General features: G+C 40.5%; 45 protein-coding genes (1 of these 45 running past the window's edge). 19 read left to right on the plus strand and 26 right to left on the minus strand.

Features of this window, described 5'->3' with window-relative positions; translation table 11 throughout:
* The first annotated feature begins 406 nt into the window (after positions 1-406).
* Both NWP25_RS02775 and NWP25_RS02780 read left to right on the plus strand, forming a co-directional pair.
* Positions 407-730 (plus strand): WD40 repeat domain-containing protein, encoded by a 324-nt coding sequence (locus NWP25_RS02775; RefSeq protein ID WP_280650162.1) that lies wholly within the window; start codon positions 407-409, stop codon positions 728-730.
* A gap of 15 nt (positions 731-745) precedes the next feature.
* Entirely contained in the window at positions 746-1420 is a 675-nt protein-coding gene (locus NWP25_RS02780) for a WD40 repeat domain-containing protein (protein WP_280650161.1), read from the plus strand.
* Positions 1421-1634: 214 nt separating this feature from the next.
* Here the strand turns inward: NWP25_RS02780 and NWP25_RS02785 are convergent, their stop codons facing one another.
* The 3 genes from NWP25_RS02785 to NWP25_RS02795 all read right to left on the minus strand — a co-directional run bounded on the left by NWP25_RS02785 (position 1635) and on the right by NWP25_RS02795 (position 3981).
* Positions 1635-2570 (minus strand): alpha/beta fold hydrolase, encoded by a 936-nt coding sequence (locus NWP25_RS02785; RefSeq protein WP_280650160.1) that lies wholly within the window; start codon positions 2568-2570, stop codon positions 1635-1637.
* A 134-nt stretch (positions 2571-2704) separates the two neighbouring features.
* Positions 2705-3097, minus strand: a complete 393-nt coding sequence (locus NWP25_RS02790; RefSeq protein ID WP_280650159.1) for a DUF4112 domain-containing protein — start codon at positions 3095-3097, stop codon at positions 2705-2707.
* Positions 3098-3132: 35 nt separating this feature from the next.
* On the minus strand, positions 3133-3981 hold the full coding sequence (locus tag NWP25_RS02795; RefSeq protein WP_280698848.1) for a hypothetical protein: 849 nt from the start codon (positions 3979-3981) through the stop codon (positions 3133-3135).
* A gap of 231 nt (positions 3982-4212) precedes the next feature.
* Here NWP25_RS02795 and NWP25_RS02800 point away from each other — a divergent pair, with 231 nt between their 5' ends.
* Complete coding sequence (locus tag NWP25_RS02800) at positions 4213-5136, plus strand: metallophosphoesterase (RefSeq protein WP_280650157.1); 924 nt, start codon at positions 4213-4215, stop codon at positions 5134-5136.
* 96 nt (positions 5137-5232) lie between these two features.
* On the opposite strand, the gene pcrA is transcribed toward NWP25_RS02800, so the two are convergent.
* From pcrA to NWP25_RS02820, 4 genes are all read right to left on the minus strand, one after another.
* Entirely contained in the window at positions 5233-7557 is a 2325-nt protein-coding gene (pcrA, locus tag NWP25_RS02805; protein WP_280650156.1) for a DNA helicase PcrA, read from the minus strand.
* 184 nt (positions 7558-7741) lie between these two features.
* Positions 7742-9469 carry a sensor histidine kinase gene (locus tag NWP25_RS02810; RefSeq protein WP_280650155.1) on the minus strand — a complete coding sequence of 576 codons (1728 nt, stop codon included), beginning with the start codon at positions 9467-9469 and terminating at the stop codon, positions 7742-7744.
* A gap of 443 nt (positions 9470-9912) precedes the next feature.
* Positions 9913-11175, minus strand: a complete 1263-nt coding sequence (gene metK / locus NWP25_RS02815; protein WP_280650154.1) for a methionine adenosyltransferase — start codon at positions 11173-11175, stop codon at positions 9913-9915.
* A 356-nt stretch (positions 11176-11531) separates the two neighbouring features.
* A complete protein-coding gene (locus NWP25_RS02820) occupies positions 11532-12536 on the minus strand; it encodes a phosphoribulokinase (protein WP_280650153.1) in 1005 nt (334 codons plus the stop codon).
* Positions 12537-13792: 1256 nt separating this feature from the next.
* On the opposite strand from NWP25_RS02820, the gene petH reads away from it, so the two are divergent.
* Both petH and NWP25_RS02830 read left to right on the plus strand, forming a co-directional pair.
* Positions 13793-15136 carry a ferredoxin--NADP reductase gene (gene petH, locus NWP25_RS02825; protein ID WP_280650164.1) on the plus strand — a complete coding sequence of 448 codons (1344 nt, stop codon included), beginning with the start codon at positions 13793-13795 and terminating at the stop codon, positions 15134-15136.
* A 442-nt stretch (positions 15137-15578) separates the two neighbouring features.
* The gene (locus tag NWP25_RS02830; RefSeq protein WP_280650152.1) at positions 15579-16865 is read left to right on the plus strand and encodes a homoserine dehydrogenase; all 1287 of its coding nucleotides are present in this window, start codon (positions 15579-15581) and stop codon (positions 16863-16865) included.
* Positions 16866-17026: 161 nt separating this feature from the next.
* Here NWP25_RS02830 and NWP25_RS02835 read toward each other — a convergent pair whose 3' ends face one another.
* The 3 genes from NWP25_RS02835 to NWP25_RS02845 all read right to left on the minus strand — a co-directional run bounded on the left by NWP25_RS02835 (position 17027) and on the right by NWP25_RS02845 (position 19807).
* Positions 17027-17464, minus strand: a complete 438-nt coding sequence (locus tag NWP25_RS02835) for a CAAD domain-containing protein (RefSeq protein WP_280650151.1) — start codon at positions 17462-17464, stop codon at positions 17027-17029.
* Positions 17465-18195: 731 nt separating this feature from the next.
* Positions 18196-18654, minus strand: coding sequence for a pentapeptide repeat-containing protein (locus NWP25_RS02840; protein ID WP_280650150.1), 459 nt, complete (start codon positions 18652-18654; stop codon positions 18196-18198).
* Between the two features lie 289 nt (positions 18655-18943).
* Complete coding sequence (locus NWP25_RS02845) at positions 18944-19807, minus strand: alpha/beta fold hydrolase (protein WP_280656968.1); 864 nt, start codon at positions 19805-19807, stop codon at positions 18944-18946.
* Positions 19808-19889: 82 nt separating this feature from the next.
* Here NWP25_RS02845 and NWP25_RS02850 point away from each other — a divergent pair, with 82 nt between their 5' ends.
* Complete coding sequence (locus NWP25_RS02850; protein ID WP_280650753.1) at positions 19890-20321, plus strand: DUF2358 domain-containing protein; 432 nt, start codon at positions 19890-19892, stop codon at positions 20319-20321.
* 93 nt (positions 20322-20414) lie between these two features.
* Here the strand turns inward: NWP25_RS02850 and NWP25_RS02855 are convergent, their stop codons facing one another.
* The 6 genes from NWP25_RS02855 to NWP25_RS02880 form a co-directional block, all read right to left on the minus strand.
* Positions 20415-22958 (minus strand): peptidoglycan DD-metalloendopeptidase family protein, encoded by a 2544-nt coding sequence (locus NWP25_RS02855; RefSeq protein ID WP_280698850.1) that lies wholly within the window; start codon positions 22956-22958, stop codon positions 20415-20417.
* Positions 22959-23723: 765 nt separating this feature from the next.
* On the minus strand, positions 23724-24185 hold the full coding sequence (locus tag NWP25_RS02860) for a tRNA (cytidine(34)-2'-O)-methyltransferase (RefSeq protein WP_280650751.1): 462 nt from the start codon (positions 24183-24185) through the stop codon (positions 23724-23726).
* 231 nt (positions 24186-24416) lie between these two features.
* A complete protein-coding gene (gene gshA / locus NWP25_RS02865; RefSeq protein WP_280650750.1) occupies positions 24417-25556 on the minus strand; it encodes a glutamate--cysteine ligase in 1140 nt (379 codons plus the stop codon).
* 155 nt (positions 25557-25711) lie between these two features.
* Entirely contained in the window at positions 25712-27508 is a 1797-nt protein-coding gene (locus tag NWP25_RS02870; protein WP_280698851.1) for a phospholipase D-like domain-containing protein, read from the minus strand.
* Entirely contained in the window at positions 27486-31691 is a 4206-nt protein-coding gene (locus NWP25_RS02875; protein ID WP_280698853.1) for an AAA domain-containing protein, read from the minus strand. The genes NWP25_RS02870 and NWP25_RS02875 overlap by 23 nt, the downstream gene beginning before the upstream one ends.
* A gap of 141 nt (positions 31692-31832) precedes the next feature.
* Positions 31833-32750, minus strand: a complete 918-nt coding sequence (locus tag NWP25_RS02880; protein WP_280650747.1) for a histone deacetylase family protein — start codon at positions 32748-32750, stop codon at positions 31833-31835.
* Positions 32751-32937: 187 nt separating this feature from the next.
* Between NWP25_RS02880 and NWP25_RS02885 the strand changes: the two genes are divergently transcribed.
* Positions 32938-33981, plus strand: a complete 1044-nt coding sequence (locus tag NWP25_RS02885) for a mechanosensitive ion channel family protein (RefSeq protein ID WP_280650746.1) — start codon at positions 32938-32940, stop codon at positions 33979-33981.
* Between the two features lie 187 nt (positions 33982-34168).
* Here the strand turns inward: NWP25_RS02885 and rodA are convergent, their stop codons facing one another.
* Positions 34169-35482: a rod shape-determining protein RodA gene (gene rodA / locus NWP25_RS02890; protein WP_280698855.1), complete on the minus strand. Its 1314-nt coding sequence runs from the start codon at positions 35480-35482 to the stop codon at positions 34169-34171.
* A gap of 89 nt (positions 35483-35571) precedes the next feature.
* Entirely contained in the window at positions 35572-36642 is a 1071-nt protein-coding gene (locus NWP25_RS02895) for an Mrp/NBP35 family ATP-binding protein (RefSeq protein WP_280650744.1), read from the minus strand.
* A gap of 426 nt (positions 36643-37068) precedes the next feature.
* Between NWP25_RS02895 and hemF the strand changes: the two genes are divergently transcribed.
* Positions 37069-38112 (plus strand): oxygen-dependent coproporphyrinogen oxidase, encoded by a 1044-nt coding sequence (hemF, locus tag NWP25_RS02900; protein WP_280650743.1) that lies wholly within the window; start codon positions 37069-37071, stop codon positions 38110-38112.
* Between the two features lie 106 nt (positions 38113-38218).
* On the opposite strand, the gene NWP25_RS02905 is transcribed toward hemF, so the two are convergent.
* Complete coding sequence (locus tag NWP25_RS02905; protein ID WP_280650742.1) at positions 38219-38815, minus strand: chromophore lyase CpcT/CpeT; 597 nt, start codon at positions 38813-38815, stop codon at positions 38219-38221.
* Between the two features lie 93 nt (positions 38816-38908).
* Here NWP25_RS02905 and psb29 point away from each other — a divergent pair, with 93 nt between their 5' ends.
* Positions 38909-39616 carry a photosystem II biogenesis protein Psp29 gene (psb29, locus tag NWP25_RS02910; RefSeq protein ID WP_280650741.1) on the plus strand — a complete coding sequence of 236 codons (708 nt, stop codon included), beginning with the start codon at positions 38909-38911 and terminating at the stop codon, positions 39614-39616.
* A 216-nt stretch (positions 39617-39832) separates the two neighbouring features.
* Here psb29 and NWP25_RS02915 read toward each other — a convergent pair whose 3' ends face one another.
* The 3 genes from NWP25_RS02915 to NWP25_RS02925 all read right to left on the minus strand — a co-directional run bounded on the left by NWP25_RS02915 (position 39833) and on the right by NWP25_RS02925 (position 41799).
* The gene (locus NWP25_RS02915) at positions 39833-40195 is read right to left on the minus strand and encodes a phage holin family protein (RefSeq protein WP_280698856.1); all 363 of its coding nucleotides are present in this window, start codon (positions 40193-40195) and stop codon (positions 39833-39835) included.
* 223 nt (positions 40196-40418) lie between these two features.
* Positions 40419-41000, minus strand: coding sequence for an ExbD/TolR family protein (locus NWP25_RS02920; RefSeq protein ID WP_280650739.1), 582 nt, complete (start codon positions 40998-41000; stop codon positions 40419-40421).
* Between the two features lie 40 nt (positions 41001-41040).
* The gene (locus NWP25_RS02925; protein WP_280650738.1) at positions 41041-41799 is read right to left on the minus strand and encodes a MotA/TolQ/ExbB proton channel family protein; all 759 of its coding nucleotides are present in this window, start codon (positions 41797-41799) and stop codon (positions 41041-41043) included.
* Positions 41800-42014: 215 nt separating this feature from the next.
* On the opposite strand from NWP25_RS02925, the gene NWP25_RS02930 reads away from it, so the two are divergent.
* Positions 42015-42296: a YkvA family protein gene (locus tag NWP25_RS02930; protein WP_280650737.1), complete on the plus strand. Its 282-nt coding sequence runs from the start codon at positions 42015-42017 to the stop codon at positions 42294-42296.
* 91 nt (positions 42297-42387) lie between these two features.
* Here the strand turns inward: NWP25_RS02930 and NWP25_RS02935 are convergent, their stop codons facing one another.
* From NWP25_RS02935 to trmB, 3 genes are all read right to left on the minus strand, one after another.
* Positions 42388-45597, minus strand: a complete 3210-nt coding sequence (locus tag NWP25_RS02935) for a glycoside hydrolase family 15 protein (RefSeq protein ID WP_280650764.1) — start codon at positions 45595-45597, stop codon at positions 42388-42390.
* A gap of 290 nt (positions 45598-45887) precedes the next feature.
* Complete coding sequence (gene ygfZ / locus NWP25_RS02940; protein WP_280650736.1) at positions 45888-46871, minus strand: CAF17-like 4Fe-4S cluster assembly/insertion protein YgfZ; 984 nt, start codon at positions 46869-46871, stop codon at positions 45888-45890.
* A 300-nt stretch (positions 46872-47171) separates the two neighbouring features.
* Entirely contained in the window at positions 47172-47819 is a 648-nt protein-coding gene (gene trmB / locus NWP25_RS02945; protein ID WP_280650763.1) for a tRNA (guanosine(46)-N7)-methyltransferase TrmB, read from the minus strand.
* 268 nt (positions 47820-48087) lie between these two features.
* Here trmB and NWP25_RS02950 point away from each other — a divergent pair, with 268 nt between their 5' ends.
* On the plus strand, positions 48088-49197 hold the full coding sequence (locus NWP25_RS02950) for a metallophosphoesterase family protein (protein WP_280650735.1): 1110 nt from the start codon (positions 48088-48090) through the stop codon (positions 49195-49197).
* Between the two features lie 22 nt (positions 49198-49219).
* On the opposite strand, the gene NWP25_RS02955 is transcribed toward NWP25_RS02950, so the two are convergent.
* Positions 49220-50458: an FIST signal transduction protein gene (locus NWP25_RS02955; RefSeq protein ID WP_280650734.1), complete on the minus strand. Its 1239-nt coding sequence runs from the start codon at positions 50456-50458 to the stop codon at positions 49220-49222.
* A gap of 1025 nt (positions 50459-51483) precedes the next feature.
* Between NWP25_RS02955 and NWP25_RS02960 the strand changes: the two genes are divergently transcribed.
* The 8 genes from NWP25_RS02960 to NWP25_RS02995 form a co-directional block, all read left to right on the plus strand.
* Complete coding sequence (locus tag NWP25_RS02960; RefSeq protein WP_280650733.1) at positions 51484-51705, plus strand: Calvin cycle protein CP12; 222 nt, start codon at positions 51484-51486, stop codon at positions 51703-51705.
* A gap of 420 nt (positions 51706-52125) precedes the next feature.
* Positions 52126-52719: a DUF3177 family protein gene (locus NWP25_RS02965; RefSeq protein ID WP_374912130.1), complete on the plus strand. Its 594-nt coding sequence runs from the start codon at positions 52126-52128 to the stop codon at positions 52717-52719.
* Between the two features lie 6 nt (positions 52720-52725).
* Entirely contained in the window at positions 52726-53025 is a 300-nt protein-coding gene (locus tag NWP25_RS02970) for a DUF7734 family protein (RefSeq protein ID WP_280650732.1), read from the plus strand.
* Positions 53026-53075: 50 nt separating this feature from the next.
* Positions 53076-54191: a cobalt-precorrin-5B (C(1))-methyltransferase CbiD gene (gene cbiD, locus NWP25_RS02975; protein WP_280650731.1), complete on the plus strand. Its 1116-nt coding sequence runs from the start codon at positions 53076-53078 to the stop codon at positions 54189-54191.
* Positions 54192-54282: 91 nt separating this feature from the next.
* Positions 54283-54447, plus strand: coding sequence for a hypothetical protein (locus NWP25_RS02980; RefSeq protein WP_280650730.1), 165 nt, complete (start codon positions 54283-54285; stop codon positions 54445-54447).
* Positions 54419-56038, plus strand: a complete 1620-nt coding sequence (gene guaA, locus NWP25_RS02985; RefSeq protein ID WP_280650729.1) for a glutamine-hydrolyzing GMP synthase — start codon at positions 54419-54421, stop codon at positions 56036-56038. Before NWP25_RS02980 ends, guaA begins: the two co-directional genes overlap by 29 nt.
* Positions 56039-56276: 238 nt before the next feature.
* Positions 56277-57251, plus strand: a complete 975-nt coding sequence (locus NWP25_RS02990) for a phosphate/phosphite/phosphonate ABC transporter substrate-binding protein (protein ID WP_280650728.1) — start codon at positions 56277-56279, stop codon at positions 57249-57251.
* Between the two features lie 124 nt (positions 57252-57375).
* Positions 57376-57671, plus strand: the beginning of a protein-coding gene (locus NWP25_RS02995) for a phosphonate ABC transporter ATP-binding protein (protein WP_280650727.1). 439 nt of this gene lie beyond the right edge of the window; only the first 296 of its 735 coding nucleotides appear in the window; it begins with the start codon at positions 57376-57378; its stop codon lies off the right edge, out of view.

Raw genomic sequence — 57671 nt, forward strand, 5'->3', positions numbered from 1 at the left:
CATAAAGACGGCTGTTCAAAACTGGATAATCATTTTTTGGCAACGGTCTGAGGATGTCTTTGACAATCTTGGGAAATGAATTTATAATCATTATCAATTATTTTTTTTAATCCTTCGCCCAGAATTTACCATATTTTGGGCAATTTTTATCACCTCTTTCTTAACATTCAACACTTGTGTGAAAAAATGTATGGGAATTGGAATTTTTTGACCTTTTGGGTAGTTATAGGAATGGCAACCATGATCATTTTATTTTTACGAAGACACTGGCTAGAACGGCAAGTGAGAAAAGCTCACCAAAATACACAACAAAAATCAAGCTAACCAATGTTTAATTAATTTCATATTTATGCCGATTATTTACCACTAATAGTTATTAAATTTTTATAAAAAAATACAAATTAACATGACAACAAAAGTAGGCTTAGTAGTTGCTATATTTTCCACACTTCTCGGAGTTAGTAGTATCCCATTATTCTTAAATAATTCCACAAATAAATCATTTATAGACAATGAAGAAACACGCACCTTTAATACTCAGTCTGTGTGGGTTTATTCAGTTGCAATTAGTCCTGATGGACAAACACTTGTGACTGGAAATTATAATAAAAGTATCAAGGTTTGGAATTTTAACACTGGTAAGTTGATTCATAGACTCCAGGGACATGGCAACTCTGTAGCATCCGTTGCAATTAGCCCCGATGGCCAAACTTTAGCTAGTGGTAGTTGAGATCATCAAGTCAAGTTGTGGGATTTAAAAACAGGTAAACTTATCCGCACTTTATCTGGACATTCCGATGATGTCAAACAAGTGACATTTAGCCCCGATGGTAAAACCGTTGCTAGTGGTGGTTGGGACAAAAAGGTGAAATTATGGAATGTTGAGACTGGTGAACTATTACAGGCTTTCAGTCTATCACAACCAGTGAGAACCGTAGCTATTAGCCCCCATGGTCAGACTCTTGCTAGCGGTGATCAAGATGGCAGAATCATGCTGTGGGACATAAGTACGGGTAAATTAAGAACAGCTTTAGCCGCTCATAACCAACCGATTTGGTCTATAGCTTTTAGTCCCGATGGACAGACTCTAGCCAGTGGTAGTTCTGACCGGAGGATTAAATTATGGAATTTGACGAATGGGCAGTTGCACTATGTCATCAAAGGCCATGATAGAGTAATTTATTCTGTAGCTTTCAGTCCCAAGGGAAAAATTTTAGCTAGCGGTAGTTATGACCGAAGAATTAAGTTGTGGAATACACAGACAGGAGAGTTAATTGATGATCTCAAGGGTCATAACAAGGCTGTTTCGTCTGTAGCTTTTAGTCCCCTTCTTACAACCTCCCCGGAGGGGTTTAAATACACTCTAGCTAGTGGTAGTTATGATGAAACTGTTAAGGTTTGGCATATTTTTGCACAATAGTTTATGGTAGCATTGAAGTCATTATCTGGTTTTACCTCCATTTTACGAACTACTTCAACATACTGCTTTGTTTGACATTTTTTGCAGATGTGGGAAATTATATATTTTTTTGAGGTAATTTCATGAACCCTTGTTTTTTAGCTTAATCTGATGATTTCACATACCCCGTGTACAATAATTGATGGGTATATTTGGGGATTTATTTAATAAATATTTATAACGCCTTACTTTCCTGCAAAAATTCAAGAATAGCTGCATTGACCATCTGAGAAGAGCCACTTGAAGCATCATGACAGCAGTTATCTAGAATTTTTAACTGGGATGAAGGAATGCGTTGATGTAACTTTTCTCCCTGACTTAAGGGGAACCAACTATCTTTATCTCCCCACATAATAAGTGTGGGACATTTAATAGTATCTAAATTATTTTGAATATTACTGAGGATATTGGGTTTATTGAGTTGCCAATTCTCTATTTCCTGTGCTGCTATTTGTAACTCTTCAGCGACTTTGACAATAGTCCCCGGAAGTTCAATAAATGGATAAGTTATCCAATACACATCTTCCTCTGTCAAAATTGATGGATCGAACAGCACCCCGCGCCTTTCTATCGCCATAATTTCTCTGACCAAAGGTGCAAATAAATGTGCTAGACGCCAAGCATCAATAGTTTGTAATACTGCTAATGGAGTTTTAGCCAGTATCCACATAGCCCAATGGGGTAGACGTTCAGTAAAAATAGGAACATTTATAACTATTAAACGCGCTATCAATTGGGGATTGTGTTCAGCTAAGGCTAGGGCTACTAAACCCCCCAAAGATTCTGCGACAATTACAGCAGGTTCATTACATAATACCTCAAGAACTCGTTCTAGCTCAATAACTTGGTGCCCACTTTTTTCCCTACGCAACCCAGGTTTTTCCGAAAAACCATACCCTTTGGCATCAAAGCAAATTACCCGAAAATATTTAGATAACGGAGCGATACTGTGCCGCCAATTGTAACTCCAGCTACCCATACCATGTAAGAAAACTAAGGGCTTACCCGTCCCTATTTCACCATAAGCAATTTGTACAGGATATCCATGTGCATCAGTAATAATTAGACTTTGCCTTCCCTGAGGAAACGTAGCCTGCCACCAATCCTTCATTCTGTGATTCATTTCGTTTAAAGCATTTTAATTATTATCACGAGAATGCTATTAAGACAATGGCAAATTTATCATGTAGCTTTTTTGACGTTTTTTATGAGTAATATTACTTGAGTAGCAATTGACTTTGAAGTTTATGGTTTTGTTCTCGATGCTAACTGGAAATGTTGTTCTAATAGTTCTATATTATACTTATTAGCTGTCCAAGCGCAATCAAATAAGTCTCCGATGACTGGGATAGTGCCTATTAAGCCATCAATGACCACGTTCAAGACCATTCTGATCAAAGTAATTTTAGGCATACCCGACCGGGCTGCTTCTAAGACGATGTAGCTAGCAAGGATCATTCCCAAAACATCGCCACCAACTGGTATAAATCCCACAAGGGGATCTAAACCAATGTGAATTGGTGTTCCAGGAACAGTGAAAAATTTATCCAGGATGCGACTCATCTGACGCAGACGTTTCAATCTGAGTGCTTGATGGTGAGAATCTAGATCATAAACCTTTGAATAGAAATCAGGCATAAAGGCGACCGCTTATTTCAGGTTAAAGAGTGAAATTAAACTAAATACAGCTTGAACTTTGGATTTATGGTAAGATTTTGAAATATAAATTGAAAAATAATCATCTCATTACCAACAACTGGATTACGCGCTATCAGCCTGTCTTGGGAGTCAACAATTTCTAGATGAGTAAAATCCAGTTCTCGAGCCCGTTGTAATATTTCTGTAGCTAGTTGCTTTTGTTCGGATTCTGGCAAAGTGTACCAATCATCATTAATTTTGAGAGTTAAATTACTGGTGCGGAAGTTAGCTTGTATTGACCCTATTAAACCAGAAGCAAAGCGATCGCTAATTTCGGCTACTTGATTTTCAATAGCTGCAATTAATGCTTCTTCTGGTGTCAATTTTAAAATGGGAGTTGGTTCTGGAATTGGTTCTGGGGTTGTTAACTCTGGTGCAATAGTTATTTTAGGTGTTGGTGGTGAAACTTCCTCAACTGGGGTAACTGTAGCTATCTCAGTAGGTTTTTCCGTGAAAATAGTTGCAGTTGACCAAACTATCGCCAGAATAATTACGGCTAAAATTCCCGTTAAAACTATGTCAGATAAGTTGTTAGATACATTTGATGGTAAAAATAACCGGACTTGTCTTAAAAATCTATTCCATTGTCTTTCGAGATGTTGCCAAAAAGTAAGTGTTCCTTCAGTAACTGGTGGCGGTGAAGTCTCAAGTTGCACTACTACCGTGTCTAAAATTCTCATCGTCCCTCTGAGAATTTGGATGATTTTAAGTTTCCAAGTCGGTAGTTGGCGGGATTCATTGACTTGTTCATCAGGTAACTGTGGCTGATTTGGTTTGGGTACGGGGGACGAAGAAGGTTGTGAATTTTGATTGTCTTGTGACATGGAACTTTTAATCAAAGCAGCAATTCAAAGACAAATAACTGGCATTCTTAGCGCTTTTACTTATTTTTCTTTTAATGTATCACCAAAAAAGTGCTGTTAGCTGAACGGATAGTTAGCCTGTGCTGAGGAGAAAAAAGAGATAATCAACAACCTACATAGGATTTGGACTCAGCACTTCTGAGTTTATGGATTCTTCAGCTAAACTGACTAGATATTGAGTTTGGTAAGTTTATGAACCTAAAACGTCGTCAATTCTTATTTGTAGGTGGTCTTGGCACCATTGGCACAGGACTTCTGGGCTGGAAGCTAGCTGATCAAAATCGCCAAACTGCTAATATTGCAGATTCAGCAGTCATAGCTGCCACCCCACCTAAAAAGGACTTGCTATTGCGTTTTACCTCTGTTGCAGATACGGGGACTGGCGCTCAAGGTCAATATGCTGTGGCTAGGGCGATGAATTATTATCACGGGCACAATCCTTATAATTTAGTAATTTTAGCTGGAGACAACATTTATAATGATGGCGAAATTGAAAAAATCGGTGTAGTTTTTGAGCGTCCTTACGAAGAACTATTAACTCAAGGTGTAAAATTTCATGCTTGTTTAGGTAATCACGATATTCGCACCCAAAACGGTGACCCACAAATCAAATATCCCGGTTTTAATATGAAGGGACGTTATTACACATTTCGCCGTGATGCTGTGCAATTTTTTGCCTTAGACACTAACCGTAATGCCGATTGGGAAAATCAAGTAGTTTGGTTAGAGCAAGAATTAAGCCGCAGTGATGCACCTTGGAAAGTAGTATTTGGGCATAATCCATTTTACTCGTCGGGTCACTATGGGGTTAATCAAACATTAATTAAACGCTTCACGCCTCTATTTAAAAAATACCATGTGCAACTTTACATTAATGGTCATGACCACCATTATGAGCGTACTCGTGCCATTGATGGCACAACTTATCTAACTACTGGTAGTGGTGCAGGTGTTCGTCCTGTAGGTAGTTCTCAGTGGACGGAACATTCTGCTGAAACCTTGGCTTTTGCTAGCTATGATGTCTATCCAGACAGAATTGAGGTCAGTGCTATGGGTACTGATAAACGTATTTTTGATCGGGGTGTGATTAATAGAACTTACGCCTTAATAATATGACCGTTTGACAAAACCTACCAAATTCTACTAGTCTAGAAACCTGTAATAGCTTTTGTCTTTATAAGAAAATAGGTTGAAAACCCATTGCCATCTCCATTAGTCCACCCTCTGCAATTGGGTTATGTTGGGGTCAATAATCTTCCGCCCTAAACTGGGAAATTTAATTGCTACAGACAATTTGTTTCCATTGTCAAAAACGTGGGTAATTTCACCAATGCCAAAGGCTTTATGTAAGACGCGATCGCCTACTTGCCAATTTTGCGGTGTATGGGGCTTAGTCCTAGTTTTAGCAACAGTTTTGCTATGGGTTTGACGGCGCTGATTTCCTGTGGTTAATAATTCTTCTGGTAATTCGTTGAAAAACTGCGATCGCATAGCCGGTTCCCGAGAACCATATAAGCGGCGTTCACGAGCGTGTGATAAATATAACAATTCTTGAGCGCGAGTAATGCCGACATAACACAGGCGGCGTTCTTCTTCTAAAGCTGCGGGGTCGTTGATGGAACGGTAATTGGGAAATAGGCCCTGTTCCAAACCTACTAAAAACACCACCGGAAACTCTAGACCCTTAGAAGAGTGCAAAGTCATTAACGATACTGCTTTTTGCCCTTCTTTTAAATTATCTAAATCAGAGTTAAGGGCGCTACCTTGCAAGAAGGCCGTTAGGGAAACATCCTCACTTTCTTCTTGAAATTGAAGTACAGCGTTGTAAAGTTCCTGGACATTTTCAATTCTATCTTTAGCTTCATCTGTGCCTTGACTGTGCAAGTCTTGAATATAACCAGACTCATCCAGGAGTTCTTGCAAAAGTTGAGACACTGAAACCGTTGCTGCTTTTTCTTTGCAGTTGGTAATCATTTTAGCAAAGTTATTCACAGCTTTAGAACACCGTCCAGCTAATGTATTAACTGATGTTTCATCACTCAGAATTTCCCACAGGGTTATTCCTAATTCCTGGGAGGCGTTAGCTAAGTTTTCAATGGTGGCTTTACCAATACCACGGCGGGGAGTATTGATGACCCGCAGTAAACTGACTGTATCCGCAGAGTTGGCGATCACTCTGAGATAAGCTAAAACATCTTTAATTTCTTTGCGATCATAAAACTTCATTCCTCCCACTACTGTGTAAGGAATTTGATTCCTGACTAAAAATTCTTCAAAAGGTCGTGATTGGGCGTTAGTACGATAAAGGATGGCAAAACTACCCCAGTTTAACTCAGGATTTTGTTGTTCTAAACAGCTAATTTGACCAATAACAAACTCAGCTTCTTCAATTTCATTATCTGCTTTGTGACAATAAATCAGATCACCGGTTCCCCGGGTAGGTTTGAGGACTTTATCAATGCGTTGAGTATTATTTTCAATTAGTTCATTAGCGGCTTGTAGAATATTTTCACGGGAGCGGTAATTTTCCTCCAGTTTTACCATTGAGCGGGTATCGTCATCAGCTAAACCATCGCCAAAGTCTTGCTGAAATTCCAATAATATGGTGAAGTCAGCCATTCTGAAACTATAAATAGATTGATCTGCATCACCCACCACAAACACTGAGCGATTTTGCCATTCCCAGGCACTCTTGCTTTCTTCGCCATTAGTTACCAACAAGCGAATCAAATCATACTGAGTACGGTTAGTGTCTTGATATTCATCTACAAGGATATGGGCAAACTTGCGATGCCAGTAGCTTAATACCTGTTCGTTTTGCTGAAACAATCTTGTAGGTACTAAGATTAAATCATCAAAGTCGAGGGCGTTATTTTCTGCTAATTTAGCTTGATAACAATTATAAACGTCCGCTATCACCCTGCCCCGATAGTTAGGCTGTTCGCACTCGAACTCTGCTGGGGAAAAACCTTGGTTTTTAGCGTTACTGATAGCGTAGCGTACAGAACGAGGGTCAAACTTTTTATCGTCTAACTTTAGCTGTTTAGTAACAATTTCTTTTATCAGACCTTGTACATCGGATTCATCAAAAATCGAGAAATTGCGAGTCCAACCTCTGGCTTTTTCGTCTTGGTATTTGTCGATATCAAAACGGAGAATGCGAGAAAATAAACTGTGAAAAGTGCCACACCACAAGTGCTTGACTATATTTTTATACACTTGCGATTGCAATTGCACTTGTTCGTATTCTGTCAACAAATCAAATTTTTGGCCATGTTGTTTCATTGCCAAATCTTCAGCAAATAGCTTTTGAATACGTTCCTTCATCTCCCGTGCGGCTTTGTTCGTGAAGGTAACCGCCAGGATATTTTCTGGATTAACACGGTATTTGAGAATCAGGTTAGCAATACGATAAGTGAGCGCTCGTGTTTTACCAGAACCTGCGCCAGCAACAACTAACAATGGGCCGCAGTAATGTTCAACGGCTTGACGTTGGCTGGGGTTAAGATGGCTGAGAAAGTCAATAGTTGCTGTCATCTACAAGTCTCCGGGAGTCTGGAAAGCGTGTACCTTGAGGTCACGGAGGAAACACGACACGGGAAGTTTTTTTGTAGTTCACACCACTTAGTGGTTAGGGGGTCATACCCGCACCGTGGTGGCTAGAGCATATTTAAATTCCGTCAATGTCAATGTGCGCCGATATAATTCTACCCACGGGCTACTAATCTTGCATAGTCACTGGCAGGTGAACAGTGAAAGTAGATCCCAGCCCGGGCTGACTTTTGACAAAAACTTCACCACCCATCATTTGGCAAAAGTGGCGGCTAATTGCCAAACCTAGTCCAGTACCACCATATCTTTTTGTGGTTGATGTATCGCCCTGTGTAAAAGGTTTAAATAATTGTTGCTGCTGACTATGTGACATCCCAATACCCGTATCAGTCACGCTGAAAGTTATCACCCCAAAAGGGGCATTTTCTAGTGAGTTTGTTTTTTCTTTCTTGACTGTTAAGGTTATCTTGCCATTGGTGGTAAACTTAGCTGCATTGCTGAGTAAGTTTAATAACACTTGCCGCATTCGAGTTTGATCTGCGTACATTGTGCCTAGTTGCTGATCACAATATACTTCTAGGACATTATTATTTTTGTCTATAGCGGATTTGACTGTGAGAACAACATTATTGATCAGCATTGCAATCTCAAATGTCTCTGGGTAAAGAGTCATTTTTCCCGCTTCAATTTTTGATAAGTCGAGAATATCATTAATCAGTTCCAGCAGGTGCCTACCAGCAGAGTTAATTGTTTCTAAGTCTGTGATAAAGTCTACTGATAAATCTAAATCCGTAGCATCGTCTTGTAGCAGTTGACTTAAACCAATAACAGCATTTAATGGAGTGCGTAATTCGTGGCTAACGTTGGCTAAAAATATGCTTTTGGCTTTACTAGCAGCTTCTGCTAATTCTTTAGCTTGCTCTAGTTCTTTTGTGCGCTCAGATACACGTTCAATTAATCGATTCAGAGATTTAGCTAATAAACCAATTTCATCTTCAGTGGTAACAGGGGCGCGTAAATCAAAATTAGATTTTCTCGCTACTTGTTCAGCCACCTGAGTTACAGTGATGACCGGTTCAGCGATGGCGCGGCTGGTACGCCAAGCGACAATGGCAGCTATGGCCACTGATACCAGCATACTCATGATGACAATCAATCTCTCAACCTTTTTGGCTTGCTCTAGATCTTTTTCCTTTTCTTTTTCTTGATGTTCGGCAATTTTGAGGATATTGCTTAATCTTTGGGAGAGTTGATCGAGTTGCATGGCTGTTTCACCACGCATAATTTTTAGTAATTGCTCTCGTACCAGGGCAGTTTCTTGTGGCTGTAGTTGCTGAGGGTTAATTTTCTCTAAAACAGTCTCTATCTCGTCAACGTATAATTTTAGACTAACGGTATAATCCTGCAATAAAGCTTGTAAGTTAGCACTTTTTGCAGCTAATCTACCAGGCTTTTTGTCTATATATTTGCTAATGTCTTGCTGTAAACTTTTAGCTGTGGTAATACTCTGAAAAAATTTCTTTTTTTTATTTGGTAATCGTTGTGAATTTTCTAATACTGCAACTAAATTAGAGCTATATAATTGCGCTTCTAATACTGCATCTTTATAATTTGTCAGTAGTTGTCTTTGCTCTTGGGCTTGATTAAATTGCCTGATTTCTCTGCCTCGGTAGTAATTGGCAATTACTAACCCAGTAAGTGACCCGAAAAAGCCAATTCCAATAGCGACAAAATAACCATAGCCAATTTTTTGATGTATGCGCCAAGAGGTAGCTTTGAGTTTCCCACGGGAAGGAAATTCTATAGTCGGGAGTTCATTTTTTGAAGGCTCTTCGTCTGCTGCCACTTTTTTGGTTTCTGAACTGCTGTCAACAGGAATCGGTTTTTGAGTTGGCATCCCTCAAACCTCCTTAACCTCCCATAAATATGACCGCATCAGTTTTGTTTGTACGATCACATTCATTGATAATTAGCATTGAACACCATCTTTTCTGAGAGAAAGCTCAAAGAGTTGCTGACTAGATAATTTTCATGAATATATTAGTATTTGATTGCTTTTGATAAAAATGTTTACAAAAACACTCAATATAAGTGAAATAACCTCTGAGTAGTCAAACTTAGTTACCACTTAATGTCCTAGCACTCAGTTAATTGCGACAATAGTCCGCCCACCGAGGATATACTACTCTATCTTACTCTAAGCCTCAGAAATCAACACATAGGCTTTATTCTCCCATAGTTTTTCACTTTTTTGACGGTTTTGACTAGACAGTAGAACACAGATTCAGGGGCAAGAAGATCACTATCGTTTCTTACCTTGCCCCTTCTACTTAACTTTTCCTAAGCTATCGCTGCTGAAAGCGACTCTGTTACTAGTTGCTTCAACAATTCAGCTTTATCAGTACGTTCCCAGGGCAGATCTAAATCATTCCGCCCAAAGTGTCCGTAAGCTGCGATGTCCTGATAAAAACGTCCGCCTCGTTCACTTGGTAAGTTACGTAAATTGAAAGCATGAATAATCCCTGCTGGACGTAGTTCAAATTGCTCTAGGACTAATTCCAGCAAAATTTGATCATCTACTTTGCCAGTGCCAAAAGTGTCTAGAAAAATGCTCACTGGTCGTGCTACACCAATGGCATAACTTAGCTGTACTTCACACTTTTGAGCCAACCCAGCAGCCACAATATTTTTAGCTACATAGCGGGCAGCATAAGCAGCAGAACGGTCTACCTTCGTGGGGTCTTTGCCAGAAAAAGCGCCGCCGCCATGTCGGGAATAGCCACCGTAAGTATCAACAATAATTTTCCGTCCTGTCAGACCAGAATCTCCTTGAGGTCCACCAATGACAAACTTGCCAGTGGGGTTGACCAAGAAACGTGTTTCTTCACTCGGCTTAATGTCAATGTCACTGAAAATTGGTTCAACTACTGTTGACCAGAGGTCTTGTTTAATTTGGGCTTGTATTGCTGCCTCATCAGTGATTTCGCCAATTCTTTCTGTGTGCTGAGTGGAAATCAGAATAGTATCAATACTTACCGGATATCCGTCTTCGTAGGCCACAGTTACTTGTGTTTTGCCGTCAGGTCGCAGGTATGGCAATTTACCTGTTTTGCGAACTACTGCCAAGCGGCGAGCTAGGCGATGAGCAAGACTGATGGGTAAGGGCATCAATTCTGGTGTTTCGTTGCAAGCAAAACCAAACATTATACCTTGGTCACCTGCGCCCACAGCATCGAATGCTTCATCACTATTCTGCTGACGTGTTTCTTGGGCGGTATTAACACCTTGGGCTATATCGGGTGATTGTTCATCTAAAGCTATGAGAACACTCGCGCTTCCTGCAGAAAAACCATTAACCGCGTCTATGTAGCCTATTTCGGCTATTTTTTGCCGGGCAATGTTGACATAATTGACATTAGCTTTACTGGTTATTTCGCCAGTAATAAGTACCAAACCAGTATTAACTACTACCTCAGCAGCTACACGACTGTTAGGATCCTCAGTGAGTAAACTGTCTAAAATTGTATCAGAAATCTGATCGCAAATCTTATCTGGGTGACCTTCGGTAACTGATTCGGAGGTAAATAAATAGCGTTTAGACAAAGAGAATTCCTCCTTTGCAAAGATTTCTGCTGAGTAAATTTTGGTTATTTATTTAGTTCAGCAAGTAATGTATGAAATCATAACAAGATTTACGCACTCAGTAGTTACTATTTGATTTATTTTTTCAAACTTAGACAATAGAATAAGATTTAATTACTGATAAGTAGGCGGGGGTAAATAAAGTTAACTTTTCTTCGTCCATTATCTCCTATGGGAGAGAGTCGTCATTTCTATTTTGCTATTCCTATGAATTTTAGTCTCGTTTACCTTTCGTAACGCTGAAGTGTTTATTTGAACATAAAAAAAGGGGGAAACCGAGAAGTACCCCCCAAAATCGTAACGCAAGTGATGCTTACTTAAACTTGAACTGCTATTTGCGCTTCTTTTGCTGTCAGCCGTTCATAGGTAGCGCGCATTTTCAAACCTGTTAGCACTTGGAACAACCCAGTTCCATTGTTGGAACCTGGATACTCACGATGTTGAAGTAACAAGTGAGTCATCTCACCTTTATATTTGGTGGATGTGTTGCTCAGATGAGTTTCTATGTAAATAACTTCATCCAAGTTGTCAAATTGACCGTCTACTTCCAGGACTGATACGTAGCGGCCGTAGTAAACATCAGATCCATAGTACAATTGCATACCAGGGTATGAACAAGTTAGTTTGCGTCCGCAGGGAGTCCAGTGAATTGTTGAGCCTTCATCAAATAGGTAAGTTGGCTCAAAGTCTTCCTTGTCTTCACGTTGAAGCATGCGTACCCTTAGCACTTTGCGTTCTGTATCGTTTTTAATCAGGTTGGTGGGAAGTACCTGAAGAACGACATCAGCAAATTCTCTTTGCGGCTCGATGAATTTTTCAAAATCTGGTTTACGAGAATTGATTTGAGCTAAAACATCTTCATAGCGATGTCCCCTTTCAGCCATATCTCGCTGGATTTTCCAGGCAATTTTCACTTCATCACTAATGTCGAAATAGACACTAAAATCCAGTAGTGATCGCACACGTTCATCATATAAAGGGTGCAAACCTTCCACAACTATGATGTGATTTGGCTCCACGCGTTCTGGTGGATCAATGGTACCGGTTTCGTGGTTATAAATCGGCTTATTAATTGCTTGACCTTCCTTAAGGGCTTTGATTTGCTCGTACATGAGGTCAAAATTGTTAGCCCTAGGGTCAAGTGCAGTTATCCCAGTTTCTTTGCGCTGTTTGCGATCTAGAGAATGATAGTCATCTAAGCAGATGACTGTCATGAATTGTTCACCAAATAAATCTATTAAACGACGCAAAAAGGTAGATTTACCGCATCCAGAGTCCCCCGCTACTCCAATCAATACCACGCGTTCCGGCTTAGTTGTCATAAATTTCCTCTAAATACTAAATGTGTCAATCAATATTTTTTCACCAAAACCTCCGCATTGGGGAAGCTCGTGGGTTTAGAAATGAGGGTAAGGTGCGGGTGAGTTTTTTCACCGTTTTCCTTGCAAAGTTGGATAAGCAGAGGAGTAGTACTTAGCCATTTACATGTGTGCCGAAAATCACATTGCTACTCCAGTAATGTTAGTCTAACTAATGATTAGGGTTAGTAATTTCCCAACGATAGTGGTTTAACCCCTGTGAACCTTTTGAATCGTTTGCTTTTAGAGCAGGGAACTTGGCACTTGAGACTAAATTGCTGTTCAGATGAGGACTTTTTCAAGCCGTGGGGTTTCTGAAACAGAGTATTTATAAACCAGGAGTTTACCCCGTTAGTTGATCCTGTGTTTTTGCTATTCAGCAAGGCTATGGAACATCTAAATGGGCAGACAACCAAGTTATGGTCATCTCTCATCCGACTTATACTTAATTCCTTGCTAGTTGGTAAGTATTTAATCCTAGTGGTGTATTTGATTTTAACAGAAGGCGGTATTCCATAACAAGATTTGCTTTCACAAAGAATCTACTGTTTGAGGATTTAGTGATCAATTGAATGTGTACCTTAGAAAGATTGTTAAAAACTGACCAAGCATACCTTCAGACAAAATTGCGGTCCCTGGGTCACACATGTCTCTCTTTGGTGGGTTTTATGATGGGTTGGAATCAATCTCCCAGTACAACAAAATTTACCAGGAGTTATCTGGAAGTATTTAGATAGAGGTTGACAGATGTTTCACATCAAGTGAAACTTATTGTAGGTGTTTCTTGGTTATGACCATAAGTCCCAACCCTGTTGTTTTCAGGCAGAGATGTAAGACTTTTAAGAAGTGTTACCGAAGGGTAGGTCTATATATTAAGAGTCCCATAAACGGAAACTGCCAAGCTATAAGTCATGGAATCTTGCCCGTTGGGTGGGTGGAAACTGTCTCCCTGATAGGAGTAGTAATTCACGAAAAAAAGATTAAATTGACTCAATATTAACATTTTGCCAAAGACTTATCCTTTACCTTAGAAGGTAAACAGGTGTCTTTTTTGCTATCCTTGCACGTCTTTGGTGAGTGAGCCAAGCACGGCATCGCCTTGTGATGCCACTTTCCTGGAGCATCAGTCTTTGGTATCAGAAAATTCGGTACACTAAAACTGGCAAAAGGAAAGAATTTTTTTGAGAAACGGTTAAGTAAAAATCGGAGTGTTAGAACGAATGTACAATCAAGGTGCTGTTGGGGGTGCTGCCAACAATGAATTAGGTAGCCGCGTCTTCGTTTACGAAGTGGTGGGTCTGCGCCAGAACGAAGAAACTGATAAAACTAACTACCCAATTCGTAAAAGTGGCAGTGTGTTCATCAGAGTACCTTACAACCGCATGAATCAAGAAATGCGACGGATCACTCGCCTAGGCGGCAAAATTGTTAGTATCCAATCTGTAAGTGCTCTAGAACAACTTAATGGTACAGCCTCGTATAAGAGTGCTGAAAACAACAAGGAGTCTTTAGTTACATCTGAAACTGCTGCTAACAGTGATGGAAATGGTAAAGCTACACCTGCAGATGCTCATAGTGAAGTCAAAGGCTTTGCTAAACCACCAGCTGAAGAACAGCTTAGAAAGAAGGACAAAAAAGGCAACACCATGACTCAAGCGAAAGCCAAAAAAGACGCTGAAGTTCCTGTTAATATTTACCGTCCTAATGCTCCATTTGTTGGTAAGTGTATATCTAATGAACCATTAGTTAAACAAGACGGTATTGGTATTGTTCAGCACCTCAAGTTCGACCTATCTGGCAGTGATCTGAAATACGTAGAAGGTCAAAGTATCGGCATTATTCCGCCGGGTTTAGATAAGAACGGCAAGCCTGAAAAACTGAGACTGTATTCAATTGCTTCTACCCGTCATGGCGATGATGTGGACGATAAAACAATATCGCTGTGCGTCCGTCAGCTAGAGTACAAACACCCAGAAACAGGGGAAACAGTCTACGGTGTTTGTTCTACTTACCTCACTCAACTGGAACCTGGTGCAGATGTGAAAATCACTGGCCCAGTGGGTAAGGAAATGTTGCTGCCCGAAGATCCAGAAGCGAACATCATTATGATGGCAACTGGAACAGGTATTGCTCCCATGCGGGCTTACCTGTGGCGGATGTTTAAGGATGCAGAAAGAGCCACTAACCCAGATTATCAGTTTAAGGGATTCTCTTGGCTGATATTTGGTGTGCCCACAACTCCGAACATCTTATATAAGGAAGAACTGGAAGAAATACAGCAAAAGTATCCTGATAACTTCCGCCTCACCTGTGCCATCAGTCGGGAACAGAAAAATCCCCAAGGAGGCAGAATGTATATCCAAGACCGTGTAGCAGAACATGCGGATGAACTGTGGGGGTTGATTAAAGACGAAAAAACTCACACTTACATCTGCGGTTTGCGTGGTATGGAAGGTGGCATTGATGAAGCTTTGTCTGCTGCTGCAGCTAAGGAAGGAATAGTGTGGAGCGACTACCAGAAGGAACTCAAAAAAGCTCATCGCTGGCACGTAGAAACTTACTAAGTTATTCCATAGTTTTAGTTGTTTAACTGAAGTGATTAACAAAGTATAAACATTAGGGTGAGTGAACAACTCGCCCTATAATTTTTTTGACCTTCTCTTCACCTCTGGTCATGAAATTCACAACGAGATGGCACTGCCAATTTTGCACATCTCGTCCGATCCGATAATAATGCTAGGATAGTTGTAAAAGTCAGGGTAATTAAACTTTATAAAACCCTATGCTGCCTAACGGCAATCTGATAGCTTGCGTGGCGTAGCCACACCTTGACAATTAAATCATCTTTATGAACAGCTGAGAACAGAGTTCTAAGTGTTTGATTCACCTACAGGAATTAATTCCTGTAGCTATACCAACAAAGCCGTGATTAGCAGGCTAATGAGTATAAAGAAGGAAGCACTCAGCACTCAGGACTCAGCACTCAGAAATTAGGGTGCAAAATTTGTGGGAGTGAAACTAGGAATATTAGGTTTAGGCACTGTCGGCACAGGTACAGTCCAATTGTTGCAAGATATGGTGGGACGTAACCCGTTATTGCAGGAAATAGAAATATATCGCGTGGGAGTACGATCACTTGACAAAATCCGTAATGTAGAATTACCTGCACAGGTATTAACAACAGATTTAGCAGCCATTGTCAACGATCCAGCAGTGGATATAGTGGTTGAGCTGATGGGTGGACTGGAACCAGCGCGATCGCTGATTCTCAAAGCTTTAAATCATGGTAAACACGTTGTCACCGCTAATAAAGCGGTCATCGCCCGTTTTGGGGCAGAAATTTTTACAACTGCCAACCAAGCCGGGGTGTATGTCATGTTAGAAGCTGCTGTGGGTGGCGGCATCCCGGTGATTCAACCTCTGAAGCAGTCCTTAAGTGTTAACCGTATTAATACTGTTACTGGCATCATTAATGGTACAACTAACTACATACTCACCAGGATGCAAACGGAAGGTAGTAACTTCAGTGATGTCTTAGCTGATGCCCAAAGATTAGGTTATGCAGAAGCTGACCCTACATCTGACGTGGAGGGTTTAGACGCAGCAGATAAAATTGCTATCTTGGCATCATTAGGCTTTGGTGGACGCATTAACCTAGAAGATGTCTATTGTGAAGGAATTCGGCAGGTCAGCAAGACAGATATTACCTATGCTGAAAAATTGGGATTTGTGATTAAATTATTAGCGATCGCAAAAAAATACACAGACTCATCTGATCTTTCCGTCAGAGTTCACCCCACCTTGGTACCGAAACCACATCCGTTAGCTAGCATTAACGGTGTATATAATGCCATTCTTGTAGAAGGAGAACCCATAGGGCAGGTAATGTTTTTTGGACCCGGTGCAGGTGCGGGTGCAACAGCTAGTGCTGTCACCTCAGATATCTTGAATTTAGTTGCTGTCCTCAAAACCAGTACGGCTAACCCAAATCCCCTATTTACTTGTGCACACCAAGATTATTGTCAAATTGCCCCAATCACCGAATTAGTGACGCGATTTTATGCCCGGTTTCTAACCAAAGACCAACCCGGTGTTATTGGTAAATTGGGTACTTGTTTTGGCAACTATGGGGTTAGCTTAGAGTCAGTAGTTCAAACAGGTTTTCAGGGAGGACTAGCAGAAATTGTTGTAGTCACCCACGATGTTAGAGAGGGAGATTTTCGGAAAGCTCTGGCAGAAATTAAAAACTTAGAGGACATAGATAGCATTCCCAGTTTACTGCGTGTGCTGTAACCAGAGACAAGGGAAGAGTTGCCAAGCAAAGATGGCAAATTTTTTGTGGAGCGGGCATTTCGCCCGCTAGTCACCAATTCCTGGATTATGCCCGTTGCCAGATTTAGTTTCCATCCCCCAGAACCGCTGGGGGTGAATGGGGGACTTTCCGCAAAAATTAGTTAAGCTTCTGGAATATTTTTACCGACAACTTGCGATTTAAGAGTAGTGATTTCACTAGTTAGCTCTTTCCTGGTGGAAGCTTTGAGTAAATAGCGGTAAACAAACCAAACAGAGTAGCCAATACCAATTAATTCAAAGGTCGGTGCTACTAAAGGAATATCATTCAAAGAGTCTAATACTGCCAAGATTACCTTAACCGAAACAATTGCTGTGACAATTAAACCCAGGCTAAGTATGGGCTGCTTATATTGATTAAAAAAGCTACCCAGGTATTCAGGCAGTGTTGCTAAAAAAACAGAAACTTGTTCACCGTATTTTTGCCATTGTTCTTGAGACTGTACAGGGCGCTGGAGTTTGGTAATGGTTCCTGTTTGGTTGTTGATATCTGGCACTGCTACCTCTTGAGATTTGGTTTCTGCAAATTCCGGTTCTTGCATTTTCACTCCTATAAATTTAACGGTTGAGTTCATCTAAGCCGGACAACGACAACCAAAAGGCTGTTGATTAGGCAATGCACGACGGCATCATTAGAACTGGGTTTGATCCACAAAAGGTTTTAATGTCCTATAACCATAATTGCCTCATCACCTCTACTGCATCAACTACAAGGTAGACAGTCAGTATGAGGATAGAAATCAGAAGGCCATTATGGATCTAAAAATGAGCCTTATGAGTTCTGGATTTTGTGAATCAACTGGAATCCTCAGGTTGTAATTATCCCATAGCATGTCAGGTCAGCTATCTAAAGGTAAAGAATCTTGGCCTAGCTTGCGCTGCCGCCATAGCCCCCTATCTTGAGAACGAAGTTTTGACAATCCTACTCATTCAAGCAGAAATTGTGTCTAAACCAGACTACCTCACATTTATACAAGTTTAAAGGTCGATTTAATGGGATATTAAAGCTATCTTAAGCTCTCTTTATTTATTAACTCATCGATGATTAATCTTAATCTCCGATAAAAGTTTTCAAGTATCTCAATATACTGTTTACTATGACTATTTTATTTCGTTAAGTTAAATATTTTTACCGGGGCAGATTAAGAGATAATGCTTGCCAATGGGTATTACCAGCCCCGGTCAGTAAAATTCAGCAAGCATTGTCTAGGATTTTAAGTCCCACAGGACTGACATTGAAATTTCTGATTACTTGTGGTGCTGCAATGCCATACTACTCCCAATCAGAGAACATATGTGCTGCATCTCCACCAATACCAATTCCAGTGTGATAGATTTGTGCATCAGTGATGACCATGTGATCCATTGATGCTCCATACACATTAGAGTCGTAAATTTGAGCGCGAGTCAGATTTGCTCCATTGAGATTGGCTTGTTTGAAATTAACGTTAGTAAGCAAAGCTGAAGTTAAGTTTGCGCCTTTCAAATTAGCATTAGTTAAGTCTGCACCTTCCAAGTTAACTCCTTCCAGGTTAGCTCCAGAGAGATTTGCCCCTCGTAAATCAGCACCAATTAAATGAGCACCTGTGAGGTTCACTCCTGATAAATCGCACTGGACACATTCTCTGGTCAAATGTAGCCTTTGTAAGTCCTGGGAATTACCAGCTTTAACTGTGCTAGTGAAAATTAGGGGAGTTGCCAAGGCTAGAAATGCGAGTAGGTGGAGTTTCATATTGTTTTCCCCTTCGTCATTAAACTACATCCGTTCTTTTCCTCACTATTTTATTATCTCACTAAATTGGTAAAATTTGTTATTGGTCAACACAAATTCATTGTGACACCAGAAGTATTATTTGCTAAGGTTTTGGGGCTATTGCCGACGTTAAAATTTGTGCAAATTTGCCATTTAAATAATGTTAAATAATTTGAAGGACTTGTGCCACTTTACATAGTGGAACATATGAGATTTATCTGTGTCTTTTTAATAGTGAAAATCATCATACATGAAAAATTTCCGTATTCTAAAGCACTAAAAATTCGCGCATATACTGATTAACCAAATCAGGCTTTTCTTGTTGTACCCAATGTCCACAATCGCTAATATACTTAATTTTGAAGTCATTGACATAGGTTGAGGTGTCGTAGGTGAGTTCCTTACCGAGTGCAGTATCGTTTTCGCCCCAAATCATCAATGTAGGGACAGGCAAAATGCCCCAATTTTTATGGATGAATGAATGTTTAAAAACCTGACGATAGTAGTTCAACATAGCTGTAACAGCACCAGGTTTTGCAGCAGCATTTTTATAAGCATTAAGATCTGTGGGAGTGAAAGCGCTTTTATTAAATGCTGTCCCTTGAATAAGCTTTTCAATTGCTTCATAATCTGAGAACCGAATGAGTAATTCTGGTAGCCAAGGTAGCTGAAATAAAAATACATACCAGCTGCGTAGCAACTGCTGATAGGTGCGTAAGCCTTGGGCAAATTTGGCAGGATGAGGTAGGTTGAGGATAACTAATCGCTGCACCATTTCGGGGTGAGCATAGGCAAAAGACCAAGCGATGGCAGCACCCCAATCATGTCCAACTAAAATACACTGGTGGTATCCTAATCCATGAATTACCCCCTCTACATCTTTGACAAATTCATCCATGACATAAGCTGATTGGTCTTTGGGTTTATCGCTATCATTGTAGCCACGTAAATCAATGGCGACGACTTGAAAATATTTGGCAAATTCTGGGATTTGATGCCGCCAAGAATACCAAAACTCAGGAAACCCATGTAACATTAGCATTAATGGGCCTGATCCTTGGGTGGTGTAATGCAGTTGTAGGTTGTTGGTCATAATATATTCATGTTTCCAAGAATTTTCTACTACAGACATAATTTTGTATTGTCACGGGTAAGAAGTGTATATGTTAAAGGATAGTTTTGTGTTCAAAAAGCTTTTGTGAAGGATAAGACGCGTGGAATCTCAATTACAGATTGAACAAGTCATTCAGACCCTGAAAGAGGATCTACCAACACTGTTTGAAAAAGATATTTCCTATGATATTTATACCCAGGATATCTACTTTCAAGACCCTGTAAATAAATTTAAATGGAAATTCAACTATCGCATTATATTTTGGACATTGCGATTTCACGCGTGGCTATTTTTTAGGGAAATTTACTTTGACTTGCATGAAGTATCCCAGCCAGCAAAACATACTATTTTAGCTCAATGGACAGTTCGGGGAATTTTGCGCGTCCCCTGGAAAGCACGTTTATTTTTCAATGGCTATTCGACATATAAACTTAAGCCAAACAATTTGATATACGAGCATATCGATACTTGGGATCGTCACCCAGGGGAGATTTTAAAACAGTTTTGGCAAAAGTCAGAAATATTTGAATGAGGGATATAGCCATTCCCTTGGATAGAAAGCAAAAGAGGGAGTTTGGCTCCCTCAATAAATCAGATAGTTATTTAGTTCAACTTAGGTCAAGAATTACAAACGTTCCTTTGGTAAGAAGGCAATAGGATCCGTTGCTCCCCTGCCTCCTGGGTGGACTTCAAAGTGAGTGTGTGGACCAGTGCTGAAACCAGTGCTACCCATATGTGCAATTTGTTGCCCTTGGGTCACGTATTGACCTGCTCGCACCAAAGTCCGGCTATTGTGAGCATAGCGAGTGAGAGTGCCATCGGCATGGCGAATATCCACGAGGATGCCATAACCACCTCTGTTCCAACCGGATTTTTCCACCACACCATCAGCGACGGCGTAAATAGGCGTACCAGTAGCGTTAGCAATGTCAATACCCCTGTGCATTCTTCCCCAGCGTCTACCATAGCCAGAGGTGAGTACACCTTTTGCAGGCCATATGTAGGTTGTTGAGGCGGTTGAAGGGGGAGGTATAGTTGGATCAATTGGTTTGGGCAAGTATTGGTCTACTGCTGCCAAGGGCGGTAATTGTTGTTGTAATTGTGGAGCAACCTTAGTCCCCCGCAAGTTCCCTAAATTATCCGAGATATCGGCATCATTGGAAAATGTTGTTGTTTTGTTGCCAGGGCGATTGATGTTAGTGAAAAATTCTGGATTGATTGGCTCGTTGTTACGACGAGTACGGCTTTGGGAACTAGCGGATTGACTGCCATAGTCAGGTAGCTTGAGCCTGGGAACAGCAATGGGAATTGACGTATTCTTTCGTCCTGCAGCAGATTGAGAAGGCGTGGTAGGATTTTGTTGAGTAACAGGTATCGCTATGGGAGCTTGCTCAGATTCATTAGGGACTGGCCTAATTACATTGCCAAACTTTTGTTGCCGATATTGCTCGCGTAATCTTTGGATTTCCGCTTCTGGGCTACTCATTTTAGCAATGGGCGTTGGCACAGCAGCTTTGCTGGGTTCTGTGGTTAATGGCGCAAAGGCATTCCCGGATTGCTGGTTGCGGTATTTCTCCTGCAATCTCTTTATTTCCGTTTGTAGGCTGGTTGTTTGAGCAACAGTAACTGGGGGGTTAACTTGCTCAGGTTCTGTAGCTACTGGTACAACGCCATTACGAGGTTGCTGGTTGCGGTGTTTGTCCTGTAATCTCCGGATGTCTGCACGTAAAGCCTGGAGACCTTGATGATCATCTTTTGTGGTTGCCCCTTGTTGAGCAGATTTTTGAGACTGCTGCATTTCGGCGAAGATTTTTGGTACAGGTGTATCACCGCCTTGTCCCTGAGGATTGAGACTGGTAGATTCGGTGTCTGTAGCTGTTCCAGTATTAGTTACTGGGGTGGGGATGCTCACATTGTTGTTATTCCCAGGGACTGGTAACTGTGATGAGGCAACAGGTGGATTACTTGCCTGGGGTATTGTACTAGAATAGACACCATTGGGGTTAACTAATACTGGGACTTGAATCGCTCTAGAACGGTCCAGTGGAGTAAGGGGAATAATTAGTCTTTGGCTAATTTTCAGTTGATTTGGATTGCTCAGACGATTTGCCTTAACCAGTTCCGAAAGGGAAATATTGTATCTCAGAGCGATGGCGGCTAGTGTGTCTCCGGGTTTAACTTCGTAAGTTGTATTACCCAATAGCCCCACAACTGTGGGTGCGGATGGTACTGGTATTGTTAGAGCTTCTGGGTTGGAATCATTTGTTTGTTGTTGTTTTAAACCCGATAATAAACTTTCTTGGTTGTAATTGTTGATAATTGAGGAATTTTCTACAAGAGTTTTATCGGGGCTGATTTCTCCGGCTTTTGGAATTGTTTTCGGCTGTGTAGAAGCTATGTCAGTTTTTGATAAAATTGGGGTCTCCTCAGACCGCAACTCCGCCAGACTATTTCTTAAACGGTTCGATTTTTCTTGTAAGCGACTTAGTGCAAATTGCTGCTGGGCCTTCAGTTGAGCACTGATTTTACCACTGGCTTCGGTGTTTTGCCCAGCCTGTGGTTGTTGTTCGCCTGTTAGGTGTGCAGTTGCTTTGTCAGTTTCGTTAGTAAACCTATCACCACTGGACAGTTTTCCTACTGTCTCATTTGCCTGGATTCCTGTTGACAATCCCTGTGATACTGGGGCTTGTGAATTTAAGGAACTTTTGTTAGCTGTTGTGGTGTCGGGTTGTAGTCTGGGAACAGGAACTTGTACAGATATTCCACTCGCCGCAACTTGCCATTTAGCTTCAAGCCCGGGTAACTGTGAAATTGCTGTTGGTTCGGTGATGACAGGATTTTCTGTCATACTTGCTGATAAAACTGTTTGAGTCTTCAGCATGGGAGCAAATTTCACTGTGGTGTCAGAAGCAGCAGGAATTGTTGAGGCTGGCTTTCGGCTACCTGCGGGATCTGCTGCTTGGGCTTGATCGCTTTGTCGAGTCACCAAAAGGCTGGTTGTTCCCATGGAGATAGCCAAACCAATCATGGCAGCTTGTGTACGCACCCGGCAGTTAGCCTTGGGATTAACTACAATACCTAGGTTTTCTAGGTGTTCCACTGGTGCATCATCATTGCTGGGGGTATTTTTCAGCACAGCCTTTTCTCTTTTTTTCAATGCTCGTTTCAAAGACGACCTCCTATGATCACTAGCGCTTAACTGATCTCGATTTTTCAGTCGGATACTAGTCAATGATTTAGATCACATCGAGTGATAGATCAAGATCATTTTCACCAGAGATACTTAAGCAAGATTAACTTGCTTCTCTGATTTAGACAAGTTCACACTTGTTAGCAAAATTTCAAAATTGCTGTGCTGACTTGTCCACTCGACTCCTACACACCATAGAACGTTTGCTTTTGACAGTTGTCTTCACCATTGGTGTAACCCTTGCTTGGACTGATGAACAATTATATATTCACAAAGCCCATTGTGGGTGTTGCCAACACAGTGGTTTCGATTTTTGGCAAAGCTATGCTCTTTGTTGTAGATATCTTCAAGGTTTTTCTACTCGATCCGCCTTTTTAAAACCAAACTTTAGGTTGATTCATCGCTAAAAATCAACCGTACAAACTTATAAATACTTTTGTCCTCATGGAAATTACTTATTCAACAAAAATAACTCAAATACATAACTACAAAAGGTTTCACCCCTTTTTCTTCCCCTCGTCACAAGGGCTTTAATTCAGCAAAATCTATCATGCAAATTCCGTATTTTCTCAATTTTTATATATAAATTTCTTATATTAACCCACTGGTTTGTGTGAGTATTTATAACTAAAGTGACTGAAAATAGCTCTTTGCGTACCCAGAGTATCTTTTTATCAAATCACACTCTGGGAATATATTTAGGTTTTTTTAAGTGTTTTTACGTCGTTAATTTTGTATTGATGATTACAGTAAATAACCCAGCTGACGATGGGATTCAAACAAACTTACGGCTACACTTACCGAAAGATTCAAGCTGCGAACATGAGGCTCTGCCATAGGAATATAAAGTGTAGCGTCACAATTTGACAAAATTGCTGATGGTAAGCCTGTAGTTTCACTACCAAAAAGCAACCAATCATCGACTTGAAATTGAAAGCTGACGTAATTAAAGTTACCTCTGACAGTGAAGCCTAAGCATCTACCTCCACGTTCTTGATGTATGGCTTTAAAGGCTTCTAGGGATTCGTGATGGTGCAGTTTGACGTAAGGCCAGTAATCTAAACCAGCTCTTTTGAGGTAGCGATCGCTGATTTCAAAGCCCAAAGGTGCTACTAAGTGTAATTCTGTACCCGTAGCGGCGCAACTACGGGCAATATTGCCTGTGTTTTGGGGTATTTGTGGATGAACTAAAACGACCTGGGGCATTGTCTGTGGAAGTAAATTTTGTCCTAATTTATACTTTAATTTTGCTAATCTCTCATGAGATAGGGTCCATTCATAGGTTTTGCTAATTAATCTCAAGTAAAACTGAGAGATTAAATTTTTAAAACAAAAGATAAACTTTGCCAAAACCTGATGTGGGAAATATGGTTCTGGGAAGGAAAAGAATTTTTGGGTACTCTCGCCAAATCTACCTTTAGGATGATAACTGCACATTTAAGCCCATAGAGGCGAACAAAGTTTATTTTCTAGTTCAATCTCACGTTCTTGAGTGGCAATAATTGCTTGGGTGAGGACACGCTGAGAGTCAAAACCGACTGCGTGGAGTTGCAACCACTGCTGGGCTTCGTTACCTTCGCGGAGAATTTTCTGCAAAGGAGAAAGGAAACAGTTAAAACCCTGTTGTTTAGCCATTGGTAAAACTTCTTGATATAGTTCAGTGATCCAGTCTCTGGCGAGGATGGGTCTACCATCTTGCCAATGCTGTAATTGAGCATCGAGACTAGCCTGAGCTGCGGCTGCTTCGTTCTTGGTAGTGAGAGAAATCAGTTCTTCAGGTGAGAAGGTACTTTGGGTTAACGGATCCAGTTCTCGGTTATCCAACAACTGTAACAAACGCGCTTCCAGGAAAGCAGCAATTGCTAATAAAGCAATGGGATCGGTAACTAGGTCACAAATTCGTAATTCCAGGCGATTGAGGTCATGAGGACGGCCATCGCCATTGGGTCGTACTGATGTCCACAAATGGCGTACATTTTGCATGGTTCCAGTGGCAATTTGTGCTTCTACCCATTGAATATGATGGGCATGGCTTGTAAATAAAGGCACATGGGCGGGGGTTTGGGGAAACACAGCCCAACGAGTGGAATGATAACCAGTAGCATTGCCATCCAGGAAGGGAGATGAAGCGCTCAAAGCCAGAAATAAAGGGGCTTCTAAACGAATCAGCCGACAAGCGCGGATTAATTCTTCTGGGTCACTGATGCCGATGTTAATATGAACACTGGCAGTAACTACCTTCGTACCGTAGGTATTTTCGATGTAGTGGTGATACTGGTTATTGGGGTTGGAACGAAAAAAGCGATGGCTTCCACCCAAAGACAAAGTACTGCCAGGAATGAGAGTGTAATTGCCCAAACTCTGGAGGTAGGTGCGTAACTTGCGCCGGGGACGTAGTAAAGCACACAATAAGTCTTCATAGTTATTCAATGGCTGGGTTGTGTATTCCACATTGCGGCTATCAGGTTCCCGCACAAATCCATCCAAAGAGGCCACAATTTTGTCCGAGAGACCGACTATTTCGCCTTGAGGCGTACCAGTATACATCTCAATCTCAAAGCCTTTTAATAGAACCACTTTGTTCTCCTCGTCCCTCTTAATCTAAAAATTGTATCGAATTAGACGAATTTCTGCATCTACATTTAAGTTAACTTAAAACTCGCAATTATTAAGAAAATATGCTGAAAACCCTTGAAGTTAAGTTTTGGATCTGGGGAAAAACTTAGCCATGGCTATAATTCGCCATTTATTCTCGTTGCAAACATCACAGATGATTTGTTGAAGTCCTTTGAATCATCCTCCTGAGCAATATTGAGACGCAAAAATTCTGCCCACACTTCATCACTGAGTAATTTTAAAGCGGTTTCCGGGTGATGAGATGCTATGGCGGTCATAACTTTGCGCCACCCCTGCTGCAATGACTCTATAAAAGCTTCCTCCCCGGAAAACTGACTCAGCAGAGAAAGTGCAGTGGGCAAAATTACTAAATTATCTAGTATTTTTGTTGACATTAAATCTTGGAGTAGAACATTCAGCCATAGTGGGAGAATTTCCAGCCAGTTGCTTTGTTGTATTTCTCTGAGTGGGACATTTTGCATACCCAAGGCGGCCCACACACACATAGATTCCGCAGCAACTTGAGCATCACGGGTTTCTAAAGCAAGGTTCCAGCGTTTTTGTGCATAACTTTGGCAACGATGAGCCAGAAATTGATATGCTTCCTCGACTTGCTGGGGAATAGTGACTTTATACACTGACTCACCTTGTGGTAAATATTCGCCACCACAGCAAACCCAGTCATAAAATCCAAACAAATGAATTTCTCGATCAACTATCACTTCTTTGACATGAGAATCTCCCAACCAAAAGAACTGTACAGATGGTAAACCATGAGGTGTTTTTATGGCACGCAATTTTTTTTCTACTGCTGGTGATATGGAAAGTTCTGCATCTGCTTGTTGAGAAATTCCATAGCCAATTAAAATCCACACTCCACCATTAGCCAATTTTTGCAACAGAGTCAAAAATTCTTGATTGATAACAGCTTGACTCAACCAAGGAAAGTAGATGATAATTTGACGTTTAGCAGACTTTAAAACTTCTTCAAAAGTTCCAATAATTTCTCCATCCCGTAACTTGAAGGCTGGGTTAATAACTTTTGCCAATGTAGATTCTATGGCTATATTTTTATGATTAAGAGTAGATTCACGCTCAATATTAATGGCTTCATTGGACAATTTGCATAAAGCTTGCCAAGGTATTTTACCTTTACCTTGGAGCACTTCCATCCATTTTGATGCTGATTCTAAAATTTTCTTACCGCTTCTGATTTGGATACGTAATTTATCTTCCACAGCATCAAAAGTGACAAATAAATATATATTTTTCCAAATTACTTGCGGAGGGGCTAAAGCTTTGCACTTAGTCACAATTTTACCTAATTCTGGGACATGAAAATCTAAACCTGACAATTGAATACATTTTTGAATTTTCTCAATTTCCAAAGCAGAGATATCGTTAATTTTACGAGCAATTTTGATAAATTCTGCTAAATCAGGTAGATGTAAGGATACATTATCTAATGGTTCACTATAAAATATAAGCTTTCCATCTAAAGCGTTGGCAACAGCATATATTTGTATAGAGTATGGAGGTTGTGGTACAGAACCTTTGGCGTAGAAATCACGCCCTTGATTTGTAACTGTAATGGGTGATGTTGTTGATAAAGTTTGTAACGCTTGTAGATTGGCGGTGGTACTGCGGACAAATATAGGATCAAGACCCAATACAGATGCTAATTCATCTTCTGTTGGTGGAGGTGAAAATTCAATTCCAGCACGGATAATAAATTCTTCAAGTAAATTAAATTTACGTGGTTCTTGAATAGATATTTCCACAGGAGTTTGAAGTAAACTATAGCGAAATTCCCGTGCAGCTAAAACTGATAAATGAGGATTTTGGGCTGTAATTTCTTCTGCTAAATTTATAAGTTTTTCGTCAATAGGTTTAGACGCAAAAGCGAGAAACATCAACAAAACCTCCTTGACTATTAACAATACGAGAAATTTCTAAATACATACTTCCAACTTCTCCTCCCTGGCGAGTAAATAAATCATGACAACCCACAATTACCAGTAATTCTTGGGCGCGAGAGAAAGCCACATTTACCCGTTCTGGTTTCTTAGCAAATCCAACATCGCCTTGATGATTGTTACGAACCATACTAACAATTACCACTGGGCGTTCCATCCCCTGAAATCTATCAACTGTACCGGTGCGAATATCCAAGGAAGGAAAAAGTTGAGGTTGTAAACGTTCATCAATTTTTCTGAGTTGTGCGTTGTAGAATGTAATTACTGCAATCTCTTTTTTTGCTGCTCCATTGGCAATTTGATTAGTCCAAGTATTCTCAAATTGCTGACACAGGCGTTCAATTACATCAATTTCCCAAGGATTAGAAAAGGAAGTATTTTCTCGTTGTTCTTCAAATTCTTCCTCTCTGGGCATTTTTACCCAGATAAGATGTTGATGTTGTTGGATAATTTCGCTGGTCAAATTATGGGCGCGTTGGGTGTCAGGTGATAAAAGTCCACATTCTAGTTTACCGTGATAAAATTGGTTGATTGCTCCCATAATAAAGGGGTGCATTCTATATTGTATATTCAGCATTTGTTTGATGCTTTGATCAGCAGCTTCAAATTGAATTTTAAATAATGATTCTTCTAAAAATCGCAGTTCTGATTTTGTACTACCAAGTGATTGGGCAACTTCTTCAATTGTGCTATTATCGAGCATGGGTGGTAATTGTCGATGATCACCTACCATGACTAATTTTTTGCCTTTCAAAGCTGGGATAAGTAACTCTGGTGGAGTACATTTACTGACTTCATCAATGATCACTACATCAAAGGCTGTAAATTCTTGAGAAAAATTGTAATTTGCAGCTTGTACACAAGTAATACCAACGACATTAGCATTATCTAAATAAATGCGTTTTAAATCGCTGCGATCGCCATCTGATGGATTTTTGACTTTAGCAATCCAATCTTTGATAAAATCGTGATAGCGCTGGAGGTAACTTTCTTCATCAGTTAGTTGGTTTTGCCAAGCATCAAATTTGGTTTTGATGTGGTGTAAAAATTCTAGATTAAATATGTCTATATTAATTTCTTCTGGCTGGAATTGAGTGGAGATAGTTGTCCATAATTTTTGCCACCAATTTCTGGCTAAGATTAAATCTTCCTTTGGCTGTATGTGTGGTTGATGAGCTATTTTTTTTAATTGGGTTTCAATTTTTTGCAGTTGCTGTTTGGCAACTCTATTTTCTTGTTCTATAACTATTAGTTGATTATCTACGCATTTTTTGATAATTTCTAGCACTGGAAAAGGTGTAATTGTAGGAATTAAAGCTTCTAATTTGCTAATATAACTCATCCCAGAATTCACTTGAGTTGCAAATTCTTGGTATTCTTCCCAGGTTTTTGATTGGTTTGTGAGATATTCTGCAACTAAAGCGCGTAATTTATCAGGGACATTTTCCTGGTGATGAAGTAATTGCAAAATATTGATTACTTGTTCAAAGAGGGAATTAGTTACGCTAATTTGACATGAAGTAGTAGATATTTGTTGTTCCAGTTCACTTAATTGCTGTTGAAAAGACTGAAGATGCTTTTCTGTTTGAGCCTTGACTTGCGCCATACATTGACGTGCATTTGTGAGGATAGTGGCGAGTAAATCTTCACTCACATATTTGAGGGTAGAGTCTAGGTTATTGAATTCCCAGGCTTTACCATACCCTTGTTCCATTCTCAACAAAAACAACTGGGTGTTTTCCACCAATAGTTTTCGCTGATTTAGATTCAAGAGTTGATAATTATTAAACTCTTCATGAATTTTACGCCATTGGGTGCGATCGCTCGCTGATAGCACAACAGGAATCTGACTAAAATTTTGCTCTAAAAAGTAGCTAAAATTATGCTGTTTACCTTTTCTATCAACAAAACCCCCCTCTGTTTCGTAAGTCAAAGCTTTGTGTAAAAGTTGCCAATCTGGTAAATTAATCTGATATTTTTTAGGTAATATAGTCAATTTTAGTTGATCAGCAAACATCAACAAGCCCAGTGGCAATTGCAGCATATCTTCTGTTAATGTTTGTCCAGATTGCTGACATTCTTTGATTATTTGATATAATAACAGAGGTGCTGTAAACTTCCATTCTTTAATAGCTGCAATCACATAATCAATTTCGCGTTTCCGGTTTTGCCAACCTTGAATTGTTTGCTGTAAAGTTTGGCGTTCGCTGATGAATTCCTGCTTATATATTTCTGGTTGAGGTTTGTGTAAATTTTGTTGGCTAGTTAATGCTACTTCTGCAAATTTCGACATTGCCAAAATAGCATCTTGGGCGTAACGGAATGCTATTTTAAAATCAGGAATTTTATCAGCTACGGTTTTGTATAACCAAACTGCTAACCCAAATGTACCATAACCGGGATGCATTAAACCCAATTCATCAGTGCAATTGATAGCTTGACGAACGTTTGTCAAAAAATCTTGAATCAAAATATTACCGTCTATATCTGACTGAAGATACGGTAAACAGTTTTTCAACTCTGGCGCTTCCCAATTGATATTGGGGGCGTTTTCAGTGAGATAATCTAACCCTAATTTGATAGAGTCAACCTGATTTTTTTTGGCTAAATTTTTCTGATAAATAGCTGTTTGAATTTCACAGGTTGCGGCTAAACTTTCCTTTTCTTCACAGAGTTGATTTTGTTTTTCATTTAGCAATTCTTCTAGCTTTAAATAATCTGTAAATCGTGGTAATGCAGACAATAATTTTCTCAAAAACTGCACATTTTTGAGGCGTTTATCAAGAGTATTTTCACAGTCAGCAGCAGTATTTTTCAACCATCTATTAATTACTTGGTCTTCTAAAAATGGCTGTCCTTCTTCCCCCACTCTTTCGGCGCGTCCTTTGCGTACGGCCCGGATGACTGGGTTGTGAACTAATCGACTCAAAGCATTATCCACAGCTAGATTAGCTTGAGAAGCGATTAGAGTACGTCCGCCCCGCAAAGCTATTTGATAGCAAATTTCTGCAATTACGGTGGTTTTACCAGTACCCGGCGGACCTTGGATAAGAACTAAATCTTCAGATGCTAATACCTTTTCTACTGCTGCTTTTTGACCATTATTAGCAGAAGATAATAGCAAATCATCTCCTTGAAGTTTTACATTTTTTTTGCTGCACCTGGCCTGGGAAGCGTCGAATAAGAAATTACCCAAGTAAGGATTTTGAGTTTGTCCTTGCTTTAATTGTTCTAAGGCTTCTTTCTTGCGCCGCACTTGTTGAATGTCACCAGCCGCATCAAAAAATAAAAATCCCTTCATTGGGGGCTGATAACGTTGGGTAGCGATATATTCAGCTAATTCGCGTTCTAGTTTAACTTTGAGGAAACAATTTTTAGGATCAACTTTTTCAATGGAACCCAGGTGAGGAATTTTATGAGTTAGTTTTGCTATGGGAACAGTTTCCGAAAGCTTCACTTCTTGGTTTTGAGAACGTTTAACTCTTTCCCAGAAATTAGCTACACGCAAATAATTTTCTGGAGAACCATCCAGAGTGGCTGAGGTAACATCTATTTCGAAGGTAATATATTTACTATTGCTGCTATAATGATTACCAACAAAAGCCACACAAAACTGACGTGCTTTAGCTATATTTTCCTCAACTTGTAAAAAAGCTTTCCAAGCTTGCAACTGGTCTTCCGTGGGTATATGGTCACCACAAACAGGCATATTTGCCATACGGTTTAATGCTGCTTGAGGAATACTTAAACGATGTCTATCATAAGGTAGCAAACGCAAGGTAAACGGGACAGAATAACCATCAGCGTGTCCCCGTGAAGTTTGTAGTAAGCGAGTTGACAAAATTTTTAAACCGCCACATCCATCTTCTTGTATGGCGGCGATGAAGCCTAAAGTTTTGCCTTGCTTTTGTAGTTTTGCAGGTGGGGGAAACTCATGTTTATCCGTTGCAATTGTTAAGTGCCAAATTTCTTCATCTGGATTTTTTCCCGCACCTTGACGGCGCACATAAAACAGATAAGGTTCATCACCCAATAACTCTAGTATGTCATCTTTAACCACTGCTTTAACGCATTGATAGCTCCAGGTTTGTGAATGGCAATTTTTAGGAAAAGTTGGCATGGATAGTCTGAAAATTCCTGATATTGAGTGAAATAATCAAATTTATGTGGGGAAAAAAATTTCCTCAAAGTTTAGCTAACTTCCTTATGTCCTTGACGGTTCCTTCTCTCCCCAGCTTCACCAACAGGAGATATTCGTAATTTATAACCTATATTGATGATAAACCTGACTGGCGGCTCGATGCAGCAAAGAATGTCGCCAAACAAGAGAGTTCATATCATCCGCGTAACCGCCACCAATAACGCAGGCCACAGGATAACCATCACCCACACAAGTACTTAAAACCTGCATTTCTCGACGAAAAATACCACTATCACTCAAAGCCAATTTTCCCAAGCGATCGCCTATGTGAGTATCAACACCTGCGTCGTATAATACTAAATCGGGTTGGACATCACATAGTAAATCTGGTAGATAATTCGCCAAAATTTGCAAATAAGCATCATCTTCCATTCCTACCGCCAGGGGAACATCCAAATCACTTGTTTGTTTCGTACTGGGAAAATTAACTTCACAGTGCATGGAGAAAGTAAATACACTCTGGTCTTTTTGGAATATAAAAGCTGTACCATCTCCTTGATGTACATCTAAATCGACAATGAGAATTTTCTGCACAAGTCCCAGTTTTTGTAACACTCGGCAAGCGATGGCTAAATCGTTGAAAATACAAAAACCAGATCCATAACCAGGAAAAGCATGATGAGTACCACCAGCAGTGTTACAAGCTAAACCTTGACTAAGTGCGAGCTGAGCAGTGAGTATTGTACCACCAACCGCTACACAAGTACGATTGACTAGTTCTGGACTCCAAGGTAGGCCAATACGACGCTGTGCTTTGGGTTCTAGTGTTCCTTCATAGTAGGCTTGAACGTATTCTGGAGTATGAACCAACTCAATTAAATCTCGGGTTGCGCCTTGTGGTGTGTGAAATTGTTTTGGTTGTGCTACACCGTCCTTTAACAGCAATTCATAGAGTTGTGGGAACTTGGACATCGGGAAGCGATGCCCTGGGGGAAGTGGTGCAATATAATCTGGGTGATAAATAATTGGTAATTCCATAATCTTTATTTTCCACCATAGCTTGAGACAAAATATACTTAATTAATCAATTACCCCTAAGTTAGAGAGTGAAGACTGGAATTGGGGAAAGAAGGTAACTCAACAAGGTAAAATTTAGCAATGATGGCATCAGTAATAAAAATGCATGAAATTATCTTTTAGCCAAAACTGAAATTAAGAATTAATCATGCACCAATGGATTGTACCAATAGCATTTATTATAGTTGGCTTATGTTTGGGGTTAATTGGTGAAAAAGTTATCTTCAAAAAGCTGAGAAAATTTGTTGTTGATCAACAGATACCCGGTGGTGAAATTATATTCCACGCTTTACATCGCATGACCTTTTTTTGGTTTTTGCTAGCAGGGTTTTCCGGGGCTTTTTTTTATTCTTCTGTGGATATCAATGATGATATTAAAAATCTGCTGAGAAAAAAAATCACCATTTTGTTTGTCTTTTCAGTGACGTTAGTGTTAGCTAGATTAACTGCTGGATTTGTGAATTTATTGATTGAGAGAACGGAAGGAGTATCGGCATCATTAATTTCAAACTTAGCCAAAATTGGCATTTTTATTTTAGGAACATTGATTATCTTGCAAACTGTTGGTGTACAGATTACACCAATAATTACAACTTTAGGTATTGGTGGTTTAGCAGTTGGTTTGGCGCTGCAAGATACATTGGCAAATTTATTTTCTGGTTTTTATCTGATTATTTCAAAGCAAGTGCGAACTGGGGATTATCTCAAATTAGATAATGAATATGAAGGTTACGTTACAGATATCAATTGGCGCAATACAACTATTAAAGAAATTAAAAATAATGTGATTATTGTGCCTAATTCTAAGTTAGCATCAGCGATTTTTACTAACTATCACCTGCCTGGTAAGAGTATTACTTTAACTATGGATGTGGGTGTTGGTTACGATAGTGATTTAGAACAAGTAGAAAGAGTAACTGTAGAAGTAGCCAAAGAAGTCATGGAAGAAATTGCCCCAGAATTAATGGACAATGAACCTAATATTAGATTTCATACCTTTAATGATTTTAGTATAGATTTTAAACTATATATGCGCGTAAATGAGTATTTTGACCAGCGCATTGCTAAACACTTATTTATTAAGAAATTGCATAAACGCTATCAACAAGAAGGAATCCAAATTCCCTTTCCCATCAGAGAGGTTTATGTGCATAAGGTTGGGTCTGAAAATTCAGGTTTTGATTTAAATTAATTTCCCCACAAATGGTCGCATCAAAAGTCAATCTCCCTGAGCAGACTATAGCCATAGGCTCAGATACCCGACTTACTAAACAAGTCGGGTATTTTCATGTTGCTAATTTATTTAGGATTGCTATTTTTGGCAACCATCAAATAGGAATCTTGTAAGTTTGTGTGAAATCAAAGTTTTGCCCTTTTGATCAATACAATTTCTGTCGTTGACGAAAATTTGCTACCGATTCTACTAGGCCTAAACCAATAAAATTAGTCAGCATCGCTGAACGACCGTAACTCATCCATGGTAAAGGAATTCCCGCTACAGGAGCTAAACCAACGGTCATACCCACATTAACAATGAGCTGAAACACAATTATTGACAAAAAACCAACAGCCAACAATGAGCCAAAGTTATCTTTGGCAGTTTGAGCTATACGCAATAGGCGAAAGCAAATCAAGCAGAAAATAAATAGCACTACTAAACAACCAACAAAACCAAATTCTTCGCCCACTGCGGAGAAAATAAAATCTGTATGTTGTTCGGGGACAAAATTGAGTTGTGTCATTGGTCCTTTGAACAAACCCCATCCCCAAATTTCACCAGCGCCTATGGCAATGCGAGATTGATGTTGGTGATAACCCACACCTAGAATGTCATATCCAGGTTTGAGAAATACAGTCAAGCGGTCTTTTTGATAGTCTCTTAAGATATGGTTCCAGGCAAAGACTCCTAATTCACCACCTAAGAAGTTGAGAGCTGATGCACCAATACCACTGAGTGCAAATTTATCCCAGGGGAGAGTTTGCCAACCCAAAATACCCATAGCCACCACCCAAACTAACCCTAAAAAGCTGAAGGATATGTCAGGAGATAAAACTATCGGCTCGGACAAAGGCCAACTTATACTAAAGAGAATGGCTGAAAGTACTGGGGAAATCATAAGTATCAGCCAGCCAGGATGGGCATTTGCCCAGTACAACATTCCTAAGACCACCGCACCAAATACCAAGGATGTTGCCAAATCCGGCTGTAAAAATACCAATGCCCAGGGAATAGCAGTGATTGCCAAAGCCCGAAATACAGTTTTTAATTGGCAAGCTGTGCGCTGATGTAACACAGCTGCTAAGGTGATAATGACCCCGATTTTGGCAAATTCTGAAGGCTGGACATTAAAACCGCCGATGGCAATCCATCGTTGCGCCCCTTTGGCGCTAGTGCCAATGATCATTACCGCAATCAGGCTGAGGTTTGTCAAAGCGTATATTACCCAATGCCAGTCAATCAGACGTTCATAACGGCTACGAGCCAAAAACAAAGCGATGACAACGCCGATTCCAGCCACAAGCCAGTGCGCCCACCAGTCAGATACTGGTTGCCTGAGTTCCGTACTCATGATCATCAGTCCACCAAACGCACTAACACCAGCAGTGAGAGACAATAGCAGCCAATCTATTTGTAGCCAAGGTTTTAACCAATGCTTCCAGGGCATTTTGGGGCGCGAAGGTTTTAACAACATTGTCCAATGTGAGACTGTAAATTTACCGAATACTTTTGATCTGTATTCCCAGATTATGACCCAGGAATCAGACCAAAACTACAAATTGATTATGTCAGTGCCGCAACGGATATTTTACCTGCTATGTTGAGAGCGATGGCTTTTAATGCTTTTGCTGAAGCTGAATCAGGGTCAGCAACGACTATGGGTACGCCGCTATCACCGCTTACTCTGGTGGAAATTTCCAGTGGGATACACCCAAGTAAAGGTACTCCTAAGTCGAATGCAGTCTTGGAACCACCACCAGAACCAAAAATGTCATATTTCTTATCTGGCATATCCGGTGGAATAAAGTAGCTCATATTTTCTACTATTCCCAAAACAGGTACATTCATTTGTTGGAACATCCGCAAACCTTTACGTGAATCTAACAGAGCGACATTTTGGGGTGTGGTGACAATTACTGCTCCTGACATTGGTACTGCTTGGGTTAAAGTTAATTGAGCATCCCCGGTTCCTGGTGGCATATCTACAATTAGATAATCCAGATCTCCCCATTGTACTTGATAGAGAAACTGGCGAATTACCCCATTTAGCATTGGGCCCCGCCAAATCACTGGCTGGTCTCGGTCAATCAAAAAGCCCATGGAGACTAACTTGACACCATGATTAAAAGCGGGTTCCAGAATCTCACCTTTGTCTGTGGAACGCACTAAAATTTCAGCATCAGCCAGGCCTAGCATCGTCGGGTCGTTGGGTCCGTAAATATCAGCATCCAGTAATCCCACTTTAGCCCCTGTTTGTGCTAAAGCTACGGCTATATTCACTGCTACTGTACTTTTACCAACACCACCTTTACCGCTGGAAACCGCCAGAATATTTTTCACCCCAGTAACCCCAGTTCTATCAGGCAAGCTTTTTTGTTGGGGTGTTTCTGCTGTTACATCTACACTTACCTCTGTAACGCCTGGTAGCTTTTTAACGGCTCTTTGACAATCTTCAACAATAAATTCACGTAATGGACAAGCGGGTGTAGTCAAAACCAAAGTGAAGCTTACCCTGCCTGCGTCTATTTTGACGTTGCGAATCATATTCAGTTCCACTAAGCTCTTGCGGAGCTCTGGGTCTTGTACTGGTCGCAAAACTTCTAAGACAGACCGGGAATCGAGAACATTGTACATACTGTTTTCACTGTTACTGTCGTAACAAAATTTAAGAAAATTTTATTATCATCTATTAAAATTTTATCTTTGTTTGGGACTTGGAAACAGTGGGGCTAAAAGGCACGTACAGCAAGGAAAAAACTAGCAAATCCCATTTCTTCTGTCTTATTACCTGTAGCTGATCAAAGTCTGAAATTCCACAGGAGTATGGACTAGAGGAAAATGTTTATATCAAGAAGTACAAACAAAACTCACTTAACATACAAGCCTATACGCATTTGAGGGAAAATAACTCTAGTCATGCCCATCCATCGTGTCAACGCTGACAAGTAAGAAAAAGCAGATTAGGAAGATTCAGCCTGATTATAGGCTGGTATTGCCCACAAATTTTTAAATCAACAAGTTTGTGGCTTTTTGGAAATTGTAATTTAGGTTCGGGAATCTATGTTGACAAACTCGCAAACGCCAACTGTAGAAGCAACATCATCCAAGTCTTTACCTCCAACTGATTCTCAGTCCAGAGTTAGTGGGTTTATGAAACAGCTACAAGATGAAATTACTGCAAAACTAGCAGAAGTGGATGGTGTAGGTAAATTTCATGAAGATAGTTGGGAACGTCCCGAAGGAGGCGGCGGGCGATCGCGGGTGATGGGTGATGGGGGAATTTTTGAACAAGCTGGGGTAAATTTTTCTGAAGTTTGGGGTTGTCATTTACCGCCGTCAATTTTAGCCCAACGTCCAGAAGCTGCAGGACATGGATTTTATGCTACGGGGACTTCTCTGGTGTTACACCCAAAAAATCCTTACATCCCCACAGTTCACCTGAATTACCGCTATTTTGAAGCTGGGCCAGTGTGGTGGTTTGGCGGCGGTGCTGATTTGACACCTTATTATCCTTTTGCTGAAGATGCGGCTCATTTTCACAAAACATTAAAGCAAGCTTGTGACAAACACCACCCGGAATATTACCCGGTGTTTAAGCGCTGGTGTGATGAATATTTTTACTTGAAGCATCGCCAAGAAAACCGAGGTGTGGGCGGTATATTTTTGGATTACCAAGATGGCCAGGGTGTGTTATACCGCGGCCCGGACCCCAATGGCCAGGCGGCTATTTATAGCAACCAAGTCAAGGCTCTAGCCAACCGCAGTTGGCTAGATATATTTAACTTGGTGCAAGATTGTGGTAGGGCATTTTTGCCTGCCTATGTGCCTATTGTCCAACGGCGACAAGGAATGAAATATGGCGATCGCGAACGTAATTTCCAACTTTATCGTCGCGGTCGGTATGTAGAATTTAACTTGGTTTATGACCGAGGCACAATTTTTGGACTGCAAACCAACGGACGTACAGAATCTATTCTCATGTCTTTACCTCCTTTGGTACGTTGGGAGTACGGTTATCAGCCAGAACCAAATACTTCGGAAGCGGAATTGTATGAAACCTTTCTCAAACCTCAAGATTGGGCAAACTGGACATCTAATACTTAGGTAATTAAAAGCTATTTACAAGTGTTGTACTGAGTTAACAAGATCGGCGTAAGTCCTCACCTATGGGAATGTTAGGTGGGGATATCAGCCGGGGAAGGTTCCCATTTTAATATTGTTCTCGCTTGGTGTAGCAATAAGGCCCTAGAATTGCTCCCCAGGTTGCTTTTCCAGTATCAGAATCAATTCCTTTGTCGTAGCTATTCAATTTTGTCTCTGTGGAGTCAAAGCCCAAAGAAACTTGGACAATCTGATTCAAATAGCTAAAGCAGCAGCGAGTATTTGGAGGTTGACTAGCGGTAAACTTATGCTTATTTGTAGCTATTGTTGTTTGCTCAATTGTGAGAATGCAGCCTGGTAGTAAATCTAATTGATCCACCGTCAATGTTTCCAGTAAAGCTGGGTGACGACCAGCACTAGTGAAGGCGCTAGGATTTTTCAACATGTAGTATTGCACTTGCAAGGCTCCATCAGAGCCGCCCCCCCACATCAACCGCATAATTCGCTGGCGATAAGGACGGTCTAAATTGACAATATTAGCTTGCTCCGCAAACAAGGTAATACTGTCTTCTGTAAACAGATTCACGGGTCTTTGCCACAGCTGTAGATGAACAAACCAAGCCGGATCTGCCAAAGCTTGTTCTCGATTATCGAATTTGCCAGCTAAATACTCACCCAGCACAATTAAATTTGGCGAAAAACTCATAAATAAAACCGATCCCAAACCTGAACTTGGCAAAGTAACCTTTAAGCGACAAAATATAATAACGTCGCCCTTAACATTCTTAACATTTTATTTGTGAATAACGTCCGTACTGTTTCAGATACAAAGCAAGCTTTTTATTCCCTTCACACCCGGCCAATTAACACAATTTATCGGCGGGTGGTAGAAGAGTTGATGGTAGAAATGCATCTACTGTCAGTCAATAGTGGTTTTACCTACAATGGAATTTATGCCTTGGGCGTCGTCACAACCTTTGACCGCTTTATGCAAGGTTACGTACCACAACGAGATCAGCAATCAATTTTCCAAGCTTTATGTCAAGCTATGGAGCAAGACCCGCAACGCTATCGACAAGATGCTGAACGGCTGCAAGCCTTAGCTAAAGACACACCAATACATGATTTAATTGCTTGGTTAAGTCAAACCAGTCATTTAAATCGAGATCCTGACTTACAAGCAGAATTACAAGCCATCGCTAACAATCCTGGGTTTAAATACAACCGCTTATTTGCAATTGGTTTATTCACGTTGTTAGAAAACTCTGCTCCTGAATTAGTTAAGGATGAAAAGCAACGTGCTGAAGCATTAAAAACTATTGCCGCTGGTTTACATCTATCTTATGAAAAACTCAGCAAGGATTTGGAACTATACAGTTCTAATCTGGAAAAGATGGCTCAAGCGCTGATAGTTATGGCAGATATGGTCTCGGCTGATCGCAAAAAACGCGAACAGCGTCAACAACAAACAAGTACGCCAGTTGCTCCCCCCTCCACTAATGAATAGTTAATTAACGAGTCAATAAGTTGCGTAATTCGTAATTCGTAGTTGTTAATAAGAAACAGATTCATTTTTTCCCTCAATACATTGAGGAATGTTAGCCTTAATTAATTACGAATTACGAACTAAGTAAACCTTGGGGTCTAACTTTGGTGAAGGTTTTTATGCACTGTGGATATTACTTAGTGTTGGGGAGGAAAATAAGCATTAGTGTTTAGGTGGTTAAACACCCAACAATTTGTAGATTAGACTGTTAATGATTGTCAGGGCAAAAGCTCCTAGTACAGCACTCAAGATCCCAAAACGTAAGCGAAACCCCTCCACTAACCAAGCCGCAATACTAAAACACACAACGGCAATCATAAATGTAAAAATGCTGGATAACAAGTCAAAGGTCAGTAAGTTTGGGACTGTAAATAAGATGCTTAAAATTGGTCTCACCACTGCTGTGACAATACCGAGAAATGCTGCGGAGAAAAAGGCTTTTTGTGGGGAGTCAATTTCTACTCCCAAGGGGAGCCTAGTAATAATCAACAAGCTGATAGATGTTACTACCCAAACAATTAAAAGCGTCACAATATTCATGCCACAACCCTTGAAACGCGAACGGTGATTGGCCCTAAATTACCGCTAAATTACTAAGCTTGAGATAAAGAAAATTTTGCAACTTAAGCAATTATTTATAAATTAACAGATATTTTTATCTAATTAAAGTTTATTCCGTATATCTTTATCTTTGGCTAAAATATGGAAAATACAAGGGGAGACAAGGGTAATTTTTCTCTCCCCTTGTTTGTCAGTGTTACCTTTAACGGGCAGGACTTGTTTCAGGTGCTACAGGCACTTGGGGCGCTATTTCCTTGGGTAAAACTGGAGACATCATGTCAGGATTAACTTCAGGAGCTGGTGTAGGTAATCCTTCTGGACTCATGGGAAAATTAGGTGGATTCAATGAGTCAGTGGGTAGTTGGGATGGGCCTGGTATAATTCCCAAAGACACGCGATCGCCACCTACTTGCCGCATTAAGTCTAAGATGGAAACTACATCATTATAGGTTGCTGTTCGTGATGCATTTAGTACCAAAGTGCCATTAGAGTTTGCTTGCAGATATTGCCTTAATGTTTGTGCTAACTGTTCTCGTTGTACGGGTTGTTTTTCCACATAAAGATTACCCACAGCGTCAATAGTGACAATTTTAGTGGCACTTTGTGAACTGACACCAGCAACTGTACTTGTACTAGCTTTGGGCAAATCAATATTAATTGCCTGTTGTCGAGTAAATTGCAAAGCTGCCAACAGAAAAAACGTCAGGATACAAAATACAACATCAATTAAGGGGAGGATTTGAATTTGTGTTTCTTCAACTGGAGTATGCAGATTGACTTTCATTTTTTCACTATTACGCCTGGTTATGATGGTGAATTGTTAGCTATTTCTCAGGATCTAACGACTCAGGTGTATTCAAAGGTTCAGGAGGTTTAGGAAAGACTTTTTTCTCTCGCTTTTGGGGAGAACGAGGAATTTCTGGTGCAGATTCTTCGTGAATCACCGGGATCATCTTGTTATAGTCAGGTGGAGACTGACGATATAACAACTCCATCTCATTTCCCGCCTTGCGAAAAACTTTAATTTGGTCAACTACAAAACTTTGAAATAGGCGATAAAATACCAAACTGATAATCGCAACTATCAGCCCAGTGGCAGTGCTGATTAAAGATTCACCAATACCAGTAGTTACACCAGCTGTAGATTCGGTTCCCAAATCGCCAATACGAATTGAGCGCAAAGACTGAATCAAGCCCAAAACTGTACCTAACAATCCTAACAAAGGCGAAAGGGCGATTATAGCTTCTAAAAGTTTTTCACCCCGACGCATTCCAGCTATCTCATCTTCGGCGGTAGACTCTAGTGCTAGTCGAAAGGTTTCCGCATCACTTTTCTGAAAGCTCAAAGGGGCATAAAGAAACCTTCCAATGGGCTGATGTCGGGCATTCTTGGCAATGTCCGCCGCTACTTCCCAACTATCTTTGGCTGCATTCAAGACACGATCCACTATTTCCTTTTCTTGGGTTATGATTCGCAGCCAAAACCACAGACGCTCGAAAATCACACTGATAGTCAGGACTGACAAAACAAGCAAGGGCCACATCGCTGGGCCACCCTTTTTAAACAAATCTAAAATATCCACTGTTTAGGTTTCCTCCCTCCACTTTTACGGCAATCATCCCACAGCATTTCAATTCTCAAGATTAATGCATAACTACCATATTCTTATAGAAATTCCCCTGATAGATATTTGGCCGTAAGAATCAGTACCGTGTTTTATACTATCTGGGGCGGTTATTCCTACCGGAAGTTTGGCGCATCATTTGTCAAAATTGATTATTACTGGAGGGTCAACATATGAAATTTCCAATCCAATTATTGTACAACTGGTATCGCAATTTGCTTCGTAATCCTATGTACCGTTGGTGGGTAATTTTAGGAACACTTGTTTATATTCTCAGCCCTATAGATATTGCTCCTGATTTTTTACCTATTCTCGGACAAATTGATGATGTTTTACTGTTGTCCATCCTATTTTCTGAGGTGTCTGGCTTAGTGATGACAAGTTGGAAGGCTCGTCAAGGTTCTGATGAACCTAGCACTGAAACTGTGGATGTTGATGCGGTGTCTATTGACTAGGAATGTAAACCCAAAGGTGAGGGCACACAGAGGTAGGCTGAAAAGATGTGCCTCAGGGCCGCTTTGGGTTTTCCTTGGCATGAGTGTGGGTTTAAATGTCTTTGGCAAATTCTGTTAAGAATCTAAAGGCTTTCAATATATAATTTGCACAGTCTTGAGGTGATGTGTCATAGAATGACCTCCAAGCTGAGGCTTTATCTTCGTCATAGCGATGGACTCTTTCGGGATGTTGTTCTAACCAAGCTAATCGCACAGCATGGCCAATTAGTACGTCTAAAACTATATATTCTTCAATTTGTAAGCTGGGATTATTGGCAACAATTGTCGCTAATTCCATCAAGGCTTCAATATTGACTTTGCGGTATTCTGGAGCTTCAATTTTATTCAGTAAATGCTCAATTCGCAGGGCAAAGTTTTTTTCACCTGGTGTCATTTCTGACAAAATCAACTCACTATCTAAACGATTACGCCGTTCTAGTTTATCGCCAATGACAATTCCTTTAGAATGTTTCATTAATAGCCAAACCTGCTGGAAGAAATCTTTTGGTACCCGATTGAGGGCTCCTTGAGCTTGTCGCAATCTCCGCCAACCACCGGGGGGAACGGTACTTTCTTCTTTTTCATTTGTCGGTAGCACTACCCAAGCAATGTCAGTTTCTTTTTGCTTGACGTGCAGTGATTCTTGTTGGCGTAATAATTTACTGATGTCTGTATAACCTGTTAATACTTGATGCAAGCGCATTTTTACTTCAAAGGGTGAAAGTTCCATTAAATGTTCATAGGCTTCATCTTGAGTAACACCCAACTCTTGTACTAATTCACTGGTAATTAGTAAGATTAAATAGCCAACTCTGAGGGTGAGCAACCCTTGAAACAATTGAGGTTCCGACCTCATTAACACACCAAGATAGATGATAATTTCTTGTGTGAGGACGCGATCGCGGATATCTTCACGACAAAAATGATTAATTTTCTCAGTAATTTCTTGGTGGGGCATAGGTACAGAAATCAGTGATGACTTACTGTAAGCTCGACCTACAGCTATTTGCTTGCCCCTGACCAAAATACTCGTTACTGTATCTGATAAGCTGATATCAACCATCTGTCTTAATCCAGCCGCCCGACGTACCACTGCCCAAATGCCTAAATTCCCGGCTTTGGTGTAAACTTCATCAACTAAGTCAGCTGCTGTTACAGAATGGAATGGCCCGCCAAAACCTGTATCAAAATCCAATCCCTGCAAGCGAATTAAAGTTTGTAACAACTCTATTTGTTCATAGAGATTTTCTGATGAGCGTAAAGAAGAAAGCAATAATCCCAAGCTAGTTTCGCATTCCATCTGGAATTCTTGGGTATGTTCTAAACGCCAATTTCCTTCAGGATTATAAGCCAGGTAATAGCAATGGGTGCCGGGGTTTTTCATCGGTGACTGAGAAAATTCTTGATTTGGGAGAAAATCAATTCTTTGCATCCCGGCTGTGAGCATGAGCTGATTGAGTCTTCCCAATTTTACCTGTACACCGTTACACACACCATTTTTCAGTTCCTGCATGAGTTCTAATAAAGCCTGAGAACCGATTTCTAACATACTATGGGTCAACATTAAGGTCAGGGTAGGACGACCTAAATCAATCCAATAATTTTGAATATAAGCAAGTTCACTTCTGATTTGATCTACCAAAAAATGGTAATCAAGGGTTAAATAAAACTGTTGCGAATCCAAAAACGAAGGTAAAAATACAATTGTTTGATTATGAATCCGAAAAAATCTCGATGTAGTCAAACTCCGCAACCGCCGCACAGGACGACCAGTTAAACCGAGTTTGTCGTTACGTCCAATTTGAGTAAAAATTGCCGAAAGTTCGTCAGCTTTTCTCACTTGAATTGGTTCTATTTGTTTAGGTATTTGAGTTTCAATTCCATGAACTTCTAATTTTGCTTGTAAGTCTTCATCTTCTGCTAGCAAAGCAATTTGTACTAAAGCTTCACGTTTTTTACCTATACATAAATGTCTCCCCAATGGGTCAATATCGCCAACGGCTACTAATCCTTCATCTAATAGCTGACCAAGAAAATATAAACTTTGTGCCCATACTAAAGGGATATTTTCGTTAGGTAATCGAGTTTGGCTTTGAGGACTTAACCTCTCAGCTTCTACGTTTTCGCCTGGTACATAATAAATTTCTGGTAATAAACCCACTCCATCACGTTCAATTAGTAATGACTGCAAACGTTCTTGGTAATTTTTGACTTGTTGTCTGTCACCACGAAATAACCCATCTAGAAATAAATAAGTGAAAAATAAAGGCCATTCACATTCAATATGCTCAAATTGCTTCAGTTCCCAAGGTTCGTAGTGTAAGCGTTGGCTATCTTCTAAAACTGTTTGATGTCCATCGCGCAAAAAGCGTTTACAGCCGTATTTACCTTGGAGTTTATGAATAATATCATTGAATGTGCGATGGCGTAATTGCACATCTTCAATAGCAAAAGCTGGATAACTAATCACACTCAATAATGCGGCATCAATTTCTTTAGAAGCCGATTCTCTCGGTAACAGAGATTCTAAGGTAATCCGCGCACGGGCAATTTCATCTGGTAAAACATGAATTACTGATGTTTGACTACCACGCACACCAAATAAATCTAATCCATTGATAGCTTCTAAGGCGGCTTTAGCCATACCTACTGAACTGGCATTTAATTCTGCACTACCATGATTAATTTTATTACCTCGTTCCCAAATCCCATAATCTGGTGTGCGGTAAGCGCGTCCAATGTAATAAACTAAATTTTGAATAAAATTTACTTCATCAATGGTATAGATAATTTGCAATCCCGAAGCCGTCATTTGTGCCAACATCAGTAAAAATATTGATGTGGCATCAATTTGTAAATGTCCCCACTCGTCATCACCCACCACAATGTCGGCGGTAGCAGTATTGTATTTGGCGTGTAACCCATCTAAGAGGGACTGAGTATGTTTAAATCTCTCGACTTTATGAGCTTGACGCAACATTGCAAATAGTAGCCCCCGCATCAGCTTAATGACACTATGCTCCAGTTCATAGGTGCGTCCCTTATAGTCATCAATCTTGCGGTATGCCAGTGCTAAACCCCAAACTGCCAAAATGCTATAAACATTATCTCGTACCCAGGCATCTGTGTAATCACCGTGAGCAGTTATTGCTGTACTTGCAGGAAGCAGACCAGTAATTGGATTCTGACGGCCCAGGATAATTTTCTTGATTTGCTGGTAGTAATGTTCTAATCGATGTGGCAACTCGGTGATTGTTTTCATAATTTTATTTTGGTAACCCTTGGGAATTAAGCTTCCTCGGTTTTCTAAACCGGGGATTTTTGAATAGTCCATAAAGGAACTTTATTGGGCTGACTTAAGCAGCCCCTAGGGATTCTGCCAAGATCAATTCCTAGCCTCACCGCTACCTTTGTCAAACACTGGCTGAAACCAAGTGGCTTCCATGGCTTTCGGCGATTTTCTTGTGAATTGTATGGCTAAGAGAAAAAATAATTAACTACAGATGCATCAACATCGATAATTGTGTTTATAGTAGTTTTCTACTGAAATATTTATTGTGGATATTCGTGAGAAACAAACGGTATTTGTACTACTTCACCTTCAGTTTCCCCCACTTGGACTTTTAAGCCTACACCACCAGCTTTACTACGAATGTAACCTAGTCCAAAATGACCCTTGGTAGTTTCAGTATAACTGGTAAGTTTGCCAACTTTTTCATTCCCAACGGTGATGGCACTGCCAACTGTAGCGGGTGCATTCATGCGGATACCCCAGAGGTACTGCTTTACACCTTTGTATGTATTTAAACGAGCAATGGTTTCTTGACCGATATAGCAACCTTTATTAAAAGAGATTGTTTGCCATAAACCCACTTCTAAAGGGTTGTAATCCTCTGTTAGTTCCGCGTCTGGTGCTGGTCTTCCTTGTAATATTCTTAATGTTTCCCAGGAGCGATCGCTCAACTCTACTGCACCTAATTGTAAGATTTTCTGCCATAATTGCTCTTTGGCTGAGACTGGGAAAATCAAGGTATATCCTGGTGTTGCTAAACCACTACCCACAGCTACTATTACTCCTTCCACCAGTTGATGATGATTGTGGGGTTGACCAATAATTCCTTGAGCCCCTAGGTTTTCTATAATGTGGTCACTTTGGGGACCAATGACGCTAAAGGTTGATGTTGCATCTGTGACATCTTTTAATTGCACTTTGTCAGCAAAAAAGATGTAACGATCTAGCCATTCCAGTAAAGCTTGACGACGGCTAGGGGAAGTGAGCAACAACACCGCATCATTTAAAACATAGGCACTCACTAAGTCAATGGTACGGGCGGTGGATGACACCATTACAGTATCACAGCCCTGACCCGGGTTGAGGATTTGAAAATTATTAGTGCTTTGATTGTGTAAAAAACGCAGCCTGTCCTCATCATAAACACGGATACGTCCCCAGGGAGAGCGATCACATACAGCAACCCCTTCTGTTGCCGCTTGGATAGCTGCTACGTCTTTAGAGTCAATTGCAGATGTTGGCATGGTAATGAAGAGTTGCCCTATTTTATATTGAAAAATTTTCCGTTAAAGAATCTTAGCATATTCAGCTTTACAGTTGGAAACATGAATAAAAGTATAGAAAAAGCTATGTTATTAACTTGTAGTTTATGATTCTCTTGAGGAAGACCCCAAGACCGCACTGACTCAAGGTATACCACTTAGGTGAAGATGCTTGCTGTTAGGGGAGGGGCGTTAGCGCGGCTAAATTCATTGAAATCCATTTGAAGCAAGAATCCCCCGGTTTCTGGCTGGGGGGGGTGTTAATGGACTCCTGAGATTCAATTAGGGTGCTGTGTTTTTTTTCACAAATACAGCCCGGTACACTGGTTCACCTTTGTGTTGAGTAGCTATTTCCCGTTCTGTCGCCACAGGTAAAGGATTTTCTGTTAACCATTCTTCTGTACCAACTCTCTCAAAAGCAAGATTTTCGGCAAAGCGATCGCGCATTTCTGCGGCTACAAACTCTATATCTGATTGCAAAAACACAATGCCTCCAGGGGCTAGATAACCAGCTAGTTCGGCGACTAATTGCTGTTGTACTATACGGCGTTTAGCATGACGCGTTTTAAACCAAGGGTCAGGAAATTGAATAGTGACCCGCTGTAAAGTTCCTGTAGGCAAAGATGATAAGAGGGATTGCAAGGAATTATTCACATTGCAAAATAAATAATAAAGATTTGTTAGACCCAACTGAGAACGTAAATGATTCGCCTCCACTACCAAGGGTTCTCGAATTTCCAAACCCAGAAAATTCCAGTTTGTTTCTATCTGGGACATTTTCAACAAAAACCTGCCCCTAGCACAACCAATATCAAGATGTAGTGGTTGGTGTGGCTGTGTATAAACTTTTTCAAATTCCAGGGCATTTGCTGGGGTTTGATACTTTCTAGCCAGAGGATTTACGTGTTGACGAACTCGGACAATTGCCAAAATTAATGCTTCTCCTTTCGTCAAAAAAACGAACGCGGATGGGTGATCGCAATTCTGATAATTAGCCAGAAAACCTATCATACCAAATGAAATGATCAGAAAGGTGAAAAACCCTTCTTTGCAGTTTATTTAATTCACATTTCTTATCAACTGTTAATTAGACAAAAATCTGAATTACAACTGCCACTACACAGTATTTACAAGCAAGGGTTATACTTTGTAGAAAAGAAGTTTTTCAGTTTGTTTTTAACATTGTCCTCAAAAATCAATGGATCTAAATTTTCGCTTTGCCATAGTTAGTGACCTACACATTGCCCTTCCCCATACTATCTGGGATCATCCCAACCGATTTCATCTGGTAGAAGTTAGTATTGCTGCTTTTGAAAGTGTAATAGAACATTTAACACAACTTAATTTAGATTTTCTCTTACTTCCTGGAGACTTAACTCAACACAGCGAACCCGAAAATCATCTTTGGTTGCAAGAACGATTAGCCAAGCTACCTTTTCCCACCTATGTTGTTCCTGGTAATCATGACGTTCCTGTGCTGACGGCAAATGAGCAATCAATTGGTTTGGCTGATTTTCCTTATTATTACCGCAAGTTTGGCTACGAAAACCCTTGCCGACTTTACTATACACATCAATTGCTGCCAAAAGTGCGCTTAATTGGTCTTAATTCTAACTTTTTTAACGAGGAAGGTGATTTGATAGGGCGTTTGGATACTGAACAACTGATCTGGTTAGAAGAGGTACTAGCAGCAGCTGATGATGAATTAGTAATGGTGATGGTACATCACAATGTTGTTGAGCATCTACCGGAACAATTGCGCCATCCCATAGGTAAGCGTTATATCTTAGAAAATTCTCCGCACTTGTTACAAATTTTACGGCGTTATGGAGTTAAGCTAGTATTTACAGGACATTTACACATTCAGGATATTGCTTGCTCACAAGGAGTTTATGATATCACCACTGGTTCCTTAGTTAGTTACCCCCATCCTTATCGTGTCCTGGAATTTAGACAGGATAATTACGGTAGAAATTGGTTGCAGATTATATCACATCGCATAGAAACATTACCTGATTTTCCGAACCTGCAACATTTATCACGTCAGTGGATGGGCGATCGCTCTTTTCCCTTTTTGGTTAAGCTGTTGACTCAGCACCCCTTAAACTTACCATTATCACAAGCAGAAAAATTAGCTCCTGGTTTGCGGGATTTTTGGGCAAATATTGCCGATGGAGATGCTTTATTAGACTATCCCCAATTTCCCCCAGATGTACGTCGCCACATTCAAACCTATGGTGCGAGGGCCAGTGGTATTCCCACCCTCATTGATAATCACAGCACCTTGCTCTTAGGAGAGTCAAAATGAGGATGTAGGAACCGGGGAAAGGTCAAGCCTCACCACTGATGGGGTGAACAACTGCAAAAACAGAGGTATACCCATGTACAAAGGTATTACCGCCAACAGGGCCGATTTCTCCGTTACAGAAAAAGCCACCTATGGGTATATCTTGAATGTAACGCCTAAATAACTGGGAATCAAAATTAGACTGGCCGTAAAGGCTTTGGCCACGACCCACACAAGAAAACATCAAAGCTGCCGCCGCTGGTTGCAAATAGTCTTGGTTTTGATACTGTTTAAGCAGTAATTCCAAGTCTTCGGCCGAGGCTTTTGCATCACGCAGTTGGAATTGTAGACGTTGACCGGGACGTACGACATCCCCAATAGCGATGGCCCCAACGGATGGATCTACCCCCAAGATACTGCGAATTAAAAAGTCTCCCTGTTGTACGGATGATTTGAACTGATCCATCACTATACCCACAAACAAAGAGTGTTGTGCCAGGATTCGCTCTTGTTCACTCAGGCTAGCAATCATATCTCGTAACACCACTAGCGGAGCTGTTTCATCCAATTCCAGAATGATATTACGTTCAGCTTTTGTCACTTGCATAGGTAGCCCAATGGGTCGGCATCCTTGGGCCACAATTGTTTGTAAAACAATATTCCCACTCAATGCCAACCCTAGGGTTCCCTCACGATACAGCTGTTGATCCAGCCCGTTGGCGGCATCGTGACAAAATAAAGATATCTCACGGCTTAAACCTCCAGAACTAGCCTGTCCCCCGATGATCACCGAGCCAGGGTAGGCAAAATCCAAACCCTGCAATAAATCATTGATTCTCGGAGAAAATCCACTAGACAGCAAAATGAATTGAGGGGCTGGAGATGGTTGCACACCAATTACATTTATCCACGCATCTGGTGAACTATCCAAGTCAGGTAATTGTTCTGCCGTAACATGAAAAGCTTGTACATTCACCCCAGGTAAATGCCCCAAAGTCAGACTAATAGCAGGTACTGTCTCTAATTCTTGGGGTTCTCCTGTAGCTTTAGTACCAATTACCCCCAGACCACTGCACCCAATCATTACAGGTATGGAGAGTTTTTCAGCCAGCAGGGGTAAAAGTCGGGAATACTCACTGGCAAAAGCAGAGGAAATGAATACTAGCCCTAAATCCGCAGGTGCTGTTAAGGAAGACGCAGCCTGTTCTACTACATCTGTAACAGCTGCTTCTAAAGAAGGACGGGTTGATAGGGCATTTGCCCACTGCATTTGGTCTGCCATGAGTTTTGGGCTGTTTTTTTTGGTTAGTCTACTAGGATTTTATTTTTACAACTGGTAACCCCTACTACATAATATACTGAACACAGGGGCGGGTTTTTTATCTAAAGATGCCTAATTGGTAAAATTTGTATGTGATTAGCCAATATACGCAACCATTTTTGGTTTATTTGTTGCCAAGAACCTTGGGTTTATTGATTAACGTTTATTTTCACTATCTTACAGCTAAGTGCAACACAATGGCAATCAAAGTTTATGCACTGTGTATAATAAAAAACGCCAAAAGAATCAATGTATGTCGAGGTTTGGTGTGAAGGGAATGTGATGTAATCTCATGTTCCCTAAAATTGGACATTTTTTATGAATTTAAAATAACATTGCCTTATGTTTCTGGCAACATGTTAGCTTCGGGCAGGAAACCAGTCTTCTCCAACGTAAAACATTTGTTGCACTATTAAGTTCAATGTTTTCTGCATGAAAGTGACCATATAGAAAAATTAAGACAAAGTTTAGGTATTTTTGCCTTAATTTATGATAATTTACATTGTGTTTATGTTTTCAGCATAAATCAGCACAAATATGTAAAAATCCGCCATTAAAACTATCTCCCTAGGGTAGTGACACCGGGATTTTGTATCACTTGTCCAGCAGCAACGTTTCTGTGTGTTTTATATCCATCATACAAATCTATACAAAGATTTATTAAGCATAAATACATTGTTAAACTACAAAAGTAAGTTCTTAACTATACAGAGTCGCTTTTGTATTTTAAGTATGCATAAAAAATCAGGGATATATTTTTTGTCTCTGCATAATTTTTGCCAATGTATTGTAGAATTAATTGTTTATATTATCCACAGTATAGGTAATGCTTAATAGATTCCTAACTATTTTATTCAAGATGGATCATTAAGCTAAAATACTCAACGTAACAGCTAAGTCGTTAGAATGGTAAACGATAAAACAAAAAAACGCCATTCTGAAAGTTTTTCTATACTGGTACTTAAACCACACAAAGAGACTAAACTATGAGCGACATCCAAGAAACAATTGCAGCAGAAGTACAACAAGCTCGTACTGTCTGTGACATTTCCGGTAGCAACTCGGCTGAGTGTGCAGCTGCTTGGGATGCGGTGGAAGAATTACAAGCTGAAGCTTCCCATCAGCGTAACAAAAAGCCAAAAAATTCCCTAGAGCAGTACTGCGACGATAACCCAGAAGCTGCTGAGTGTCGGGTTTACGACGACTAAAGACTGAGTTGGTAAATTTGTTTTACCCCACTAGCAAGCAACTAGAATCTACTTACTGATATCTTGCAACTGGCCGTTAACCCCAAATCCACTTGAAATCCACTTGAAATCCACCCTTTTTAAACATCTTCTCTCTACTGAGGAAGGTAAGTTGACAAGCATAGATTCGGGTGAGTCTAGGAGGTTGATGTTGAGAATCTATAGATCCTGAACAAAAATTGCCAATGACTGTAAAGATAAGGTTTTTTTTGGACGTACTAGGTCATAATTTGGGCATGAGTTCCTTAACTCTCCCGATGGTGTTATGGCATGGTGCAGGGTGTTTAAGTTGAAGGTTTGCCAGTTGCTTGTTTTTTTTAACCGGAACTTCAGCAAACTCCGAATAATTGATTTAAATTTATTATTAGTTTAAAAAAAATTATGAATGAAGTGTGGTTTCGCCAGTTTGTCTGGACTGACTATCGACTGGCTTTATTATTTTTAGTGTTTATTCCTCTAATTCTACTAATTTGGGTATTTGTACAAAAAGCTGAAGGAATGCAACGCCTGTTAACTATTTACTGGAGAGTATCCAGTCTCCTATTCATCACGATTTATTTGATGATTGCTCAGTACCCGGTTAGCTTTATCTCCGCCTTGATGGCGCGAATTCTGATTCCCATTTCCCTGTGGTTCTGGGTGGATCTCAACGATGAAATTGAGTATCACCCCAGTAGCCCTTTAAAGCTGATTTTTGTCTCCTGGCGCTGGGCTGTAACTGTTTATTCTATTTTGGGTGCAGTTGCTCTTGTACCTTTTATTGGCTGTGCTTTATCGGAAACAGGGATTAAAACTTCCCGTTGTCAAGTTTGGTTTGAGGCACCCTTACTATTTAAACAATATTTCCATTATAATAGTAAACCTGGTTTTCTAGGCTTTCTGGGCATAGTTGGTTTAGTTGTTTATGTGGTTTATTTGACCTACTTTGTCCTGGTTAAACTGGGCAAACAGGGCCGTTCAGCTACACAACACTAGTTCACGATGAATAATTCTATTGGTAAGCGTTTGGAACAATACACAAGCAAACGCCCCCAAGAAATTTTACTGGTAACATTGAAAGTCGGGGACGGGCAAGATAAAGTTGCGATTTTTAAAGGTTTCTCTAGCTCCTTGATGCGCCCAACCGCATTTGACCCAGATGTGCCCGTTGTACCGGATGGAGCAATGATTTTGAGTGTTGATCGCATCAAAAGTCCTTACAATCCTGAAGCGCCTCGTTACATCCAAAAAGAAATTTCTTGGGAAGCTATGGAAGTTTTACTCGCGGAAGTTGGTGTTTGATGGTCATTGGTTATTAGGAATTTACAATTTTTGCTCATTCCCCTAGAATTATGTCTCTTTCTGGATATACTCTCCCGGTTTTTGCCTGTGCTTCTGCTATGGCCGCCTTGCATTGGTTACGCCACCGTCAACCTTTAACATCTGTGTCGGTGGACTTGATTGAACCGCCCCAAATTGCAGAAATATCAATTGAACAGGTAGCAGGACTGTGTAACAATACGGCTTTGGCAATTACTCGCAGTGAACCAGGTGATAACCTAGATTTAACCAGAAATACGCCAATTTGGGCAATGGTACAATGGAGGGTTGGAGATGGGGAAAATGTAATTATTCAAGGTGGAGAAGGTGTTGGTAAACAGATCAATGCTGATAACCAACCGGCTATTTATGCCTATGCTCAAAAGCTGCTACAAGATAATCTCAACCGGATGCTCGCAGATGACGAGAAAATCACAGTGAATATTATCTTACCAGAGGGGCGATCGCTTGCTGTTCGCACTTCTAATTCTGCTTTTGGTGTAGTGGAAGGACTTTCGCTGTTGGGGACTAGTGGTATTTCTCAACCTTTGAGTACACCGGATCAATTAGGTGCTTTTCGCAGGGAATTACAACACAAAGCCACTCGTTTTCAAAGTTTGGTATTTTGTATTGGCGAAAATGGTCTTGATTTGGCGCGTCAACTCGGTATTAATCCCGAACAACTGGTAAAAACTGCTAACTGGCTAGGGCCATTGTTAGTGGAAGCTGATCTGTTGGGTGTCAAAGAAATTTTATTATTTGGCTATCATGGTAAGTTGATGAAGTTAGCCGGGGGAATTTTTCACACCCATCATCACTTGGCTGATGGTCGTCGGGAGATTTTAGCCGCGCATTGTGCCCTAGCCGGTTTAAAGTCAGAAGATATAGGGGTTGTCTTTCATAGTCCTACAGCTGAAGATGCATTAAAACACCTAAAATATTTAGATGCAGCAACAGGTAGTGATTGGGTTAATCAAGTTTATGGTGCCATGGCTGAAGCTATCGATAGCCGCTCCCAAGAATATATTCAAAACCATAGTCAGCGGGGAAGCAATGCTACAGTTTGCGGTTCTGTTCTTTTTGACCGCCATCGCGAAATTATCATCAAGAGCAAAATTGGTTGCCTCTTAAGCAAAAAATTATGTTAATTTATTATGAATAATCATAAATAATTCAAATAGATATTTTTTTAGTAGCTACTCTCTGTTAAATCTTTCTTTGTCATACCATGCCATTAGCATGGCTAGTAAGCTTATTCTACAAGAGCGTTTGTTGGCGACATACTCAACCATTCACTTGCTCAACCAGGCGATGAGTGACATCGAGTTTAAACTACAAAGCGCCCATCTATTTCACATTCACAACTCCCCCCATCATGAATACAGTGGTGACTCTGCCCAATGAACAAGCATCTCAAATGGAAAATTTGGGTAAGCTAGACCGTCAAATAATCCTAATTTTAGACTTTGGTTCACAATATTCGGAATTAATTGCCCGTCGGATCCGGGAGACTCAAGTATACTCGGAAGTTCTCTCATACCGCACAACATCTGAACATTTACGAAAACTAAATCCCAAGGGCATTATTCTCTCCGGTGGACCTAGTTCAGTTTATGCTGACAATGCCCCCCATTGTGATCCAGAAATATGGAATCTGGGCATTCCCATTTTGGGTGTTTGCTATGGTATGCAGTTGATGGTTAGTCAACTCCATGGTGAAGTGGCAAAAGCCGAGCGGGGTGAGTATGGCAAAGCGTCATTATACATAGATGATCCAACAGACTTACTAACTAACGTTGAAAATGGCACTACCATGTGGATGAGTCACGGAGATTCAGTGACCAAGATGCCATCAGGGTTTGAGGTGTTAGCTCATACAGAAAACACCCCCTGTGCTGCCATTGCCAATCACGACAAGAAACTTTATGGTGTACAGTTTCATCCTGAAGTAGTACATTCCATTGGTGGCATAGCATTAATCCGTAACTTTGTTTATCATATCTGCGATTGCGAACCCACCTGGACAACAGAAGCTTTTGTTGAGGAAGCAATTCGCGAAATTCGCGCCAAAGTTGCTGACAAGCGGGTACTGTTAGCATTATCTGGGGGGGTGGATTCTTCTACCCTAGCCTTTTTACTTTATAAAGCCATTGGCGATCAGTTAACCTGTGTGTTTATTGACCAAGGCTTTATGCGTAAATTAGAGCCGGAACGGTTATTGAAACTATTTAAAGAACAGTTTCACATTCCCGTTGAGTATGTCAACGCCCGCCATCGGTTTTTAGATACCATTAAAGGTGTTACAGATCCCGAAGAAAAACGCCGGTGCATTGGGCATGAATTCATCCGGGTATTTGAAGAAACATCTAAACGCCTCGGACAGTTTGATTATTTAGCACAGGGGACTCTGTACCCAGATGTTATCGAGTCTGCTGATACCAATGTTGATCCCCAAACCGGGGAACGAGTGGCGGTAAAAATCAAGAGTCATCACAACGTTGGTGGTTTACCCAAGGACCTGCGATTTAAACTGGTAGAACCATTACGGAAACTGTTTAAAGATGAAGTCCGTAAAGTAGGGCGTTCCATTGGTTTACCAGAAGAAATTGTCCAACGTCAACCCTTCCCGGGTCCTGGTTTAGCAATTCGCATCTTAGGGGAAGTCACCCCCGAAGGGTTAAAGATTCTCCGGGATGCTGATTTGATTGTTCGCCAAGAAATTAACAAACGTGGTTTGTATCACGAAGTTTGGCAAGCATTCGCTGTTTTGCTGCCAATTCGCAGTGTGGGGGTTATGGGGGATAAACGTACCTATGCTTACCCCATTGTCTTAAGAATTGTCACCAGTGAAGATGGTATGACCGCTGATTGGGCCCGTGTACCTTATGATGTACTGGAAGAAATTTCTAACCGCATTGTCAATGAAGTGAAAGGTGTTAATCGCGTGGTTTACGATATCACCTCTAAGCCACCTGGAACCATAGAGTGGGAATAATTTTCGCCCCCACATTTATTTAATCAACCACTATAAACACAATAGACACAGATGAACAATAATTCATCTGTGTTTTTTGATACTTTAAGTATGATTGGCAATATATTTGCAACAAATCCAGAAAAGTTTTTATACATTTCATATTGACTTTTATTCTTAAAAGTTTTAGATTCTTTTATGAAATAGTTGAAAGTAATTAGCAGTATTTTTGCAAATAGTTCTTGATGGAGAAGGGTAAATGAGTATAAACAAAAAAAGCTTGTTGGGTGCAGGGGCAGCATTAATGGCCTTAATGGGTCTAGGAATTACTACTTTTAGTGGAATGGAAGCAACAACAGCTAATCCTACTTCTAATCAACAAGCACCGCGGTTAATTGCACAAAAACTGAAAAATTTAAGAGTAATTTTTCCTAGTCGTGCTGATTCAACAGATTTGCAATCTAAGGCAGATGCTGTAGCAGCTTTTTTATCCAAGGAAATGGGAATCTCTGTCAAAGCACAGATAGGTGATGATACAGCTGCGGTGGAAGCTTTGAGAGCAAATCGGGCTGAGGTAGCTTTTTTAAGCAGTCGTCCAGCTTTGAAAGCTGAAGAATTGGCAAATGCTCGTTTGTATCTGGCAGAAGTACGCGATAACTACTCTGGCAGATTCACTTATAATTCGGTATTCGTTGTGCGGGACAATAGTGCCTTCAAAAGTGGAAAAAATGCTAAAACAACCCTAGAACAACTACGGGGCAGAAGAATAGCATTTACATCTCCTACTTCAGGGTCTGGGTTTATTTTTCCTGTGAGTGAATTGGTAAAACAGGGGTTTGTCTCCGATCGCGATCGCCTCAATGTTTTCTTTGGTCAAATTGCTTATGGTGGTAACTACAGCAAAGCCTTACAAGCATTACTACGTGGTCAAGCAGACGTAGCTGTTGTTTCAGAATATGCTCTGTTACCACCTTACATTACAGAAGAAGACAGGAAACAGTTGCGAGTACTGTATGGAATTTCTGGTGTACCTGCTCATGGTATCGTTATTGATGATAGAGTTCCTGCACCTGACAGAGAAAGATTAATTAACGCTCTACTCAAATTAAATCAGTCATCAAATAACCAACTGCTACGTAACTTGTATAACTCTACCGAATTGGTGAGAGTGGATCATGATCGTCACTTAGCACCAATTCGTAAAGCTCTCCAGCGTGTGGGGATAGAACCCTAAAATTGGTGCTGTGTACCTAAGGGCGGGTTGAAGTAGTAAATTTGTGAATAGATACAATTTTTGCTAAATCCGCCCTGAAATAAGTTTTATATCCGTAAATTGATGAAATTGACCAAGGCAGAGGATGAGTGATTACGTAATTGAATGTCACAACTTAGAGACACCTTATGTTGGCTCTTTGAATCGCCCGATCCTCAATGATATTAACTGTCAAATTAAGCAGAGTGAATTTGTTGTACTGCTAGGACTCAATGGTGCTGGTAAGTCTACATTATTGCGATCACTTGTGGGGTTAGTACCATTAGTCAGGGGAGAAGTTCGGATTAACGGCGTGGCAATAAATACACGCATACTACCCCATATCCGCCGCGATGTAGGAATGTTGTTTCAAGGTGGTGGGTTAATTCCCCAGTTATCAGC

The sequence above is a fragment of the Umezakia ovalisporum Ak1311 genome, from assembly GCF_029891685.1.
GTDB lineage: Bacteria > Cyanobacteriota > Cyanobacteriia > Cyanobacteriales > Nostocaceae > Umezakia > Umezakia ovalisporum.

Excerpts from the sequence above, each read along its gene's own strand:
- NWP25_RS02775 (WP_280650162.1), top strand. The coding sequence starts at position 407 with ATGACAACAAAAGTAGGCTTAGTAGTTGCTATATTTTCCACACTTCTC.
- NWP25_RS02785 (WP_280650160.1), bottom strand. The coding sequence starts at position 2,570 with ATGAAGGATTGGTGGCAGGCTACGTTTCCTCAGGGAAGGCAAAGTCTA.
- NWP25_RS02790 (WP_280650159.1), bottom strand. The coding sequence starts at position 3,097 with ATGCCTGATTTCTATTCAAAGGTTTATGATCTAGATTCTCACCATCAA.
- NWP25_RS02795 (WP_280698848.1), bottom strand. The coding sequence starts at position 3,981 with ATGTCACAAGACAATCAAAATTCACAACCTTCTTCGTCCCCCGTACCC.
- NWP25_RS02800 (WP_280650157.1), top strand. The coding sequence starts at position 4,213 with ATGAACCTAAAACGTCGTCAATTCTTATTTGTAGGTGGTCTTGGCACC.
- pcrA (WP_280650156.1), bottom strand. The coding sequence starts at position 7,557 with ATGACAGCAACTATTGACTTTCTCAGCCATCTTAACCCCAGCCAACGT.
- NWP25_RS02810 (WP_280650155.1), bottom strand. The coding sequence starts at position 9,469 with ATGCCAACTCAAAAACCGATTCCTGTTGACAGCAGTTCAGAAACCAAA.
- NWP25_RS02820 (WP_280650153.1), bottom strand. The coding sequence starts at position 12,536 with ATGACAACTAAGCCGGAACGCGTGGTATTGATTGGAGTAGCGGGGGAC.
- petH (WP_280650164.1), top strand. The coding sequence starts at position 13,793 with ATGTACAATCAAGGTGCTGTTGGGGGTGCTGCCAACAATGAATTAGGT.
- NWP25_RS02835 (WP_280650151.1), bottom strand. The coding sequence starts at position 17,464 with ATGCAAGAACCGGAATTTGCAGAAACCAAATCTCAAGAGGTAGCAGTG.
- NWP25_RS02840 (WP_280650150.1), bottom strand. The coding sequence starts at position 18,654 with ATGAAACTCCACCTACTCGCATTTCTAGCCTTGGCAACTCCCCTAATT.
- NWP25_RS02845 (WP_280656968.1), bottom strand. The coding sequence starts at position 19,807 with ATGTCTGTAGTAGAAAATTCTTGGAAACATGAATATATTATGACCAAC.
- NWP25_RS02860 (WP_280650751.1), bottom strand. The coding sequence starts at position 24,185 with ATGCCCCAGGTCGTTTTAGTTCATCCACAAATACCCCAAAACACAGGC.
- NWP25_RS02870 (WP_280698851.1), bottom strand. The coding sequence starts at position 27,508 with ATGTTTCTCGCTTTTGCGTCTAAACCTATTGACGAAAAACTTATAAAT.
- NWP25_RS02875 (WP_280698853.1), bottom strand. The coding sequence starts at position 31,691 with ATGCCAACTTTTCCTAAAAATTGCCATTCACAAACCTGGAGCTATCAA.
- NWP25_RS02880 (WP_280650747.1), bottom strand. The coding sequence starts at position 32,750 with ATGGAATTACCAATTATTTATCACCCAGATTATATTGCACCACTTCCC.
- NWP25_RS02885 (WP_280650746.1), top strand. The coding sequence starts at position 32,938 with ATGCACCAATGGATTGTACCAATAGCATTTATTATAGTTGGCTTATGT.
- rodA (WP_280698855.1), bottom strand. The coding sequence starts at position 35,482 with ATGTTGTTAAAACCTTCGCGCCCCAAAATGCCCTGGAAGCATTGGTTA.
- NWP25_RS02895 (WP_280650744.1), bottom strand. The coding sequence starts at position 36,642 with ATGTACAATGTTCTCGATTCCCGGTCTGTCTTAGAAGTTTTGCGACCA.
- hemF (WP_280650743.1), top strand. The coding sequence starts at position 37,069 with ATGTTGACAAACTCGCAAACGCCAACTGTAGAAGCAACATCATCCAAG.
- NWP25_RS02905 (WP_280650742.1), bottom strand. The coding sequence starts at position 38,815 with ATGAGTTTTTCGCCAAATTTAATTGTGCTGGGTGAGTATTTAGCTGGC.
- NWP25_RS02915 (WP_280698856.1), bottom strand. The coding sequence starts at position 40,195 with ATGAATATTGTGACGCTTTTAATTGTTTGGGTAGTAACATCTATCAGC.
- NWP25_RS02920 (WP_280650739.1), bottom strand. The coding sequence starts at position 41,000 with ATGAAAGTCAATCTGCATACTCCAGTTGAAGAAACACAAATTCAAATC.
- NWP25_RS02930 (WP_280650737.1), top strand. The coding sequence starts at position 42,015 with ATGAAATTTCCAATCCAATTATTGTACAACTGGTATCGCAATTTGCTT.
- NWP25_RS02935 (WP_280650764.1), bottom strand. The coding sequence starts at position 45,597 with ATGAAAACAATCACCGAGTTGCCACATCGATTAGAACATTACTACCAG.
- ygfZ (WP_280650736.1), bottom strand. The coding sequence starts at position 46,871 with ATGCCAACATCTGCAATTGACTCTAAAGACGTAGCAGCTATCCAAGCG.
- NWP25_RS02950 (WP_280650735.1), top strand. The coding sequence starts at position 48,088 with ATGGATCTAAATTTTCGCTTTGCCATAGTTAGTGACCTACACATTGCC.
- NWP25_RS02955 (WP_280650734.1), bottom strand. The coding sequence starts at position 50,458 with ATGGCAGACCAAATGCAGTGGGCAAATGCCCTATCAACCCGTCCTTCT.
- NWP25_RS02960 (WP_280650733.1), top strand. The coding sequence starts at position 51,484 with ATGAGCGACATCCAAGAAACAATTGCAGCAGAAGTACAACAAGCTCGT.
- NWP25_RS02965 (WP_374912130.1), top strand. The coding sequence starts at position 52,126 with ATGAATGAAGTGTGGTTTCGCCAGTTTGTCTGGACTGACTATCGACTG.
- NWP25_RS02970 (WP_280650732.1), top strand. The coding sequence starts at position 52,726 with ATGAATAATTCTATTGGTAAGCGTTTGGAACAATACACAAGCAAACGC.
- cbiD (WP_280650731.1), top strand. The coding sequence starts at position 53,076 with ATGTCTCTTTCTGGATATACTCTCCCGGTTTTTGCCTGTGCTTCTGCT.
- NWP25_RS02980 (WP_280650730.1), top strand. The coding sequence starts at position 54,283 with ATGGCTAGTAAGCTTATTCTACAAGAGCGTTTGTTGGCGACATACTCA.
- guaA (WP_280650729.1), top strand. The coding sequence starts at position 54,419 with ATGAATACAGTGGTGACTCTGCCCAATGAACAAGCATCTCAAATGGAA.
- NWP25_RS02990 (WP_280650728.1), top strand. The coding sequence starts at position 56,277 with ATGAGTATAAACAAAAAAAGCTTGTTGGGTGCAGGGGCAGCATTAATG.